Genomic DNA, 54,802 nt, shown 5'->3' on the forward strand with positions numbered 1-54,802 from the left:
AAAGCTTACACAAATGCTTATGGTTCTTCCGTTTCCACATTCGGTGGTCACGCTTATGACGGCCTGCAAATGGCTGTTGCTGCAATCACACGTGCAGGCAGCACGGACAAAGACGCAGTTCGTGATGAAATCGAAAAAACAAGCGGTTACATCGGCACCGGTGGTGTTGTGAATATGTCTGCGACTGACCACCTTGGTCTGGGTTTGTCAGCCTTTAAAATGCTGGAAATCAAAAACGGCAGCTGGTCACTCGTAAAATAATGGCCTTGTTGGGAGTGAGGTTTTCCTCACTCCCAATCTTTAAGAAAATTCTGAAAGTTTCCTGACAAGGTTTAGGAAGCAACAGGTGAGTTTTATCTTCAAGAAAGACTTAATGAAATGCACGCAGAATTCCTGCAATTCCTGTTTTCCGGTGTGACGCTTGGCGCAACTTATGCCTTGGTCGGCTTGGGTTTCTCCATCATCTATAACGCATCACATGTGATCAATTTTGCGCAAGGCGAGTTTGTCATGTTAGGCGGAATGGGGACTGTTTTCTTCTTAGGGCTCGGTCTGCCGATGCCGGTTGCCATTTTGGCGGCGATTGCACTGACGACCCTTTTCGGTTTTGGTCTGGAACGTTTTGCCATTGCACCTGCACGCGGGGCATCAGTGGTGACCTTGATCATCATTACCATCGGGGCATCCATCGTCATGCGCGGTCTGGTACAGGTTGTCTGGGGCAAGGAATTTCATGCATTGCCATCCTTTAGTGGGGATGAACCGATTAACATCGCAGGGGCAACCATTTTGCCACAAAGCCTGTGGGTGTTGGGCGTGACCATCTTGCTGGTTTTGGCGCTTCGTTATTTCTTTGATAAAACCATCATGGGAAAGGCGATTATTGCGACCTCTCTCAATCGTGACGCAGCCCAATTGATGGGAATTAACGTGCGTCTCGTTTTATTTATTAGTTTCGGCTTGTCTGCAGCCTTGGGCGCAGCAGCTGGTATTTTGATCGCTCCGATTACGCTGACCAACTTTGAAGCTGGCATTATGTTGGGCCTAAAAGGCTTCTGCGCGGCTATTCTTGGTGGGCTTGGTAATGGTATGGGCGCGGTTGCTGGCGGGATGATCGTTGGTATTGCCGAGGCCATGGGGGCTGGCTATTGGATGTCTGAATATAAAGACGCCGTTGCCTTTGTTCTTATTTTGTTAGTGCTCTTTTTCAAACCAAGCGGCCTGTTTGGTAAAACCGGAACGGAGCGCGTGTAGTTATGATGACATTAAAATCACCTCGCACGGGCGGTATCCTCGCACTTTGTGGCGTTATCGCAATTCTTCCGGCCTTTCTTGATAATGCTTTCCATTATGAAATCGCCATTTTGATCGGCTTTAACGCGATAGTCTGTATCGGTCTAAACCTGTTAATCGGTTATGCGGGGCAAATCAGCTTGGGCCATGGTGCGTTTGTTGGTCTTGGGGCTTACGGTAGTGCCATTTTGACCATGAATCAGGGCTGGGACCCGATTTTGGCAATGCTTGTTTCAGCCCTCTTTACAGGTGTGTTGGCCTTCTTCATTGCCCGTCCGATCTTAAAGTTAAAAGGCCATTATCTGGCCATGGCAACATTGGGCATGGGGATTATCATCTCCATCGTGCTTAATACTGAAGATCAACATACAGGCGGCCCTGATGGTATGTATGTTGAAGGCTTGTCCTTTATGGCAGAGCAGATGAACTGGTATTGGCTTGTAGGTGCTTTATTGGTCTTTAGTGTTTGGGCCTCACTTAACCTGATCCATTCCCCTATTGGTCGCGCACTACGTGCTGTTCATGGCTCTGAAGTTGCGGCTGAAGTTGTGGGTGTGGACACTACGCGTTTTAAAGTCCTGATCTTTGTTGTCTCAGCAGTATTTGCCAGTGTTGTGGGGAGCTTTGGGGTTTACTATTCCAACTTTGTTTCCCCTGATATCGCAGGCTTTTTCCATTCCATCGAATTGGTGGTGATGGTGGTCTTTGGCGGCATGGCCTCTACATTTGGGGCGGTGATTGGCGCGGCTATTTTAACGTTATTGCCACAGGTTCTGACATTCTTGCATGATTATGAACATGTTGTTTTTGGTTTAATTTTGATGCTGACCATGATTTTCGTTCCAAAAGGTTTGGTGCCAACCCTTGCAGGCCTCTTTAAAAAGGGAGAGAAACCATGACCCTTTTAAAAGTAAATAACCTCTCGATTGAATTTGGTGGTGTACGGGCCATTGATGATCTCTCATTCACCATTAACCCAGGCACGATCCATTCTATCATCGGGCCAAATGGGGCGGGTAAGACAACATTGTTTAACTTGATCACAGGGGTCTATACGCCAACCAGCGGTACAGTCCTTTATGATGATGAAGGGGTGACAGGGTTTAAACCTTATGAGCTGGCTGCGCGCGGCATGAGCCGAACATTTCAAAACCTGCAAATCTTTTTCAACATGACGGCGATTGAAAATGTCATGGTGGGGGCTCACCTTCATCTTAATCGTAGTTTCTTGGCTTCTTTCTTTGGTTTACCGCAAATCAAAAAAGGAGATGCCCATTGTCGCGAGACTTGCCTTGAGCTGCTTGATTTTGTGGGTTTGAAAGACTATGCCGATACCGATACGGACAGCATGCCTTATGGTGCGCTTAAGCGTTTGGAAATTGCACGTGCCTTGGCGTCCAAGCCAAAAATCCTTTTACTGGATGAGCCTGCTGCCGGTCTAAACCCGGCAGAAAGTCGCGAGATTGATGAAGTCATCAAGAAAGTGGCAGAGCGTGGTATTACGGTTGTTCTGGTGGAACATGATATGAAGATGGTTATGGAAATTTCAGATCATATCCTTGTCCTTGATTACGGACGTAAACTGACAGAAGGTAGTGCACAGGAAGTGCGAAACAATCCGGATGTTATTGCGGCATATTTGGGGGGCTAAGGCTATGTTGAAAATTGAAAATCTCACCAGTCACTATGGTCGTATCCAAGCCCTTCATGGGGTTGATCTTGAAGTTAATGAGGGCGAACTGGTTGCCTTGGTTGGCGGTAACGGGGCGGGTAAAACCACACTGTTGCGCACCATTTCAGGCCTTCAGCCCGCCTCAAGCGGCACAGTCAGCTTTGAAGGCAGTGATATTACCGATATGGCGGCTGAAAAGCGTGTACCCTTGGATATCGCCCAAGTGCCAGAAGGCCGTCAGGTCTTTACCGCCCTTTCTGTTGAAGACAATATCCGCTTGGGTGCTTTTACCAAGAAAGATAAGGTGGAGATCGAAAGTGATCTTGAAAGCATGTATGGGCGTTTTCCGATTTTAAAGGAAAAACGCAATCAGGCCGCGGGTACACTTTCTGGGGGCCAACAGCAGATGCTCGCCATGGCGCGTGCTTTGATGTCGCGACCGCGGCTTTTATTGCTCGATGAACCCTCCATGGGGCTTTCACCCGTCTTGGTGATGGAAATCTTTGCCATTGTTGAAGAACTCAAAGAACAAGGCGTCACCATCTTTTTGGTGGAACAAAACGCCACAGCCGCCCTGCGTGTTGCAGATCGTGGCTACGTAATGGAAACAGGGAAAATCACGTTAACCGATAGCGGTGAGAAATTGCTTAACGATGAAACAGTTAAGGCCGCTTATCTCGGAATTTAATTCTATCTTTAGGGACCTATATAGATATGACAAAGAATTTTGCCTCAGCAGCTGACTTGGACGAAAAACAAGTCTCCTTTGAGAAACTCGGTGAAGGCCTTTATGCCTACACAGCAGAAGGTGATCCAAACACAGGGGTCATCATTGGTGATGATGGCGTGATGGTGATTGATACCCAAGCCACACCAACCATGGCCCAAGACGTGATCCGTCGTATTCGTGAAGTTACGGACCTGCCGATCAAATATGTTTTGATGTCACATTATCATGCAGTACGTGTTATGGGCGCTTCTGCTTATAATGCTGAGCAGATCATCGCTTCCAAGCCCACATACGATCTGATTGTAGAGCGTGGCGAGCATGACTTTAAATCTGAAGTGGGGCGTTTTCCGCGTCTGTTTGATGATGTTGAGTCTGTACCGGGCCTGACATGGCCAACAATGGTCTTTGAAAATAAAATGACCATCTTTATGGGCAAGCGCCGTGTGGAAATTATCCATGCTGGTCGTGGTCATACAGCGGGTGATACCATTGCATGGTTGCCTGATGATGGTGTGTTATTTGCCGGTGATTTGGTTGAATTTGGCGCGACACCCTATACAGGTGATGCGCATTTGGGGGATTGGCCGCAAACACTGGATGTGTTGCGTGGGTTAAAACCTGAGAAACTGGTACCCGGTCGTGGTGCTGCTTTGATGACGCCTGAGCTGTGCGAACAGGCAATCTCTGAAACACAAGACTTCCTTGAGTCTCTTTATGGGTCTGTGAAAAAGGGCCGTGAAGAAGGCAAGGAATTGGGCGAGATTTATAAAGATACATATGAAGCGCTTTCACCAAAGTTTGGTGAATGGGTGATCTTTGATCACTGTCTGCCTTTTGATGTGACACGTGCTTATGATGAAGCAGGTGGGTTAGACCATCCCCGCATCTGGACAGATGAGCGCGATGTTGCCATGTGGAAAGCGCTTGAAGAAGTCGAATAAACACTAAACTCTGATTGGGTTCTCAAAATGACCAAAGCAATCAACATAATGAAGCGAGAGCATCTCAGCCTGAATACGGTTTTGCATGTTCTCAACCAGCTTGTTCTGGATTTGGAAGCAGGCCGTTTGAAATCAAGCGATGTGGATTATGACCTTATTGAAAAGATCATGACCTATATCGAAGAATTCATCGATACCATGCACCATCCCAAAGAAGATGATTATCTTTTTCCGGCTTTGTTGAAAAAAACATCTGAAGCCAATGATGTGATTATGGAATTGCAGGAACAGCACAAGCAAGGTGTTGAACATCGCAAAAAGCTGGAAATCCATATTCAGGCCATGAAGGACAAGCACCCGGGCCAAGTTGAAAAAGTTGTTGATGTGTTGAAAGACTATCTAACAGCCCATCGTGAACATATGAAGCTGGAAGATAATGTTGTTATTCCTTTAGCTGAGCGTGTTCTTGATGAAGAAGACTGGGCACCGATTGAAGCTGCCTTTAACAACAATGCTGATCCGCTTTTTGGGGATGTGCCGAAGAATAAATTTAGAAAACTTCTGTCTGACATCACCTTCCTTGCGCCAGCCCCCATCGGGCTTGGTGGCAAAAGATAATTCTCCTAGGCTGTCGAGAGCAAATAGCCTTCCAAAAGGCGGCCTAATACTAAAGCCGGGTCCTTAAAGTATAGGGGCCCGGCTCTTTTTATATATATTTAGATAAATTGACTTTAAGCCTGCGAACTTGGATACTAACACCTAATAAGTGCCTACCCCCCCCCCCCCCTAACCAAGAGTTGGGTTTGGCGGGACGGATAAACTAAAATAACATTTGAGGGTATGACATGGCATTACTTGAATTAGCTACCGTAAAAATCGCTTTAGCAGGGATCACAAAGGCTGCAATTGCAGCTGGTCCAGTTGGTTTGCCTGTGGTGATTGCGGGTAGTTTTGGGTCTTTAATCTTGATGGAAACTGCGGCTTCTAAAACAAATGAGATTATCCTGCGCAACAAAGAGTGCGAGCAGTAATTTTCTTTTTAAAAGTGTAATTTGCGAGATCAAAAAAAACGCCTTTTCCTGATGTGGAGAAGGCGTTTTTTTGTTTGATTTAAGAGGTCTACTCTTTAGGGCGATTATCAGTCACGCGAACCGCTTTTCCTTGGGAGCGCGGAATAGCACCGGGCTCAAGCACATCAATGCTGGTTGAAATCCCGATGTAGGATTTAATGTGATGAGACAGTTTCTTTTTAATATCCTCATCATTGCTTTGCCCGTCTTCACGGCGCTCAACCTGCACTGCCAATGAATCCATATGACCTTTGCGGCTTAGGATCAGGTGGTAATGTGGGCTGAGACGTTCATCGCGCAAGACCTGTTCTTCAATCTGGCTTGGGAAGACATTCACGCCACGAATGATCATCATGTCATCTGAGCGCCCTGTGATCTTATCAAAGCGGCGCATGGTACGTGCGGTGCCGGGCAGCAGCTTTGTTAAATCTTTCGTGCGATAACGAATGACAGGCATGGCTTCTTTGGTGAGAGAGGTAAAGACCATTTCGCCCATTTCACCATCAGTCAGTGGGTTAAAGTTTGTATCGACAATTTCTGGATAGAAGTGATCTTCCCAAATGGTCGGGCCATCTTTTGTTTCCAGACATTCTTGGGCCACACCCGGTCCGATAACTTCTGAAAGACCATAAATATCAAGGCAATCAATGCCAAGACGGGCTTCCATCTCATCGCGCATTTTATTGGTCCAGGGCTCGGCCCCAAAGATACCACAACGCAGTTTAATTTCGCGTGGGTCCAGACCTTGGCGTTCCATCTCATCTGCGATTACGAGCATATAAGACGGTGTCACCATGATGACATCAGGATCAAAGTCACGCATCAACTGGACTTGCTTTTCCGTTTGACCACCTGACATGGGGATAACCGTACAGCCAAGCTCTTCTGCGCCGTAATGCGCGCCCATACCACCTGTAAACAAGCCATAACCATAAGCAACATGCACACGGTCATGGTGAGACACACCGGCTGCGCGAAGCGAACGTGCAACCACACCTGCCCAGACTTTTAAATCCTGCTTGGTATAGCCCACAACGGTTGGCTTACCTGTTGTCCCGCTTGAGGCATGCACGCGCACGACTTCTTCCATGGGTACGGCAAAACTATCAAACGGATAGGCTTTGCGTAGGTCTTCCTTCGTTGTGAAAGGGAACTTTTGCAAATCATCCAGATGCTTTAAATCATCGGGGTGGACCTGTGCATCAACACATTTTGCACGATAATAGGCCACATTTTGATAGGCATGTTCCAACGACCATTTCATCCGTTTGAACTGAAGCGCACGTAGCTCGTCTACGCTGGCTTTTTCAATGGGGTCTAGTTCCCCAAGCAAAGGCACATCTGTTGTTTGCATTTTAAGTAACTCCCAAACTTTCCCTGTGTTTTGGTATTTTTTTATACGCGTTCAATAATGGTTGCGATGCCTTGACCTACACCAATACACATGGTGCAAAGGGCATAACGACCATTTCTTCTTTCTAATTCATAAAGTGCGGTGGTGATCAGGCGCGCCCCGCTCATGCCTAATGGGTGGCCCAGTGAGATGGCCCCGCCATTTGGGTTTACGCGCCCATCATCATCAGCCAGTCCCAGCTCACGCATCACCGCAAGACCTTGGGAGGCAAAGGCTTCATTAAGCTCAATCACATCCATGTCTTCAAGGGTCAGGCCCGCTTTCTCCAACACTTTCTTGGAAGCAGGTGCGGGACCAATGCCCATGATGCGCGGCGCCACACCTGCTGTTGCCATGGCGATCACACGTGCACGCGGCTTTAGGCCCATTTTCTCAGCGCTCTCTTTGGAGGCCATAAGTATAGCACATGCCCCGTCATTTACACCTGAGGCATTGCCTGCTGTAACCGAGCCGCCATCGCGAAACGGTGCGCGCAGGCCTGAGAGGGTTTTAATGGTGGTATCGCTTCGGGGGTGTTCATCCATCTCAATGATTTTTGGCTCGCCTTTGCGCTGGGGGATGCTGACCGGGATAATCTCTTGGGCCAGACGGCCTTCATCTTGGGCGGCTTTGGTTTTTTGTTGTGAGCGAAGTGCAAAAGCATCTTGGTCTTTGCGTGAAACATTAAAGTCCTCAGCCACATTTTCAGCCGTTTCGGGCATGGAGTCTGTACCAAATTCCTTATCCATCAGCTTGTTGACGAAACGCCAGCCAATGGTTGTGTCATAAACCGCATTGCCGCGTGAAAAAGCGCTTTCGGCTTTTGGCATCACAAATGGTGCGCGCGACATGCTTTCCACGCCACCAGCAATCATTAAGTCACAATCACCAGACTTAATGGAACGCGCTGATAAACCAACCGCATCCATGCCAGAGCCACACAAGCGGTTGACTGTGGTGCCGGGCACGTCTGTTGGCAGGCCTGCCAAAAGGCTCGACATGCGCGCAACGTTGCGGTTGTCTTCACCAGCTTGGTTGGCACAGCCATAAATCACGTCATCGACCTTGGACCAATCCACTGTTGGGTTGCGCTCCATCAGTGCGCGCATGGGGATGGCACCGAGGTCATCCGCACGGACTTTAGAAAGGCCACCGCCATAACGGCCGATGGGTGTGCGAATGGCATCAATGATATAAGCGTCAGTCATCTTAAATTACTTCCCCGGAAATGGTTCGTGAGCGTCCTCGAAACAGTGCAACCACTGTCCCGTCCTGTTTGGTAACGGTGACATCATAGATGCCCGAGCGGCCCATCAAGATGGTTTCGCGCGCTTTTGCAGTAAGGACATCACCTTCATAAGAGGGACCTGAGTAGGTAATGTCGCATCCTGATGCCACCGTAACTTTGTTATATGTGTTGCAGGCATAGGCAAAGATCGTATCTGCCAGTGCAAATGTGGAGCCGCCATGGGTGGTGCCATGACCGTTGAGCATACTTTTTGTTACCGTCATCTCACCCTTGGCATAGCCCGGTGCAATCTCGGTGACTTTGATGCCCATTTCTTGTGCCTTATGATCGTTGGCAAACATGGTCTCAAAAGTCGCTTGGGCGAGTTCTTGCGGGGTAAGGTTACTCATGGAAATATTTCCCTGCATTGACCTTGCGGCGCAAAAGCGGACTTACGCGATAGCGATCTTCCCCATAGGTGCGGCCCAAATTCTCAATCACGGCTGAGATATAATCCGGTCCGATCTCATCAGCCCAAGCCAATGGACCTTTGGGATAATTCACGCCTTTTTGCATGGCGAGATCAACATCAGCAATCGTGCAGACTTTTTTATAAACCGTATCAGCCGCTTCATTCACGATCATGGCGATGGTGCGCGCATTGATCAGGCCGGGCACATCATCCATAACGGTGACGTTAATACCCATGGCTTGGAACAGGCCGCAGGCTTCGCTAATATGTTCTTCATCTGCAAGATCAGATGGGGCAATGGTAATGCGCTCTGTCTTGGCATAATCAATGGCCAGATCAAACAGCACCAACGCTTCATTGTCTTCACCTAATGGCATGGAGGCTTCCAGTTCGGTTGCCAACATACCCGGGGTGAGCATCAAATGGGTATGACCTACCGTGATGCGATCAATCACGCTGTCTTCAAGCTCGATACGTTCCACATCAAGGCCCGCTTCAACCATACGCTCAACCAACACTTCCGCAGGACCAAGATCACCTTCAATGATAATCTTGGAAGGCTTTAGCCCTTGTGGGGCAGTTTGAACGTCTGGGCTGGCAGCACCTTCGCTATAATCATAAAAACCACGCCCTGATTTGCGCCCGAGCAGGCCACCATCAACCAGTTCTTTTTGAACAAGCGAGGGTAAGAAACGGGGATCATTATAAAATTGAGCAAAGGTGGTTGTGGTCACCGCGTAGTTCACATCATGACCGATTAGGTCCATGAGCTCAAACGGGCCCATGCGAAAACCAGCAGATTGTTTGATCACCGCGTCAATGGTTGCCACATCCGCGCCGCCTTCTTCAAAGACGCGCAACGCCTCTGCATAAAAGGGGCGGGCCACACGGTTGACAATAAAGCCGGGTGTGGATTTGGCATGAACGGGTTTCTTACCCCAAGCAAGGCTTGTTTCGTATACGCAATCAGCAACTTCATTTGAAGTTGTCAGGCCTGAGATTACTTCCACAAGCTGCATGATTGGGGCTGGGTTGAAGAAGTGCATGCCTGCTAAGTGACTGGAACGTTTCAGTTTCGATCCAATCGCGGTTAATGAGATGGACGACGTATTAGAAGCCATAATGGTATCTTCACCACAGATCTCTTCCAGCTTGCCAAACACATCCTGTTTGATCTCGATATTCTCAATGATGGCCTCGATCACCAATTTGGCAGGCGCGAGAGCTTCAAGAGTATCAACAACTTGGATGCGCTCAAGCAGGCTGTCCACATCACTTTGGCTCATCTTGCCTTTCTCAACAAGACGGGCAAGGCCCTTGGCGGTTTTATCTTTACCAACTTGGGCAGCCCCCATCATGGCATCAAAAAGCAAAACGGGGTGTCCGGCCTTGGCGGCGACTTGGGCAATACCTGCGCCCATGGTGCCTGCGCCAATAACGGCAATGGTATCTGAGGATGAAAGAGCCGACATTTATTTACCTGTGAAGTTTGGTTTACGTTTTTCCAAGAAGGCAGAAACACCTTCTTTGTAATCATCGCTGAAACCAGCAAGCTTTTGCAAGTCACGTTCCATATCAAGTTGCTCATCAAATGTATTGGTTGGCGCTTCATTAATGGCGCGTTTGATCAGACCAAGGCCTAAAGTAGGCTGTTGGGCTAGCTTGGCTGCCAGCTCTTCAGTGGTTTCAACCAAGGCATCGTTATCGACACATTTCCAGATCATGCCCCATTCTTCAGCCTGTTCAGCCGAGATTTTATCACCGAGCAATGTCAAGGCTTTCGCGCGCGCGACACCCACAAGGTTTGGCAATGTCCATGTGCCGCCACTATCAGGCACAAGACCGATTTTGCAAAAGGCTTGGATAAAGCTTGCAGATTGCGCGGCATAAACAATGTCACAGGCCAGTGCGATATTGGCACCTGCACCAGCAGCCACACCATTCACCGCGCAAACGATTGGTTTTTCAATAGATTTGATCAGGCGCAATAGCGGGTTATAGAATTTATCAATAGTCTGGGAAAGATCGCGAGGACCTTCATCACCTTGAACAGCGCGATCGCCAAGGTCTTGCCCTGCACAAAAGCCACGCCCAGCAGCGGTTAGCAAAATAGCGCGCACGCCATCGTCTTTTTGACAGTCTTTTAAGGCGTCGCGTAATTCAACATGCATGACTTCATTAAAGCTGTTGAGAACATCGGGGCGGTTAAGCGTAATTTTTGCGTAGCCGTCTTTTTTCTCAAATAAAATGGTTTCCAAACTCATTGGTCTTATTGTCCCTTAAAAGTAGGTTTTCTTTTTTCCATAAAGGCGCTGACGCCTTCTGCTTTATCTTGTGTCGCAAACAGGGTCGCAAAGGAGCGACGCTCAAAGGCAATGCCTTGTGCCAACATGGCATCTGATGCTTTTAGTACGGATTCTTTTGCAAGTCGCGCCGCCACCGGGGGCTTTGTTGCAATGGTTTTAGCAAGGGCCATGGCTTTATCAATGGTCAGTTCCGGCTCACAGACTTCAGCGACGAGGCCAGCTTTTTCAGCCTCATGGGCGGACATAAACTGACCGGATAAGACCATGCGCATGGCTTTTGACTTGCCAATCATCTGGGTTAAGCGCTGTGTGCCACCTGCACCGGGGATAATGCCAAGATTAATTTCTGGCTGACCAAATTGCGCGTTCGTGCCTGCAAGTAACACATCACAATGCATGGCAAGCTCATTGCCCCCACCCAGGCAGAAACCATTAACGGCCCCGATCATGGGTTTGGGGAAATTGCGAATAGCCATCCAATAGCCACTGCGCGGATCATTCATCACATCCACAGGGGTTTTATCCGCCATTTCCGTAATGTCAGCCCCTGCGGCAAAGACCTTGGCCCCACCTGTTAAAACAACCGCGCGCACCATGTCGTCGTGTGTTGCTTTATCTAAGGTGTCTGCCAACTCTTTAAGCAGGTTTGTGCGCAAGGCATTGCGGGCCTTGGGACGGTTGATCTGAATGCTTAAGACAAAACTGTCATCAAGCGATGTCAGGATATCCTCAAGGCCATCCAGATAGGGGGGGAGGCGATCAGCCACTGTTGGCTCCTGTTAAAATCAATATGATACAAAAAACTCTTAGTATCGTATGAAATTGATAAATTTACTTAGCTGCGGGCTTCAAGGCCGATTCGGGCAAGCTGTTCAGCAATGCGGCTTTCCCATTTTGCCATGAGATCCGCATTAGGTGTTTTGCGCAAACCATAAGCTTTACCTTGTTCAAAATGTTGCGAATCGCTTTTGCCAAATGTGGCGGCAACGCGTGCGTACCAGTAATCGACGCTGGCTTGGGCCGCTTCAAGGCTGTAGCCGTTTTCCAATGCTTTTGCCAAGCCATTGCGACCCAGTTCAGCATGTTCTGCTTCGCGTGCGGCAATCTGTCCCATGGCAGAGGCAAGCGGGGCGTATGAACAATGGGAAATTTCTTCAAGCTGGATGCTGGATGCCAAGCCCATCAACATGTTCATGACAACTGAATCGAGCCAGCCTTCATAGGGGTAGTGCAAAACGTTCAGGCGTTTATCCCCGCCAATGTGGCGGTTGCCCAGATTAATGGTGCGCGACAAGCGGGCATCCCAAGGGTGAGATTGAACATAAAGGTCCGTATTCACACCAAAATCTTCAAGAAGCTCAAGAACCTGTTGGGCGTGATCGAATTTTTCTGAAACGATTCGCGAGGCTGTGCAACGTTCGCGCATGCCCGGAGCTTTATTGATAATATCTACAAAGCCAGCGGCACCTGCCAATTCAGAGTCAACGAAAGTGACCATCAGGCGGCGTAATTCACCCTTATATCCTGCTGTAAGCTCGTCTTTAGCTGTCAGTTTTTCGTTGTTTGCGATGCGTTGCAAAAGTGCATCTTCGTTCTTAGACATTATATCCTCTCCCATGGCAAAGGCTGTGTTGTTCATTTGCGTTGCTTTTTTATAGCATAAAATAAAATATGATACAAAACTAGACAACTTTCTATAAATTTAGTATCAAAAAAATTAGAGACATTCAAACATTAATGTTAAAAGAAATACGTAAGGTCCTTTTTAAATATGAATCAGTTCATATTTTTCTAGGGATTGCACAGGGTTAAACAAGAAGAACGAGTGTAAGTCATGACAAGCATCGCCATATTCGTAGGTACAGAATCGGGTAACGCACAGATGGTAGCCGAAGCGTTAAACGATGAGCTCTCCCGTCTCGAGCATGACGTGGAAATTATCGAAGACTTCGATGACGGCCTTGAAGTGCTGGACGGTCATGAGGCAATTATCATCAGTTGCTCCACCCACGGCCTTGGTGAATTACCCGATAATATCATCCCCCTTCATGATGCCATGAAAGAAGACACGCCAGATTTATCGGCCGTGAAATATGGTGTGATTGCACTGGGGGATCAGACCTATTCAGATACCTTCTGTCAGGCTGGTAAAGATATGGATGCGGTTTTCACAGCTTGCGGGGCAAAACGTGTTGGTGTTCGCCTTGAAGTAGATGCCTGTACACAGCCCTTACCCGATGAAGAAGCCATCGATTGGGTTAAAGAGTGGCTGGACCTTCTGTAAAGAAAATCAACTGAAACAAGAAGCGCCTGTATTTTTAAAAGACAGGTTATGAATAGAAAAATAGGGAATTAAAACTATGAGCCTCGAGCTGTTTGAACGTCATCGCGAAAAACTGGATCAAGCCTGTGAAGCGTCTCATTCACGTGGATATTGGTCTGGCTATAAAGAAATGCCAAGCCCACGCGTTTATGGTGAGACGGCTCAAGATGATGGCATTAAAGCGTTTCAATCCCATCTGGGCAAAACCTTTGAAATTGACCAGCCCACAAGTGGTGGCACGCTTGGTGTAGAAGAAGGCCCGTTTGGGGTTGAGCTGAACGTTCAATACCCAGCCCCCGATGTGGAAGCGATGATGGCTGCGGCAAAAGCAGCGATGCCAGCTTGGCGCAAAATCGGCCGACAAGGGCGTGCAGGCGTTTGTATGGAAATTCTTGAGCGTTTAAATGCGAAAAGCTTTGAGCTTGCTTTTTCTGTGATGCATACAACAGGTCAAGCCTTCATGATGGCGTTTCAGGCCGGTGGTGCCCATGCCCAAGACCGTGGTCTTGAAGCGGTTGCTTATGGCTATGAAGAACAGATGCGCCACCCAAAAACTGCTGCTTGGGTAAAGGCGCAAGGCAAAAACGACCCGCTGGAAATGACCAAGAAATATACTGCTGTAGGCCGTGGTGTTTCCTTGATGGTTGGTTGTGCAACCTTCCCCACATGGAATGGCTATCCCGGCCTCTTTGCCTCACTCATTACAGGTAATGCGGTAATTGTAAAACCACATCCGCGCGCTGTATTGCCATTGGCGATTACGGTGCGTGTGGTGCGTGAAGTTCTTGTTGAGGCAGGCCTTGATCCAAACCTTGTTTGTTTGGCAGTTGATACGCTGGAGGCCCCCATTACCAAAGAATTTGCCACCCACGCAGATACAAAAATTGTTGATTTCACAGGTTCTAGCGAATTTGGGAATTGGTTGGAAGATAACTGTAAGCAAGCACAGGTCTATACCGAAAAAGCTGGTGTGAATGCCATCATCATTGATGACTTTGATGATGTTAAAGGCATTTCACGCAACCTGTCTTTCACCTTCAGCCTTTATTCCGGTCAGATGTGTACAACACCGCAAAATGTTTTCATCCCGCGCGATGGCATTGATGTAAACGGTGAGAACATGAGCTTTGACGATGTGGCAAAAGCCATTGCCACGGGCGTTGAAAAATTCCTGTCTGTGCCAGAGCGCGCGGTCGAAGTGCTCGGCTCCATCCAGAATAAAGGTATTTTGGACCGCATAGAGGAAGCCAAGAAACTGGGTGATGTGGTGCTTGATACCACGCAGATTGATCACCCCATGTTTAAAGGTATCCAGTGCCACACCCCTGTTATCGTGAAAATCGATGGCGCAGATATTGAAAAATATTCTGAAGAACTGTTTGGGCCAATCGTTTTTGTGATTGCTACTGATAGTACGCAAGACAGTATTGAGAAAATGAAAACGACCATTTGTGAAAATGGCGCGATCACTTTAGGGCTTTATTCTAAAAACGAAGAGATGATCGAAGCTGTTGAAGAGGCCGCCCTTGAGGCAGGGGTGAACCTGTCCATCAACTTAACGGGTGGCGTGTTTGTCAACCAGTCAGCAGCATTTTCTGACTTTCATGCCACAGGGGCAAATCCAGCAGCCAATGCGGCCCTGACAGACGGGAATTTTGTCTCGGGTCGTTTCCGCGTCATGCAAAGCCGTCGTTAACAATTCTTTACTTCTCATCTAAAGCGGGCTCCTGCATAAATCAGGGGCTCGCTTTTTTATTTCAAGGAAATTCATTATGCCTATGTCCCCTAAAGTGTATGAAATTGACGGTATCGTGCCTGTGATTGATGAAACCGCTTTTGTTCATCCAGATGCAATTTTGATAGGGGATGTGATTGTGGGCACAGGTGTTTATGTGGGGCCTGCTTGTTGCCTGCGCGGTGATTTTGGTCGCTTGATTTTGGAAGAAGGTTCAAACATTCAAGACACCTGCGTGATGCATGGTTTTCCCGGTACCGATACGGTGGTGAAGAAAAACGGTCATATCGGGCACGGCGCTGTTTTACATGGCTGCGTCATTGGCGAAGATGCCCTTGTGGGCATGAACGCCGTCATCATGGATGGCGCTGAGATTGGCCCAGAATGTATTGTGGCGGCCTCGGCGTTTGTGCGCGCAGGGCTGAAATTTGAAAAACGTTCCCTCATTGGCGGTGTGCCTGCCAAGGTGATGCGCGAGGTTTCAGATGAGGAATTTGCCTGGAAACGTGCTGGCACCAAAGAGTATCAGGATTTAGCTGTGCGTTCTCTCAATACAATGAAACCAGCGGTCCCTTTGCGCGAAGTTGAAGAAAACCGCGCTCGCATGCCAAGTGGCGATGTAAAACCCTTGTTTGCAACAAAGGGCTAAACGGCGTCTGGTTGATTTTCAGGTACGGCCTTTTGAAAGGCTTCGAGCTTAAGGCAGGTCTCATTAATGCGGGCAATTTTCGGATAGGGTGTCATATCCACTTTGAAACGGTGCGCATTATAGACTTGGGGGACAAGGCAGATATCCGCCAAGGTTGGGGTGTCACCAAAACAGAAAGTATCATCACCAAGGCGGGCCTCTAAGGCGTCAAAACCTTTGGTGATCCAATGGCGATACCAAGTCATTTTCGGCTCATCTTCCACGCCAAGCTCACCTGCTAGATATTGCAGGATGCGCAGGTTATTTACCGGATGGATATCACTGGTGATAATCTGGGCAAGCGAGCGCACAATGGCACGCTCTTTTGGGGAGGCGGGCAAGAATGCAGGTTCTGGCGTTGTTTCATCCAGATATTCAAGGATCGCCATGGATTGGCTCAAGATGGTGCCGTCCTCAAGCTCAAGGGCAGGGATAAAACCTTGGGGATTCTTTGCTTTATAATCAGCTGAATGTTGCTGGCCCCCGTCTTTGACGAGATGGACGCAGATATGTTCATAGGCTTGCCCGTTAAGGTTAAGGGCAATGCGCACACGATATGCGGCAGACGAGCGCCAGTAATCATAAAGCTTCATTAGTTTTTCACCACGCTCTGATCAATAGTGCCAAAAATGGATTGACCGCTTTTATCAAGCATCTCGATTTTGATGGTATCGCCAAACTTCATGAAGGGTGTTTTAGGTGCGCCATCTTCAATGGTCTCAATCATGCGGATTTCTGCAATACAGGAATAACCTACACCGCCTTCAGCAACAGGTTTACCCGGCCCACCGTTCATTTTGTTAGAAACGGTACCTGAACCAATGACTGTACCAGCCCCGACATTGCGGGTCTTACAGATATGAGACACCAGTTTGGGGAAAGTGAAGGTCATATCAACGCCAGCTTCGGGCTTACCAAAGGTCTCACCGTTAAGGGTGGAAAGAAGTGGCAGGGAAAGCTTTTCACCATCCCAAGCATCGCCTAATTCATCTGGTGTGACGCAGACAGGGGAGAAGGCCGAAGTGGGTTTGGATTGGAAAAAGCCAAAGCCTTTTGCCAGCTCACCGGGGATGAGGCCACGAAGGGAGCAGTCATTAACCAGCATCAACAGTTTGATATGGTCCTTACAATCCTCAGGCGTTGAAGACATGGGTACATCATCGGTAATCACGGCGATCTCTGCCTCAAAATCCACACCCCATTCGTCAGAAGCTAGCGCAATATCATCACGCGCACCAATAAAATCATCAGAGCCACCTTGATACATCAACGGGTCCGTCCAGAAGCTATCGGGCAACTCCGCCCCGCGTGCTTTTCTGACTAACTCTACATGGTTGACATAAGCTGAGCCATCAGCCCATTGGTAGCTGCGCGGCAATGGGGCCATGCAGTTTGTTTGATCAAAATCTTCTGCTTGGGCCACATTACCCGCATTAAGCTGGTCTGAAAGGGCTTGTAGTTTAGGGGCTTTGTCTTTCCACTCATCAATGGCGGCTTGCAAGGTTGGGGCAATATCGCTGGCTGTGATGCACTTTGTTAAGTCTTTAGAGACAACAACGAGGGTGCCATCGCGTGATCCATCTTTTAACGTTGCAAGCTTCATGGTGTTTGCTTTCCTTTAACTACAGCAGAGTGAAATTAGTTTCTTTTGATAATAATTTCATTTGAAACTATATCAAGTAAAAAATGCCAAAAACTTGCAAAAAAGACTCCCAAGGCGTTATAAAGAGGCACGTATATAACAGGTTATTAAAGGGGATTGGCAATGCTGTTGCGTGACGAAGACGATGAAGGCCAACGGGACTTAATCCTTGATCAGTATCTTCCTTATCGTATGGCTGTGATCGCCCATTTGATGAGCCAAGGCTTTGCCAAACGTTATTCCAAAGAATATGACATGACTATTGGGGAATGGCGGGTTATGGCGAATTTAGGCCATATTGAACCTCAAAGCGGCCATGAAATTGGCGCGCATTCCCACCTTGATAAGGTGCAGGTCTCGCGCGCAGTGGCAAGGCTTGAGAAAAAAGGCTGGATTCAGCGCGAGGGCGATACGGTTGATCGTCGGCGCAATTTATTAAAGCTGACAGCTGAGGGACGCATTGTCTTTGAACGTCTGGGCAAGCTTGCGCTGGATTTTGAAGATGATGTCAGCGGCGCTTTAAACACAGAAGAATATGCAGCCTTGGACAGAATTCTCATCAAACTGTCCAAGCGCGCAGAAAGTCTGGCTTAAGCCGTGCTATCGGTTTTATCGGATTTGCTGCACAACATATCACAGGCATGCATGGCAGAGAGGCCAAGTGCGGCAAGGAAAATCGCCAAGAACATGGGAACACCGATCAAAGTGCTGCCGTAAATCATGGGAAGCATAACAAGCCATGGAAGGATAAGCTGAAAAGGCATCGGTGATCTCCTTAAAAGAACAGTTTCATTTAAACGCGATTGTGGGCAAGCAGACCTACGCTTTCAAGTGTTATTTTTCTTATCTTTGTGTGTATGTGGTAATACGTAAGGGGCAGGACAAAAGCTTAGCCTGTAAGGTGTTTTTAGGGTAAAACTAATGAAACTAAAACCATCTAAAAAAACATCGGCTCGGAATTTTTCCTCGCAATGACCAAAGAAGTTGAACAAACCCATATCCTGATCGTTGATGATGATCCGATTATCTTAAAAGTCGTAAGCGGCTTTTTAGAGAAAAAAGGCTATGGGTTGTTGAGAGCCAAAAATGCAGAAGAAGCGCTAGACCTTTTAAGTGAACATGAAGTTGATCTGATTATTCTGGACCATTATATGGAACCGGGCATGACCGGGCTTGAGATGTTGAAAGCCCTGCGCCAAGATGATGATCCGGTCGCGGTTATTATGTTAACAGGTGCAGATGACCGTCAGGTTATTATTGATTCCATGCAAGCCGGCGCACAGGATTTCATCTTAAAAAACAGTGGTGTTGAATTTTTATTAAAACTGGACCAAAGCGTTATCCGCGCTTTGCATGTGGGTGATCTTGAAAGAAAAATTGCCAAGAGCCATCAGGCTTTGCAAGATCAAGCACAGTTTTTACAAACCATCATTGATGCGGTGCCAACGCCGATCTATTACAAGGGTACTGATCAAAAAATCCTTGGCTGTAATAAGGCGATGGCAGATTTTATTGAACAACCAATCTATGAAATTGTTGGGCAAAAAATTGATGGTCTTTACCCCGCAGAAATCAGTGAAAAACTGCAACAACATGATGCGACTTTAATGGATGAAGGTGGTGAGCTTTTGACCGAGCTTGCCGTGCAGCGCTCTGATGGGGAACATCATATTCTGTCTCATAAGGCACGCTATCGCAATGCTGAGGGTGAAAGTGGTATTGTTGGGGCGGTTGTGGATATTACAGAGCGTAAACTCTATGAAAATGAGTTACGTCTGGCCCAAACTGTTTTTGAGACAACTTCAGAAGCAATTATCGTGACCGATTTGCAAAATGGTATTCAGGCGGTAAACCCTTCATTTACGCGGGTGACAGGTTATAGCGAAGAAGAAGTGATTGGCAAAGATCCGGGTTTTTTGAGTTCCGGTCGCCAAGATAAAGAATTTTACCACAACATGTGGATGCAGCTTTGCGAAAAAGGGCGCTGGCAGGGTGAGATTTGGAATCGCCGCAAAAATGGTGATCTTTATGCAGAGTGGTTATCCATTTCGGCAGTTCATGATGAAACAGGCAAGATCACCCAGTATGTTGCCGTCTTTAGCGATATTACAAAACGTAAAAAAGCTGAAGAACTGATCCGCCATCAAGCAAACTTTGATGCGCTGACCAATCTGCCCAATAGAAACCTGTTTTTGGACCGCCTCAGTCGGTCCATGGTGCGTGCAAAACGCAACGGCACGCAGGTTGCCTTGATGTTTTTGGATTTGGATCGTTTTAAATCAGTAAATGATACTTTGGGCCATAACATTGGGGATGCTTTGCTTCAAGAAACGGCACAGCGGCTTTTAGGCTGCGTGCGTGAAACAGATACGGTCTCGCGATTGGGCGGGGATGAATTTACGGTTATCATTCCTGATATCAAACATACCTATGATATTGAAAAAGTATCTATGAAAGTTTTACATGAACTTTCCCAGACCTTTTCCATTGAGGGACATGATATTTTTCTCTCTGCCAGTGTGGGGATTACCGTGTACCCCGATGATGGGGTTGAGCTTGAAGCCTTGATGAGAAATGCCGATACCGCCATGTATCAGGCCAAAGAAGCCGGACGTAACAGTTTCCGTTTCTTCACGCCAGAAATGAATGCCAAAGCACACGAACAAATGATTTTGGAGCGTGACTTGCGTCAAGCAATTGAGCACAAAGAGTTCTGCGTTCATTATCAGCCTGTTATTGAAGTTACAACGGGGCAAGTAACATCTTGTGAAGCCTTGGTGCGCTGGAACCATCCCCAAAAGGGGCTCACAGCACCGGGGTATTTTATCTCTGCGGCTGAAGAAACCGGGCTGATTGATGAAATCGGCACGCAGGTCTTAGAAGAAGTCTGTAAGCAAATACATCAATGGAAAAAAGTACCAGAGATGAAAGCTGTGCGTGTCGCGGTTAATTTATCCCCCCATCAATTGCGCAACGAAAACCTTGTTCAAGACTTGCAAACGATGATGACGAAACATGGCGTTGAAGCCGGTCAACTTTCTTTAGAGATTACAGAGACGCTTGTTATGCAAGACCCACAGGGGACAGCGGTTTTGTTAGATGAAATTCGTAAATTAGGGATCAAGATTTATCTGGATGATTTTGGTACTGGCTATTCATCCTTAAACTACCTAAAGCGTTTTTCTTTTGATGTGCTGAAAGTTGATCGATCTTTCATCATGGATGTCCATGAAAATGAAGGTGATGCAGCTCTTGTAGAAGCCATTATCGTGATGGCCCATAAGTTGGGTATTAAAGTGGTGGCCGAAGGTGTTGAAACCATTGAGCAGCAGAAATTTATCATTGAGCAAAAATGCGACCTGATCCAAGGCTTTTATTACAGCAAGCCGTTAAGTGCTGAGGATATGTACGACTATTGTCGATCCACTACAGCTTGAATTTATGTTAGAAACCACTTATATTCATGCATCGCTCTAAAAGCTCTGTAAAGGATAGATTATGCAAAAGAATGTCGGCGGTATTGACCGTAAATTACGAATTGTTGCGGGTCTTGTGTTGATCGCGCTTGTATTTGTCGGCCCACAAACACCATGGGGCTGGATCGGTCTTGTGCCATTGGGCACGGCATTAATTGGCTGGTGTCCGGCTTATCTGCCATTTGGTATCAAGACATGTTCAATTGATAGCTCTAAAGACGCATAAAGCCTCTTTTTATTTTGTGAAGAAGGCATTAAAGTCCCTGTCAAAAATACAGGGACTTTTTTTATGCCGACACCACCCGTCTTTGACAGTGACTTTCAAAAACAACTGGATGAACTTTTTAAATGGCGTCGCGATGTGCGCCACTTTAAAACCGATCCGCTCCCTGATGGCCTGTTAGAAGAATTTTTAGAAACAGCAACACTGGCACCTTCTGTGGGTAACAGCCAGCCGTGGCGTTTTGTAATTGTTGAAGATCAGGCTTGTAAAAAAGCCATTCGCGATAATTTTGAAGCCTGTAATAAAGAGGCAATGCAGGATTATGATGGTGAAAAGGCACAGACCTATGCGTCCTTGAAACTTTCCGGTCTGGATCGTGCGCCTGCGCAAGTGGCTGTTTTTTGTGATAGTGCCACCGATGTGGGCCAAGGTCTGGGCCAAAAGACCATGCCGGAAACATTGAAATATTCGGTTGTCTCCAGCATTCAAACACTTTGGCTCTCAGCACGCGCCCAAGGGGTTGGGATTGGCTGGGTCTCAATTATCGAGCCTGAAGCCATCAAGGATATTCTGGATATTAAAGAAGAAAGCTGGGATTTAGTAGCCTATTTATGTATCGGCTATCCCGAAGAAGAACATGATGTGCCTGAATTGGTGCGTTTTGGCTGGCAAGACCGTTTGCCATTAAGCCAGACGGTGTTGAAACGCTAATAATAGGTGTGGTTGCTGGGCGGCTCGTCGCGTTCTTGGGCGAGACTGAAGATGCCCCAGCCCATGCCAATACTGCCAAAGGTAATGGCAAGACCGGTAAAGAGCATGACCACAACCAGCCAACCATCTTGAGACGATGAGATCATGGTCCAGAGTTTGCTGACATCAAAATAAAGCAGTAAGGCTCCAAAGAAAAAACCGCCTAAAACTCCTGCGACCAAATGTTGGAAGAGGAAAATTAGGGTTTTGCGCGCCGTCCAATGAAGTTTGTTGAACTCTCTTTTCATAAGGAAAAGATAATGTTTCCATCCAGAGATTCAATCATTTCTTTAATTGCACCTGCACATTCTTCATTTTGTTCAGGCTTTGTTGAGCGCAGAACAAGGCTGACGCCAAGTTGCCCGTCTTTGAAATAGGGATAACTGCCGATATCAATATCAGGATAGAGTGTTTGAATGTCACCCAATGGCTGTGCAATGACACCTTCACCAAGATCGCTCGAAACCGTGGTGGAAAGAACGGGGGCACCCCCAACCAGTCGGCTTTTTAAATTATCAAACATAGCCCGTGCAATGCGCGGTACACCAGCAAGGACGAAGACATTTTCAATCTGATAGCCCGGGGCTTTGCTGATGGGGTTTTCAATCAGACTTGCGCCCACAGGTGTTTGCGCCATGCGCAGGCGGGCCTCATTTAAGTCTTCAGGTTTATAGTGGCTTTGCAGCATTTTAACGGCGTCTGGATGATGGGCAAAGTCATAGCCCATGGCCTTGGCCACACAGGCAGAAGTTATATCGTCATGAGTGGGGCCGATGCCGCCTGTTGTGAAGACATAATCATAGGTGTCTCGGGCATAATTGAGCGTCTCAATAATGGTCTGTTCAACATCGGGGATAACGCGCGCTTCACCGACTTGAATGCCAAGTGTGTTTAGCTCTCCTGCAAGGAAATTAAGGTTGGCATCTTGCGTGCGTCCACTAAGGACTTCATTGCCGATGATGAGGATACATGCTGTGACTTTATCTGCCAACTTACACAGCCTTTTCTATTTTTTCATTTTCTCATACATATTTTCATAGGCATCCATGAATTTGCCAATGGTATGATGAATTGTATCTTTGGTATGCATGGAGGTGTCTTCACCTGTTTCACGCGCTTGTTGGCGCGCAAAGAGGACACGGTCAATCAAACCAAGAACACCATCTGCCACCCCTTGAAGCGGTTTAGAAAGATTTTCTTTTTCCGTTTCCAGATGAGTTTGCGCGTTTTTGAATTCTTTCTCAAACTTGATCAAGTGCAGCACGAGAATGGATTCAAAGAAAAATTCAAGACAGTTTTTCAAAACCCGTGGTTCAGCAGGTTGTTTTAACAGCTTGATAATCTGTTCTGCATAAGTCACCGGACGACGCCCCAGTTCCGGCACGGAGAGCGGCAGTCGGCTGGCATCGAGTTTTTGGCCCATACAGGCGGTTTGGACTTCATCCAGACCAATGGAGTTTTTGGTATAAAGCAGGTTCAGGATCAAAAGCTCAAAGAAGTTTTGATCATTGTTCTTAAAGCTTTGTTCCAAGGCACGGGCAACGGCGCCTTTGGCAGTAGAGCCCCCTTGGGCTTGTTCTGCAATTTGGATGATACGATCGACTTCACCTTGGAAGGCTTTTTCGCGCATACCGGATAGATATTTCAGGATGGAGAAATTAAAGGTTTTGGGGAAGAAAATCTCGCCCTTGTCTTGGGAGACTTGGAAAATATCCATAACATCTTCCCAAGCTTCGCGTTCAGCCTTTTTGGCTTTCTTCGGCGCAGCTTCTTTTTTCTCTTTACCCAGAAGTTTAGAGAACAGGCCGCCGCCTTTTTTCTCTTTCTTCACTTTCTTCTTCGGCTCATCACCCTGTTTGGCGCGTTTTTCCGCCTCAATCTGGGAAGTTCCCCAACCGCCAAAACCAGACTCGACCACATCAAGTAAAGGACGTGTTTTATCACGCAGCACTTTACGAATGGCTTCTTCATCGGCATCAGGGTCCGTGTCGTTATAAACACGGCGCGTCATGATATCACGGCTGCCCATGATGAGCGCACGAATGGCATCTTCAATCAGAACAGAGAATTCAATGGTGTAAAGGAAGTGTGGGGGAATACCCACATCCACTGTGGAATGACGCCCATAAAGCTGAACACTGCGCAGCACATCAAGCTTTGAGTCATAATGGCGCACGACACTTTGGATACAGAGCTTTTCTGCCAGTTCATACTGGAACTCAGGCTCTTTTTCTTCGATTTCTTCTTCTTCCTCATCAATGGGCGAACCATCCCCACCAGAGGCAATTTTACGGGCGCGATCTTCTGATTTTGCTTGAGAGGCGGCTTCTTTGGCTTCTTCTGCTTTGCGTTTCTTTTCTTCTTTTAATTCTTTGGAACGTTTAGGCAGGTTTTCAAGGCCGCTCATGATGTCTTCGGCATGTTGGCGCACAAGACGCGTGAACTGCCCATCACGGAACTCTTTACATTGTTCCATGATTTCCATAACGAACTTGATCTGGCTTAAATGTGTACCTTTTTGCAGCGTGTCCGGATCGCCTTCACGCAAGGTTTTTAAAACGCGTAACGCGGCACGATCTACCTGTGACATCATCGCGGCTTTTCCCTCAGCAGGATTAAGCGACGACAATTCAGTCATGGCACTGGTCAATTCGACCTTTTCGTAATCTTTTTGTTTTTCTTCAGACACGATAAAACCGCAGTTTCGTTATAGTTCAAATAGTTGATGCCCAGATTAAGGAAAAATCACGGAAAAATCAATGGTTTGAACAGCATTATATCACATGTTTCTTACACTATCGGATAATGGTTAACAAAAACATACGATGCAATGTCTATTTTGCGTGTTTACACTTGGGTTTAGGCGTAATCAGCTTGCCATCTTCAAGATTTAGACGATTTGTTGTGATTTGGTGCCTGAAATGTTGATCATGCGATATGATAACCATGGCTTGAGGGAGCGCGTTGAGAATCTCAATCAGGCGGGTTTGGGTGTCCTCATCAAGGGCATTGGTGGGTTCATCCAGCAAAAGGACTTCCGGCTCCATTGCTAAAACGCACGCAAGGCTAACAAGGCGCTTTTCTCCACCTGATAGATTGTGGGTGGCGCGATCACGCAAATGTCCTAAATGCAAATTTTGCAAGGTGGTCTCCACAATCGCCATGGCCTCATCAATAGGTTTGCCCAGATTTAAAACACCAAAGGCAATATCTTCAGCCACCGTTGGGCAAAAAAGCTGATCATCGGGGTCTTGAAAGACAAGGCCAATGCGACGGCGCACATCTTTAAAATCAGCCTCAACCTTGCGCTCTTTGCCAAAAACCATGACTTGACCTGAGGTGGGTTTATTAAGCCCGACGATAAGGTGAAAAAGCGTACTTTTGCCCGCACCATTGGGGCCGTTAATCACAATGCGCTCATTTGTGCTGAGGGAAAAATCGACTCCTTTTAACACGCTATGACGGTTGGGGTAGGTGAAATGGATGTTTTGCAGGTCGATCAATTTATCCATAGTGAAAATCCAACCCGATTAATGCGGTTAAAAAGAGAAAAGCAACAAGGCTGAAAATACGATCGCGTTTTTGAAAATGAAATTCATCCAAAAGATAAAACTTCCCCTGAAAGCCACGACATTTCATCGCTTCTAAAATGCGCTCAGACCTCTCAAGGCTTCTCACCAGCAACATACCAAGGAGATAGCCGATAGAGCGATAGGTATGTAAGTTATTTCCTGCCTTAAAACACCGTGCTTTCATGGCTATGCGCAGGCGGAAATATTCTTGTTTTAACACATCAATATAACGCACGCTAAAAAGCATGAGATGAACAAGGTTTTCTGGTACACGCAAACGGTTAAGCGCATGGCCTAAGGCAATGGCATCAATGGTGCCGACCAAGGCAAGCAAGGTCATGACAACCGCGTTGGCTTTTAAGGTGATTTCCAAGGCTTTATAAAGCCCTTCCCATGTGGCGGTGAAAGGACCAAGCAAAAACCATGTTTCACCCGGTGTGGTAAAAGGCAGCATGAAAAGGAGGAAAATAATAAACCCATCCATCGCCATGACTTTTTTCAAAGTCTCTTTCGCAGGGAGTTTGGCAGAGATTAATAGAAAGAGCGCACAGCCCAGTGCTGAGCTTAAGGCCAAAAAACCTTCAAGTGAGACAACTGTGCAGGCAAAGAGACAGGCAGCGACAACACGCGCGCGCGGGTCAAGGCGCAATAGCCATGATCCATTGGTTGTTAAATGGATGTCGCGCGTGGTGGTTGGCGACATGTTATTTATCACCTTTGCGCCGGGCAGCCATATAAAAACCGATGCCAGTAAGGCCAAGGATATAGCCAATCCCACCTAAAATCGTTTGCAGGTCATTCTTTTCTTTATAAGAGGCGATTTCTTTTCGAAGAGGCTGAACCTCACGGCGCACCGCTTTGGCAATGAGCTGTTCAATATTGGCTGTGTTTGCTATTGAAGATGCTGTTTTCTCAATTGCTTTTTGCCCGTTTGGTGCAGGGGTGTTTTGCTTGACCCCATCGGGTAATTCATCCGTTGTTACAATCACAAAGGCCATATGGCCCGCACCAAGGTTTGCTTGAAAACGATGGGTGATGGCTTGTGTAGGGGTGAAGCGAAAAAGCCCATCTTCATTGACTTGCGTTTGACCAATGAGCGCACCTTGATCATTGAAAACTTCAACCACAGTGCCTGTTTTTGCCATTTCCCCATTGGAAAGGCCAATCTCACCTTCAATATCTGCGCCATCTGTCCAGGCTGAAGCCACAATCTTATGGGCAAAAGCGGGCTGGGTAAAGCAAAGTAGGGCCAATATAAACAGCAGCTTAGGCATGGCTGACTTCCTTAGGGGTAGGGGCAAACGTATCAAATAATTCTGGTTTTACGCGGTGGATCAAGGCAACCGCGCAAGCACATAAGAAACCCTCAATCGCCATGACAGGCAGGTGGGCTAAAATAATTAGCTTGGCTGCGGGAATAAAGGCTTCCCCCGTTATTGCCAAGGCAAGGGTCACAAGGACAGCCGTGAGCGCAATGGAGCCTGCCCCAGCTAAACCACCCCAGAACATGGCGATCTTTTTGGTCGGGCTGTGAATGCCATTTTTACAGATGAAATGCATTAAAACAGCGGGCAGCGCAATGGCAACGGTGTTGATACCGAGCACGGTTACCCCGCCATAACCAAAGAAAATGGCCTGTAAAAGCAGCCCGACAAAGAGCGCGGGAAATGCCGTCCAGCCTAAGATAATACCAGCCAACCCATTCATGATGAGATGGACCGAGCTTGGCCCTAATGGCACATGGATGAGAGAGGCCACAAAGAAGGTTGCAGCCATAACCCCTGCGGCGGGGATTTTCTCCATATCCATTTTTTTAAGGCCAATGGCCATGCCCGCAACGGCGAGAACACCACCGGCAATAACAACATCGTTGGAAAGGGCACCATCTACAATATGCATGGCTTATTGCTCCAACTCATGGGCTTTGATCCATAAAACCGCATCTTGGGAGAGCTCTTTACCCTGAAATTGCGTATCAGGCCCACTACCAAGGGCAGCAAAGCCCCAATAGCCCGCTTTGGGAAGGCCAAAGCTGAACTGAGCGTTTTTATCGCTCATCACTACAATGGCACCACCGGGGTGGCTTGCACTTTTCTGTGAGCTGGGCTGATTGGTGCTTAGGTCCGGCTCAGCCGTTATATGTTCAATTTCAATCTCAATATTGGCCGCAGGTTGACCGTCTTTTAAAACAATGCCGGAAAAGGTCGAGCCCGCAATGGCCCCATATGGCTTGCTCAAGGGAATGATTTCAGTTTTAAGCCCAACAGGCGCGGCCCAATCGGTTGGCACGCCGCCTTTATTGATCATCACTTTGGTGATTTGCTGGATATAAATATCTTCGCTTTTTTCAAGGTAGGGGCTCGGCACCAATACCAGTTTATAATCCCCATTGCGCTTAAGTTTTACAGTTGCATCAAAAGCGTTTGCCTCATTTGAAACCCCTTTAAAGGGAGAGGGGGCAAGGCTTGGGCTAAGGTCTGTTTTCTTGCCTTTAAAAACAGAATAAAACTCTTCGGGCTGGCCCATATCCATCACATGACCATTTTCCATCGGGTGCCAAAAGATCAATTTAAGCGGCACATCACCTGCTTTTTTAAGGTTGATCTCTGGTGTGTAAATCAGCTGGAAATGAGCATGAGCTTGCGGTGCAGCCAGTACGCATAAAGCGCTCAGTGATGAAATAAGAAACTTGCGCATAAAAACTTGATCCCCTCGATCAATAATAGACATCAGATTGGCGAAGGGGAATAGGAATTGTTTGGCTAAATAACCAAGGACCACCCCGTCCAATCATTCGGTTTGACTATGGCAGGTATCCTGGCTTGCGCTTTTTCGCCCCGTCTTCCTTCCCGGTCTCTTTAAAAAGATCCAGTGGATATAGACGGCACATTTGCGCTTACAGTTGCGGGGGCAGCCACGGTATAGATCCCTGATGGGTACATCGCACCGTGTTCCCTTTTAATCTTCTAGACTCGAGCCTTCGAAGAACCATCTCCCTCTTTTAGGCTGATTATGTTTGTAGAGTCAACGAATGATGCTTTTCATTTAGGGGTGATTGTTCTGTTTTTGGAAACAATTACTTTCAAAACCGTTTCTTTAATCAACTAAATGAAAAACTTATCTTTAAGGCATGAAACAAACTCAACAGCATTAAAGGTTATCCCCCCATGAAGAAGATCATTCTTTCCACCGTTTTCGCCCTTGGTCTCAGCGTTTCTGCAGTAAAAGCCGAGCCTGTTCAGTATCATTTTGATAAATCACATAGCTCCATTGAGTTTCGCATCAATCATCTTGGTTTTTCAAACTTTCAAGGTGAGTTTCAAGGCTTTGACGGGACCCTCTTGTTTGATGAAGCCAAGCCTGAAAATAGTTCGGTCAATGTGACCATTGATGCAGCATCTATTGATACGGATGTGGCGGCACTGGATGCTCACCTTAAAAAAGCTGATTTCTTTGATGTGGCAAAATTCCCCACACTGAGCTTTAAAAGCAAATCCATTAAGGTGACGGGTGAAAATACGGGTGAGATCACCGGGGATTTGACCCTACACGGTGTGACAAAAGAAGTGGTGCTTTTAACAACACTTAATAAAGCCGCCCTACACCCCATGATGAAAGTCCCCGCCGTTGGTTTTTCTGCAAGCACAACAATTAAGCGCTCTGACTTTGGTGTCAGTGCTTATGTGCCAGCCGTGGGTGATGAGGTCACCATTCGTATCGAAACTGAAGCCCACGCTAAATAGGCTGTAAACTCTTAAGGAGAAACGTCATGTCACTTCGAAATACATATACGTCTTATGGCTGGCTGGCAAAAGGCTTCCACTGGGTGGTCTTCTTGGGCTTTGTGGCCCTTTATGGGATCGGTTTTTATATGGGGACACTCCCTGTGGGGCCGGACCTGTTTGCCAAGATCGGTTTGCATAAATCCATTGGTATTATTGTGTTGGCTTTAGCGGTCTTTCGTTTGGTGTGGCGTTTCATTAACCCAAGTCCTGATCTGCCCGAAGGGATGAAATGGTATGAGCGTTTGGGGGCTCATGGGGTTCACATCGCGCTTTATGGTGCCATGTTGATCATGCCGATCAGTGGCTGGGCCATGAGTAATGCGGCAAATTTCCCGGTTTCTGTTTTTGGCTGGTTCACACTGCCAAATATGATTGAACCTTCAAAAGCGGCTGTTGAAAACCTCAAGGCTTTTCATGGCACTATGGCTTGGGTTGTTTTAGGGGTGATCGTGTTGCATGTAGCCGCAGCCTTGAAACATCATTTTATTAATAAAGACAATGTGTTTAGCCGCATGATGCCTTTTTCAAAAGAGGATGCATAATGTTACGAAGTCTCGTTTTATTCCTCACATTTTTGAGCATGTCGGCCCATGGCGCAGACTGGTCGGTGAACAGCCAAGAAAGTAAACTTGGCTTCTTTGCAACCCAAGTGGGGGCTGAATTTGAAGGCCAGTTTAAAGAGTTTTCCTCAACCATCACCTTTGATGAAACAGACTTGGCAAATAGTCAGGTGAAAATCCTGATAAATATTAAAAGTGTCGATACGCAAAATAGCGAGCGTGACAGCAATATTTTAAACGCGGAATGGTTCGATAGTAAAACACACCCAAGCGCGACCTTTGAAACCAAAGAAATTATTTCTCTTGGCGCTGCGGCCTATAAGGCGAAATCACTTCTTACTATGCGCGGGGTCACAAAAGAAGTTGAGCTGCCTTTTACAGTGCAAATTCAAGGAAATAAGGCCCATGCAAAAGGCGAGTTAAGCGTCAGCCGCACCGCCTTTGGAATTGGTCAGGGGCAATGGGCCGTTGGCACGGTCGTTGGGGATGAGGTGCGTATTTTCTTTGACTTGAAAGCCGATGCCCAATAGGTTCAGCCCCAACATTTTATAACCCTTTAAATGTAGGACTGACCTGATGGCCTCTACAAAGCCCGGGAAATATATCGGTGATGCCGGTGTTGCCAAATATCTGGAAGAATATAAAAGCCAGACTCCTTTTTATGTGGTGCGCATGCGCGTCCTTGGGGCGCTGGCAAGCCCGAACGAAGACTTGCTGCCCGTGATGGTGATGGCAAGTTTTTGGCCCGAAGATGCATTTCCAAAGTTTGTGACCAAGGATGAGGCCGAGAAGTTTTTTGCCACCTTCATGGGGCTTTGGCGGCGCATGGAAAAACTCGCTGATGCAGAAGGCACATTGCTGAGCGCACGAGGAAAACTGAGCGATCTTGATGAGGCAAAAGAAGTTCTGCTTAAACGCCTTGAAGAGATTGAAGCTGGCTTTATTGAAGGCTTTTGGGGTGGGCAAGATGATATGAAAATGCCGTCTGCCACCGCAGCCCTTGTGGATGGGCTTAGTGATGAAGCAACGGCTTATCATGCGCTTTTACAAGATGTGGAAGGTTGGAGCGACTATAGCCCCGCCATGCGCGATGCGCTTCATGCGGAAGTGATTGAGCGTGATAATGTGGTGGAAGACGCCATGAAGGCGTTACTGCTGCTCAAAGAAAAGGCAAATGAGACTGCGCATTAGTGATGGTTGTCGAAAAAGTCACTTAGGGTCAGGACCCTAAATATGCTATACTACATTTGTGTATTGAATAAATAATACGCTTACCTATTTATGTATAACGCACGAGGAAAATGGCGGATGCTCACCTTCTGATAAGGAGAAGTGACATGTTAAGCCCGACTCAAATACATCAGACCTTTGGTCATGCCTCTTTGAATAAATCACAGAGACCGGGGTTGGTGCGTGCGTTGGTCATCTCCAAGTATCCCAAATTTAGAAGTGAAATCGTTTCAGCCCTACAGGCAACGTTTGAGGTTGATTATTATGCCTCTACCTCGGCCTCAATGGTTGGATTGAAAAATAACAAGGCACCGGGGCTCATTGTGATGGATTATGAGCTGCTGGTACATGATTCCCGTGATTTTATAACCTGCAAGATGGAACATGAAAAACTTCAGGATATTCCCATTGTCGTCACGGGGAAAGTCCGTCAGGAAGAGTTTAATGAAACAGTGCGCTTGTTGTGCCCTGTTGCTTATTTGCGCAGACCTTTTATGAAATCACAACTCCATGATGAAGCGTCGCGCATGGTGGATAGTCCGCTGGAATTTAGTTGGCAGCATTTACCCAAATGCCAGAAAGAGGCTTTGCAAAGTACTGCGAGCAATTATCGTATGATGGCGCGCCGGGTGAGACGGGAGAACCCCTTAAGTCTGGCGCAAACTGAAGAAAGTTGCACCCCCCTTGTGAATGAGGTGCTTGAAGGAAATAGTGGGGATTTGATGGAGAATATCAAAGGCCATCACAATTATCCTTATGTCCATTCTTTTAAGGTTGCGACTCTCTTATCTTTATTGGGCGAAGCCATTGGTATTCGTGATCATGAATTATTGACGGTCACGGTGGGAGGGATGATGATGGATATTGGCAAACTTATGGCCCCTGAAGAATTGCTTAATCGACCGGATCGCTTAAGTCGTGAGGAACTGCATGAGCTTAAAAAACATGTTTTTCATTCTCACGGGATTCTTGATAAGAGCGAAATTAGTAATGAAGGCATTCGTGTGATTGCCGAACAGCACCATGAGCGCCTAGATGGCAGTGGGTATCCACGTGGTCTTAAAGGCAAAGATTTAAATGAGCTTGCCCGTTTGGCTGCAATTATTGATGTATTTTGTGCTTTGACTGACCAGCGTCCTTATAAACCAGCTTATAGTTTTGAAAGCTCTTTACAGGTGTTGGAGAAAATGGAAGGAAAGCTTGATCCTTTTTTACTGGCTTTATTTAAGGAAATTATCCTTAAGCTCTACAAACCTGTTGTTCATTAAAAAACTTCAAATTTACATTGGAAACAATGCCCTGATGGGCCTAAGATGTTATTCTTGAGATTGGAAAGTCAGCATCAACGAATGCGCGCGAATAGAAAGAAGAAAAAGTTAAATGGGTGATCGCACAAAGTTTGAGATTCGTCTGAGTGATCAGGATCGTTGGTTTGTGGAAAAGGTCTTTAAAGATCAAAAGCCAGCTGAAAAATCTTTCACAGAATTTGCAGAAGATGAAGCCACACAATATCTCGGCGTGCAGTTGGTGCGCGTCTGGACGCGTGCTGACCAAAATGAAGTTGAAAAAATACTAAAAGAACAAAGGCTTACACCAAAGGTTAAGCCCGTTCGCCTTGCCAATATCGAAGAAGCATCCCCTTGTGCCCACCGTGATGATTATTTAGGTTTGAGCGCACGCCTGACCATGGGGCGTTTGTTGCGCAACCTGTTGGACCGCGATGGCATGATCCCCTCAGAGCTGCTTTATTCCCATGATAAAGCCAAGCGTTTTATGGGTGGGGAAATGTGCTCACCTGCCATTGACCGTGTGGCGACCTTGCAAGCCAAGGATACGGGCCTAGATTCGCGCAAAAGACGCGATGATCTCTATACAGAATTTCAAGCCATCATGGATGATGTGCTGAAAATTCAAAAGACCAAGGCCTTTAAAGGCTTTGATAGCAAAGAGCTTGAGACCATTGTGCAAACGGCAGAGGCTATTGGTCAACCCATGGCCTTGATGGTGGTCATGTGTAAAGCCTTGATCCAGTATCGCAGTGTGGAAGGCAAGCTGATCCAGATTCTTGAATGGCTGGAAAGCCCACAAGGCAGTGGACTCGAATATGAGCTTGACGGTTTGATTGCTGAAATTATGTCTTCAGCGCAAATGGTTCAGGATATGCTTGGCCCGCAACGTAACTTAGCCTCAGCCATTTCAACCTTGCTCGATTGGGTGGATGGTCAAAAGGTTAGCGCTACAGGGGCTTGCCCGGATGCGGTGGCTTCGCTTTGTCGCCTCTTTGCCCAAGACCGTTTGCAGCAGACCCGTGATGTGTTGTTTGATTTTATTTTGCGCCAAATGTCGGGCAAGCAACCACTGGCAAGGAACGATCCATCTACGGAAGAAGCCGAGTTTATGACCCTGTTTGCCCGTCTGGCTTTTCCTTCCGGTATGACGGGGGGCTCGAGCATGGCAGAGGCACTGTCGCGCCGTTATGGCCGTAGCTTGAAACAAGGCGGGGAAAGTGGCGAGCGGATGTCCATTAAATGGCTGTTGGATATGTTGCCTGATGGATCAAGCCAGTTGCCTTATTTGCTGGCTTTACACGATGCCCCACTGGGTGAGGCACATCCTGATGTGATCAAGCAAAGCATTTCCCAGCTCTGCAATAATGCACGTTCTATTAAGGACTTTAGCGGGGACGGGGCTTCGGCTAAAGACCGTTTGCAATGTTTAAAAGACCTGCATGTTCTGGTTGAAGAATCCTCACTTGAGGAATCTGAACAGAAAAAGCTTCTTTCTACTTTGGATAGATTGGTTGAGAAATATTTGATTGATACAAAGTTGATTGACAAACTGGACAACCCTAAGGCAAGTTTGCGTGATCGTGCTATACGCATGGTGCAGTTTTGTGGTTCTGGCGTGTTGTGGGAACATGGACATGCCATGTCACTTGCGCGCCAACGTGTGGTTGACCACTTGAAGGGTGCTGGTTTCATTGAGAAGTTTACTGATGGGGAAGATGACCCTCAGAAAAAAGAAATTATGATCAGGGATTTCTACAAGATGATGGCAGAAGCAGGTTTTAAAAGTTAAAGTACCTAATATAGTGTACAAATCGTTTTTTTAGACTTAAACTGTTGCAAAACAGGGGCGAAGATTTTCGCATAAGAAAAAATTTGATAGGAGCCGGAAACATGACTGACCAAAAATATCGTCTCGTCACGCGAGCTGATTTTGACGGAGTCGTTTCAGGTACATTACTTCTCGAACTCGATATGATCGACGAGATTGTGTTTGCCGAGCCAAAAGAAATTCAGGATGGCCTCTTTGAGGTGACTGAAAATGATATTCTTACAAACTTGCCATATGTTGAAAAAGCGCATCTTTGCCTTGATCACCATTTAAGTGAAGTCGAACGTGTGGGCGAGCGTGGTAATCTTATCATTGACGCTAAAGCACCTTCTGCGGCGCGCGTTGTTTATAACCATTTTGGCAAAGGCGAGAAATTCCCGCAAATCTGTACCGATATGCTTGAAGCGGTCGATAAGGCGGATGCGGCACAATATAACGAAGAAGATATCTTGGCACCGAGCCCATGGGTCTTGTTAAACTTTGTTCTTGATCCACGCACGAGCTTGGACCGTATTGGCAATTTTGCAATCTCTCATGAACAGTTCATGAAAGATATGATGCTTTATTGCCGTCATCACCCGGTAGAAGAAATTCTTAAAATTCCTGATGTGGAAGAACGCCTGCATTTTTATAATCTGCATGAAGAGTTCTTTGAGCGTCAGTTGAAAAAATGCACACAGGTTCATGATAATCTGGTGGTGTTTGATCTGCGCCATGAAGATGAACATTATGCAGGGAACCGCTTTACCATCTATGCGATTTTCCCAGAATGTAATATCTCTATTCAGGTCATTCCTGAGATTGAGCCGGGCAAATGTTTGCTGGCAACAGGTAAATCTATCTTGAACCGCACCTCAAAAACCAACGTGGGCAGCCTGATGTTGAAATATGGCGGCGGTGGTCACAAACAAGTGGGTACATGTCGTATTGAAAATGACCGTGTTGATGAAGTGCTGGCGGAGCTGGTGAAACAGATTACGGCTGACGGTTAATTTTAGATCGTGCTGAATTTAAAAGGCCGGATGAGGGATATACCTTCATCCGGCCTTTGTTTTTTATTTAAGCTGATTTTTTATAAAGCTCAATTAACGGGGCTTCCGTTTCTGGTGTGAACAGGCTGTTAATCGCATTGATCAGGCCCATTTCCTCTTTTTGAATATGGAAGGTCTCATGACCTATAAATTCAAAACTGAGCGATTGAAACTTTTCCCAGCTTTCTGTGCTAAATCCATTTTCTAAAGCGTCTTGTGAAATGCTTTTAAGTTCTTGGGCCAAGGGGCGGATTATCTGATGTTCACCAGCCAGCATATTGGCCATGAAGTCTGCCCCGTTCATGCGCAAGATAGGAAAGAGATGTTCTTCTTCAAAGGCATAGTGATCGGTAATGTCACTTTGGGTAACTTCCACCACGTCTTTTAAGAGAGGGGCAATCTCGTTGATGTCAGAAGGTTGAGCTTTGTTGCGCCAGCCGTCTAATTCATCCAGAACGGCCAATGTGCGTTGATGTTCGCCATGAAGGATTTCAGAAAGTCTCATGATGTCATTTTCTCCAGACAGTGACGTTTGCGTTTAAGCGCTGTGATCAGGAAAATGAGGAATAAAATTCCGCTCATTATGCCGATCAGGCTGGCAAAACGTAAAAGAAGGGTTTGTTCAAAAATAAGGGCTGTTACAGTGAGGACGACCGCAAGGATATGGGCCGGGCCAATGAAGCTGAGCAGTTTTTCATGGGCAAGTTTGCTTGGTAATTCTGGCATGCCCGTGCGCCGTGCGATTTGCATGGAAAGTAAAAACGGGATGATACGTTGTAAAATCCCGATGATGAAAGACACAAGCCAGCCCAAAAGCGCAATGATGATGCATAGCTGGACAATATAGTCATAGCGATCAGACCAAAGGGCCGCGCAGGCCAGAAGCAGGCTGGTGGGGAACATCACCCAAGAAAAGCGAATGGGCAACCATTCCGGCCCCAAGCGCGTGCGCATGCGCCCTTTTAAGATATGCACCATTTCAAAAACATAGAGGCAAGAAGCCACAGTGGCGACAATTGGGGCGAGCTGATATTGCCCAGAAATCCATAAAGCTAAGGCAATGAAGCTGAGCATAAGGGTGATATGGCAGAGTTTATCATTTGTTGTATCACTCACAGCCAACATGGGGATCATGATCCGACTAAAGCCCAAAACGATCAGTCCCATAAAGCCATAAAGGGCAAGGCCTGCATGCATAAGCGGTCCATTCGCCATGCCAAAACTAAGATGTTCTGCCCAATCAAGGATCATCAAAGTGCCAAAGGTGGCAGCAAGGATAAGGCAAAGCGCACCGATAAAAACATGATTGCGCACGATTTTTAAGGTTTCACTGCGCAGCAAAAGGCGCACCAGCATTGCCCCATATAACAGGACTGCACCAAGTAAGAAGAGGCTGCCAAAGGTGCTGATCTGGGTAAAATAATGGGCGAAACCACCCAGCATGATTGTGGTGCCAATGATCAACAGGCCAAGTAAGATCACCACCCCATGGGGTTTATTCATAGCAGCCCCGGTTGCCACAGGCAGCATTTGCATAGAGGCGCCAAAGGCGGTGCTGAGAACCACGCCAATGCTAAACATATGTAGGCAGGCCAGAACTGGACCAAAGCCGCCACTAAAGGAGGCAATATTATCGGCCTGAATAAACAGAAGAAGCCAGCCAAGGGGAAGGCAGATTAAGGCAAATGAAAAAAAGCTCAGCGGGATCCATTCCGGCAGTAATCTTTGTTCTGCCCCAAATGGCAGAGTGCCGCCCATCATGCAGTTTTACTTTCTTTGAAAATCTTCAAGGTGACGCCTTTGGGTGTTTTCTCAAGGACTTCCCAGCTCCATCCGTTTTCATTGAGGTGAGGGAATAATTGAATAGGGGAATGCGGATAAAGTCCTTCAAAATGTTGCTCAGTACTAAGCTGCTCAAGGATTTTAAGGGTGCCAACCATGGGCGTAGGTGCACTTAGTCCGGTGAGATCTGCAAAAACACAGTTATCTTTTATTTCGACCCGATCTTTAAGTTCTGGTAGGTCCCATCCTTCAGGGATTTTACCATCGCAGGGGTAGTTATTGTTTGCTTTAATTGTCATATGCAGATTTATGCCGATGTTCAAAGTCTATTACATTGATGCTGATCAAGCTTGTGTAAAGGGGTGTTGATGGATCTGTGAAGCTATCGTAAGATAACCAATAAAGTTTTTCCCATTCAAGAAGGAAAAACAGGAAAACAGGTAGAATGTTTTTGTCCGCAGGAGGCTTTTGTGTCGACACGTCATAGCGAGCATCAGTTCGCCATCCGTTTGATGGAACATCTTGTTGTTCCAACCTTTGTGCTTGACCCGCAAGGGAATGTCATCATCTGGAATAAAGCTTGTGAGCGCCTGACAAAGGTGAAGGCTGAAGAAGTGCTGGGAACCAAGGATCATTGGAAAGCTTTTTATGAAGAAAGCCGTGTATGTCTGGCTGATCTGGTTTTAAATTCAAAGACGGAACAGTTAGAAGAGCTTTATCTTTCTCACAGTCCTAAACAAGATATATATGACGGGGTGCGCGCAGAAAACTGGTGTGTGATGCCACGTGCCTCTAAACGGCTGTATCTGGCGATTAATTGTGGGCCGATTTTTGATGACGATGGCCATATTATCGGGGTTGTTGAAACCCTTCGCGATATGACAGAACAAAAACAGGCAGAACAAGCCCTTGAAAGCCTCGCCCATAAAGACGGTTTGACCGGTCTTGCCAATCGCCGGTCTTTTGATATGTGTCTGGAGACAAACCTCCTTCATGCACGCCGTGAACAAGAACATTTGGCTTTGCTCTTATGTGATGTGGATCATTTTAAGCTTTATAATGATACCTATGGTCACCAAAAAGGCGATGATTGCCTGAAGGAAGTGGCACAGGCTGTGGGTAAACAGATTTTTCGCGCGACCGATATGGCAGCACGTTATGGCGGTGAAGAGTTTGCCATGATTATTCCGACGTCCGATGAAGAGGGCGCTCAACGGGTTGCAAAGCGTGTCCAAGAAGCGGTTTATGAGCTGAATTTAGAGCATAACTCCAGCCTGACAGATGACCGGGTGACCATGAGTGTGGGGGCAGTTTCCCTTATTCCTGGTGAGGATGTTAGCCCGTCAGTTTTGATTGAAATGGCTGATCAAGCCCTTTATCAGGCTAAGGAAGCAGGGCGAAACCGTATTTGTATGTTTCAACAAGCCTAATTAATCCGGTTTCGACCGCTGCGTTTTGCTTTATAAAGTTTGTCATCCACGGTCTTAAAGAAAGTGGAAAGGTTATGGTTTTCACATGGGGTGATGCTGCCAAGACCGATACTGATGGTGATATAGTCACTCACCATGGAAGGGCCGTGTTCGATCTTTAAGTACTCAATTGTTTCTTTAAGATGTTCAGCAACCGCATAAGCGCCTTCTCTGTTGGTGTTGGGCAAAATGCAGGCAAATTCCTCACCACCATAACGCGCCACCAGATCGCTTGTGCGATTGACTTCTTTGGATAGGGTTTGGGCAACTGTAATAAGGGTTTCATCGCCTTTGGCGTGACCATATTTATCGTTATAAAGTTTAAAATAATCAATATCGATGAGGATCAAAGACAGGTCAGTTGATGATTTAAGGGCCTGATCCCAAGAGCTTTGTAAAAACTCATCAAAAGCACGGCGATTAGGGATATCTGTAAGAGCATCTGTGTTTGAAATATCGTGCAGTTTTTCTGTATCTTCATCAACACGGCGCTTAAAACGGTTTTCACTTAAGAGAACAAACCAGCTGATCAACAGGGCAATAACCACAGCTGCCGCGCTCAATAAGATCATATTATTTTGCGCTTTATTGATTTCTTTTTGGGCTTTCACAGCTTCGCGTTTGGAGGCTTTTTCAAAGACTTTAACAAAAGCATTTAGACTGTTCAGGACGTCAATCTGAGCAATGACACCATTAAAAAGTTTTTTTCGGGTCTCCATGGACCAGTCTTCTTCAACGACCTCAATCATCGCTTTTTCAATGATGGGACGGGCAAGGCGGATATTGTTTTCAAGGGTTTCTAAAGCACGGGCCTCTTCAGTTGTGAGGTTGAGCTTTTGTAAAACTTCACGGGCTTTTAAAAAACGCCCGGCCTCATTTCGAAAGGCTTCTAGTTCAACGTCCCTGTCAAAATAATCATCAAGTGTTGAGGCAATGGTTAAACGAAAAGAACGTTCACGCACAGACTCGCGCATAAGAAAGGCGGCATTGACTTTCTCGCGATAAGCCGCATCGCGTGTCCAGGCTTCTTGGGTTTGGGTAAGATGTTGATAGCCGATATAGATACTGGCAACCATGCAAAGCATGATTGATGCAATACTGAGAACAAGAAAAAAGAAAGTCGTTCTAGATTGTTGCATATGTCCCCTGTTCCTACCTATAAGCCTATAAAACATATATGTATTAATGGGGTAATGGCAAGTCTGATATTGTTTTACTGCCAGCGTGAATGTTGTTCCATACGATGAAAGGCCACAGGTTTTTCATCGCTAAGAAACTGCCTAAAACGCCATGGACGCCCGTTCTCATCCAGTTCAACCAGCCCAATGCCTGCCCCATTTAAGGTTCGACGCCCATCGGCATGACCATCGGGCTTTCTGGGGATAACGCGCATGCGCCTGCGTTTTGTAAACCAGTTTAACGGTGATTGAGGGGCATAAAGCCAGCGGTTGACGATATCTAAAATATTAAGCAGCTTTTTTGGAAATTCGTTTTTTAGTCCGCTGCTGGTCACTTGCCAAATGTCCGGCCCGCCATCGCGTCGGCGTAATTCAACGTCATAAACAAAGGAATAATGCACATCACCTGAGAGAATGACGAAGTTTTGCGGGGTTTTGGAATGTAAGAAAACATTCAAGATGGAATTGGCCGTTCCCGGGTGAGCCATCCAGTTTTCCGCATCTACCATGAGGGGCTTGCCAAGCCATGTGAAAATCCGCTGGATGGTTTCAATCAGCTTAACCCCATAGATCGGGGCGGGCGAAACAAGCAAGACACTTGAATTGCCATAAAGCTTTTGTTGCAAATCGCCCAAGGCCTCCCAATCCAGCAGGCCGGAGGGTTTTACCATGGAACTTTCAGAGCGCCACCTGCGTGTGCGCGAGTCAATCACAATAAGGGGCGGGCTGGTCGGCCAGTCATATTCCCAGCCTTCAAAGCCGAGAATATCCTGAATGAAATCATCATGGGCCTGCCCGCCAAGTTGATCAAAAGCAGTTTGCAGCCGATCAAAAAGAGGGTCTTCAAAATGCTCAGGGCAATTGCCCCAACCTTGATTGATCAAATAAGCCGTCAGGCTGTTACCAATCATGCGTTTGGAAAAAGGATGGTTATAAACAGCCTCTTCCCATTGGCGGTTCAGGTTCCAATCATCGGTGACATCATGGTCATCAAAAATCATTGCAACAGGGATATGGGCCATGAGGCGGCGCACAAAGGCAAGCCCGTTTATAAAACGCTCAAGGATTTGTTTTTCTTTTTCAAATAGCTCTTTTTCTTCAGCACTTAGATGTGGGGGAACATGAAGGCAGGCAAGGCCCCAAGGCTGAGGTGACCAGACCATGAGATACATGACCAGATTTTCATGCAGGCTGATCAGGTGGTTATGAGCGGTATCGGTTGTGAAAATCGGTTTTTGAACCCCGCCAAATAGAACATCAAGCAAGGCACGATTACCCTCAACCGTGGGCAAGAGATGTTCCCGATTATAATAACAGTTTCGATGCTGATAGAGGCTGTCGGTGTTGGGCACAGCAGGGACTTGTAAACTGCTGAAATCTTCACTTGGCGCATTGAGCTTTTCAATGACCCCGTGAATGGCGCGCAACATGGGGCCAGCCACATCATCAGCATAAATCTGATCCCCTGAAAGCACCAGCATGGACGGCCATGTGGGGAGGTCTTGTGTTGAGGCATCTTCAAGGCTGAGAAGGTTTTGTAGCAGGCGGTCGCCTTCAATCAACCCATCAGGGGAGTCATGATGAGGTTTGCGACAGGAACCATGAATGACAGAACCCACATGGCTTGGGATTTTAAAACCAAGGCTATCAAGCCCGTTATAAAGCAACTCAGGGGAAAGTTCTGTGAGGTCCTGCCAATCCTGCTGGGCCGTTTTGAGCTCTAGCTTATAGTTGATCCACTCATCATGGGGGAGGGGATGGTCAAAAGAAACATCCACCATGGCGTAAAACAGGTTGGGTGCTGCTTTAAGCTGGCGCAGCCCTTGCCCGCCTGCCTTTAAATGGAAAGACTGTTGATCAAAAGAAAGTTTGATCTCGCTTTCTTTAGTGAGGGCAAGCCAAAGCGCAAAGCGATCAGCACTGACGCGCCGCAGGATGGGGCCAGCAAGGACAAGGGGAAGCGTCGCGGGGCTATCGTTCATGTCTATCGTTTCAGTTTCTCAAATACAGAAGAGAACTGATGGTATAAAGCGCTTTATTCTATGTCAACGACGATGCTGACTTCATTGCCTTTATCATTATACGTCAGGCTCGGAAAAGCCAGATGCAGGGCAATGGCAACACCACGGCCATGTTTGGCAAGCATAAGCTCAGGTGAAAATTCAGAATATTGACGCCAGTTAAAGCCTTCGCCTTGATCTTTGATGTTAAAGAGCAATTGTGTATCCGTTCGTCGATAATCAATTTCTACAAAGCGATCTTTATATTTATCATCTTGAAGGCGCTTTGCCGTTTCGATTTCCAGCTGCTTTTCTTCTAACAGGATACTTTTCTTTTCATAGCCAATTTCAAGGTTGCCATGCTCAATCCCGTTCATGAAGACCTCAATAAAGCCAATAATGGCGCTTTCCGGTTCTGGGCAGAGGTGGGATAGGGTGTTGGCAACATTGCTTGCCTGTTCGGGCGTCTGGATTTTGAATTGGGCTTGATTGAGACATTGAATGCTTTGAATAGGCTGGCGGGCCAGCTTTGACAGGCTGTCATAATTTTCAATCAGGGCCTCAATCTCAGGGTCATTGTCTTTTGCAGTGGCACTGATGAGGAAATTGAGTGTTTTTTGCAGCTTACTTTCCACATGGGCATCCATACGCTCACGTGCATTATGCAAGGATTGGATCGTCGCAATGAGTACATCAAAGTCGATGGGTTTTCTAAGATAGTTTGTCACGCCCAAACGGCGGCCTTTAATCTCGTCATCGCGCGAGACAAGTGCTGTTAAAAAGACAAAGGGGATGGCAGCAAATTCTTTGGATGTTTTCTGGATTTTCTCAAACAGCTCATATCCATCCATCTTGGGCATGGAAATGTCAGAAATGATCACATCGGGTGTATCATTTGTAATCAGCTCGAACGCTTCTTGGCCGTTATTAGCTTCACGTACATCATAACCGTTATAGCGAAGTTCATCGACGATTTCTTCTCGCAGATCGACTTCATCTTCGACAATAAGAATTTTTACCATGGGTTCCCTAGATATCTTTTTTTTATATCATTTGGTTAACTATAGCAGAAAACATTACGATCCGTGATACGGTATTTTACGCGTTGGGAAAGCTACTTAATACCTTTGAGATATTTTTTGCCCTATCTGCATAATTATCAGAATGTTATGATTTAAGAAGATCGGGCAGGGGATGAATAAATGGCTAGCTTTGAAATTGATGGCGCCGGGCAAAAAAATAGATGGGTTGATAAACTGGGTTTAACCAGCAGAACAACACGTCGCGCGTTGGTCTGGATTATCCTCATCGGTTTTATTGGTTCTTTCTCTTTGACCGGCTATCAGTTTTTTAGGGATAAAGCAGAACGCATTGCCCTGCTTGAAGATGAAATTCAGGCCTTGGGTAAAGTGTTTGCAGCTGGTCTTGCCCAAAGTTTATGGGTGCTTGATATAGACCAGATTGAAAACCAGCTTAAAGGTGTTGTTGAACTGCCGCTGGTTTCTGGCATTATTTTGGATGGTGAAAATAAAATCCAGTATCAATATGGCAGCACCATCAAAGACGAAAGGCAATTACAAGCGAGCTTTCCCATTGCTTATCAGGAATTAGGAGAGGTTTTTGCACTGGGTGAATTGATCATTGTGCATGATCTGGAAAAAGATATTGATGAGATTTTCTCTCAACAATTGATCAATTTTGTCGGCAACACACTCGTTATCTTATTGATTGCCCTGAGTGTCTCTTTGGTGTTTCAGGTTTTTGTCATCCAGCGTTTGATGGGGATTATCAGTGAGCTTAATAACATCTCAGCGGCTGATCTTCGCACCTTACCAGAGCGGGACCATCTTGAAGATGTATCAGAAGATTGGGATGAGCTTGATGCCTTGGCACGCTCAGTTTATGTGTTGCGCCAAACTGGATATGAGGTTTTAAGCGAGGCTGACCGAAAAGGCGCGGTTATGCGCAACCAGAATGTCGAGCTCTATCAAGCATTGGAAAATGAGCGCAAAATTCGTGAGCAGCACCGCACCTTTGTCACCATGGTTTCCCATGAGTTTAGAACCCCGCTTGCCGTGATTGATAATATTGCCCAAGGGGTCATTCGCAGGCAGGCCACCATGTCACCTGAAGATATTGAAAAACGCATGGTGAAAGCGCGCACCGCTATTAACCGGCTAACCTCTTTGATGGAAAGTGTGCTTGTTTCTGAGCGTATGGAAGAAGGCGCGATCAAACTGGATATTCATAAAGTTGAGGTTAAAGGCTTGATTGAAGGGATTGTGGAAACCCAACGTCGTTTTGTGAAACATGAGCTCAATTGTCTTTATAAAGAGTTGCCAGAAGAAATTGATGGTGATGTGCAGATGTTGCGTCTGGTTTTAGAAAACCTGATCGTGAATGCCTGTAAATATTCGCCTGATGCGGACCGTGTGGATATTGAGGTCTGGTGTGAAAGTGACATGGTATATATCTCCATTCGTGATTATGGCATCGGCATCCCGAAAAAAGACCGTGAACGTATGTTTGAACGTTTCTTTCGCGCGAGCAACGTCACAGGGATTTCAGGTTCCGGTATTGGCTTGAACACAGCGCGCAATATTATTGAACTTCACGGTGGTAAAGTGAGCTTGGACTCACAAGAAAATGTCGGCACAATTTTTACCGCTTCTCTTCCGCTTGGGGAAGACGTTGATCATCATGAGACTGTGTGATTATTCAAATTCCATTTGCACAAAAACACGACCTGCATTTTTTCGCGCCAGTTGGTTAAAGGTATCAAGGTGGCGATAGGCGGATTGATCAATGTCGTAAGCCTCTGCCAATCCTGCACCATCCTCAAGCAGTTTTTTCACTTCACTACGTAAATAGACCAAATAGTCATGGGTGTATTTGGTGATTTCTGCCATGGTTGTCGGCTCGCCATGACCGGGGATGACATGTTTGGCGTCGAGGGCCGCAAAGCTTTCCCATGACCTAATCCAGCCTGCTGTATCTGTTTCTTCAAAAACAGCAAGTAAGCGCTGATGAAAAGCCATATCACCCGCAATGACAAGGCTTTTAGCTGGCAGCCAGACGGAGATATCACCGGGGCTATGGGCAGGGCCGAAATGGAGAAGTTCGATTTTTTGTCCGCCAAGTTCTAACACCATTTTATCTTCAAAGGTGGTGTCGGGATGGACGACTTTTGATCCCATGGCTTTATCGCGGTATCTTTTAAAGGTCTGTTCGCTTAAACGATGGGCATTTTGTTTAATCTCATCAGCCGCATCCACATGGGCGATAATCTCAGCACCTTGTTCTTTCCAATATTGCGCGCCCATGGCGGCATGGGTTTGACCATTTTCTAAAATGACATATTTAACAGGTTGGGAAGAAAGCTGCTTCATCTCTTCATGAAATGACTGTGCCAGAAGATAGTTGGCACTGGCATTGACCACGATGGCGCCTTCAGATGTTTCAATGAAGGTCAGGTTATTGTTATGGCCGGAATTTTCATATAAGGGTGGGGCGGTTTGACCAATGGCTGACCAGACCCCATCAACCACTTTTTGGGGTTTTCGATAAAGGAAACTATCAGGTTCTTGATCTGCGATCTGCAGGGGCAGGTTGGCTTCTTTCCATTTCAAAACCCCATCTTCATAATTATGGACATTTTTATAACCCATATCCATGAGGGTTTTTGCCGCCAACGGACTGCGTAGATTTTGCCCGCAATAAACCACAATGGGGGTATTTTCATCCGGTGCGTGTTGGGTCATGCGAAATTCCAGCCAGCCCCTTGGGATCATTCTGTTTTGATGGGTTTTAATGGTCCCGCCCAGCGTATTGATCTCATGACTGGTTCTGACATCAATGAGAAGCCCCTCGGGATTTTCTTTGAGCCAGCTTTGTAATTCAGAAGTTGAAATATTGTGTATATGCTTGTGGACTTTAGCAAGCTGTGTTTCACCCCCCTCAAGGCTATAGGCAGGGCTTATTGCAAAAGCTAAAGCCACTAAAGAAGCAAGAAATCTGTTACGCATGGTATTTATCCTAAAGCCCTTAAAGTCTGATTCTGATTCTACTATATTAGATTAAGTTACTTTAGTGCCTCTTGTAAATATTAGAATTATTATAAAGAATAACGCATGCTAAAAACCTAATATTTTCAAAAGCTAAGCTATTAGAAAAGGCTAATTATACATTTAGATAGCTACTAAAGTCTAAAATATAAGGTTACCCTCATTGAATAGCTGTCCAAACAAGACAGCCTGTCGGACCCATCAGGTGAATAAGGAACGACCATTATGTTAGATAAACGAGACACATATCAGTTTGATAAACCAAACGATCTTATGAGTAAGTTCGTTGTGGAAGAAGATGATATCGATTTGTTTGATGATGAACCTGATGAGGATGACTTTGAGTTGTTTGGCGATGACCCGATCGGTCAGGAAGAGCCCCTGCTCAATATGCCCTCAGATGAGGATATTTTAAAGGCAGCTGAAAATTTCAAAGATGCATTTGCAGGTGAGGAACAGGCCTTAAGTGCGGCAAGCGGTGCAATTGTGTTGCATCAACATTTATCTTCCTCCGGTTATAAAACGGATTTGAGCTTAAATGATAATCTCGCCGTTGTGCTTGGCTATACCGATGAGGGCGATGATGAGTGTGAGCTTTTGGAAGCCGTTGAATCTATCTTGACCCAAATGGTCAGTATGAATAAGGATTTCGGCTTTAGTAGCTTTACAGTTGGCCCTGTGCGCACCCTAATCATGGATGGCAAGATCATGATAGAGGTCAACCTTATTACGGTTTAACCCCCAAAGGTCATTTTATAGTCAAGCAGGCGCAAGCGTCTGATCACGGTATAAAGCAGTGAATGGTAAAATCGCTCTAAAAAAGTATCTTGTGTTTTAGCGAGCTCTTCTACGATTGTATGATCAATTGATTTTACGGTGACATCTGTTTGGGCAATAAGGGTGGCACTTGCCCCCATATGGTCAATAAAAGACATTTCCCCAATGGTATCACCCGGCCCCAATGGTGTGGAAAGTTCGGTTTCTTTGCCATCGCGCGTAAAACGAATGACGCGAATTTCACCTTCCAAAATCACCATGATCTGGTTTGGATCTTCACCTTCGCGCATAATCACCGTATCTTTTTGAAAAATCAGATGGTGTGATCTTTCACGCAATGCGTTGATTTCAATCTCGTTTAATTCTTCAAAGGCGCGTTCAAAAGCAACTTTGGACATCCGCATCTCTCTTTCTTAAAAAGCGAAGGTTGGTCTTAATCTTAAGCTCTTAGTCTTTACCAGCAAATAATTCTTGGAACGATAACGGGTCAGGGTGAGGTTTGCCAAAATACCACCCTTGCCCATAATCAATACCGCAATAATAAACCTGATTGGCAATTTTCTTATCTTCGACCATCTCTGCCACTGTTTCAATGCCTGTTGTGGTGCACATTTTCGCCATGGTGCTTAACAGGTCATGCCCGCGTTTACTGGCACAAGCACGCCGTACAACCGGGCCATCAAACTTCACGATATCCACTTCCAAGGCATTGAGATAATCAAAGCTGGCAGCCCCTGCACCAAAATCATCCAGGCAGAATTTAAATCCTTTTTCACGGAAATCCTGAATGATGGCGTTGGTCTGTTCCAGATCATGAACCTCAGCCGATTCTGTTAGCTCAAACATCAAGCGCTGGGTCAGGCCGGGATAAGCTTCCAAGCGGTTATGAACTTCCTGAATAAAACGTGGGTTGCGCAGCGAAATACTAGAGACATTAATTGCCACACTGGGCAGCATGGAGCCTTGAGACAGGATGCTGTGCATCTGGGCGATGGTTTTCTCAAAAATAGCAAAATCCAGATCAACGATGAGCTCAAGGTTTTCAGCCAAGGTGATGATCTGGAATGTCGGTGGTGTTTTATCATCCTGTTTGAAGCGTGAAAGCACTTCAAAATGATGCACCTTACCCAAACGCATGTCACAAATGGGCATATAGACCAGATCAAAATCTTTATCCCGCGTCGTCTGTTTGATGAATTTTACCGTCTCAACGGTGCCGTTCATCATTTCATCAAGGGAGTCTGACAGGCGTGTGGCGGTGACTTTTTTATCTTGGGAGCAGAACTGCTGCATGGTGTGGACAAGAGCTTTGGCAACTTGGTCCTCACTCATGGCAGCGCCATCAGCATCAACGGTGAGAGAGCTTGTTTCCATCTCCTCGCCTTCAGGCAGGAATTTTTGTGCGGCTTCCTCAATCTCCATATTGACCTTGTCGGTATCTACATCAGTGGTATGGGCATAGCCAAAGCTGTCTTCACTGATTTGTCCGGCGGTATTTTTACCAAGGGAGTAGTTTTTCAGAACATCTGTAATGGCGGAGCTTAAAGACTGGCGATCACTTGCCCCGATCAGTTTGAAAAGGTCTTTGATCCTTTTAACCTTCACCAGTGTGACTTGGCCTTGCCCGCCTTTTTGTTGATGGTCTTGCAAGTGATTGGCGGCAGCTTGAGAAAAATCTTCCTGATTGAGGATTTCAGGTTCTTGACTGACGGCGCTTATATCTGTTTTAGGCGAGGCAACAATCTTTAAGGCCAAAAAGGCGTTATTATCAAATTCCGGCGTGCGATAGCCTGCCATGACGCACGGGAGCTGAATGTTTTTTTGACCCACAAGGGTGATGGCTGCATCTTCAATACGTTGATCTTCAGAGGTGCCATCAAGCATACCTTGGGTGAGGGTGCGCTGCTTATCGATGATGAGTTCTAGAAAAGGGCTGCCTGCAAGTTGTTCGGCACTTTTGCCAAAAATCGCTTCAGTCGCGCCTGCGACAAAGGTGATCGTATTTGTGCTATCAACTTCAAAAAGCAAATCTGCGCGGCAAAAAGCCAGCTTCACAAACCGATTTTTATCCAGCTTTAAGGCATCAATATCAGCCATTGCTAAAACCCTGATTAAACGTACTTATCTTAATTTTAGCGGGTTCTATCGCGATGTCTATGCTGTAAATGGGGTAAAAAGACTAAATAAATAGGCGTTATACCTGTTTACATGTAACGCTCGATAACCTGAGTGAGCACTTGTTCGAATTTGTCTTGTTTAATCGGTTTAAGAACATAGCCTTTAGCCCCATTCTTAAGGGCATTCATGACCATTTGTTCCTGACCATGAGAGGTCACCATAATGATGACAGCACTTGGAAACTCTGCACGAATAAGGCGTGTTGCTTCAATCCCGTCCATATCGGGCATGGTGATATCCATGGTGACAAGGTCTGGCACATAGTCACGATACGATGAAATGGCTTCCGCACCTGTTGAGGCGGTGCGCACAACATTATGGCCTAATCTTTCAAGGACAGTCGAAACTTTTTTGCGGGTAATGAGTGAATCATCCACAACAAGAACGGATAATGAAGACATTATGATGTCCCTCCCTGACCAATGAAATTGAGCTTATTATCAAAGGATTCTTTTGGGAGAATGAAGTCGATATCCATGATTCCAAATTCTGTCGTTAGAGTTACACTGAAGAACTTTGAGAACTCGCCGCCCAGTACTTTCTTCTTGCCATAAATTGTTTCCGGTGGTGTTAGGGAAATAACATGTCTTGGTGGGGCAAGTTCGGCTGTACTATGTCCGACAATCGTGTTCACTGCTTCACCAGCAGTCTCACGTATATACAACTCAAACTCTTCATCTTCAATATCAATATCGGCCGTAAACATTTTTGTGAGATGAGCGATCAGGTTTTCATCAAAACTAAAGGCAATGATAGACTCTATATTGCCGCCAAGTGAGACGAAGGAAGTCAGTGGCTTTAGGTTGATAAATTCTTTATTTTCGAGGCAGTAGTCGCATTTTTTTACAACTGTTTCGGTTTGAGACGAAAGAAAATCTTCAGCATGTTGAGTAATGACATACATCATTCTCTCAATCTGTGCTTTTGATTCTTGCGTATCCAGCTGTGTCATATTCATTTCATTTTCCTGCGCTCGCCAATTGCGTGTTAAGCATTTTGGCTTTTAAAGCATTAGATATTTAGATGCAAATATAAAAAAAACTCGAAAAACTCAACAATGTCAGAGTCTAAGCCAACAGACATGATGAGGCTTTAAGTCGCATTTCATTTAGATTACAAGGGATTATACTCTTTGCTTTGCTAATTTTTTATTAAGAGAATACGTATCATTAGATACAATTAAAGATTTCAATAACCTTATGCCTTTTCGAAGTACTTCTTTTAGATAGGCGTTAGTGGCGCAAGGCCTTATCTTTATAGATATGTTTTGAGGTGCGCGAGGGCGTTAAATTTCCCAATGCTGCGTCGCAATATGTTCAATCGTTGCGGGTGAAATATCTTCATGGGAGGCAATTTCAGGCCAGCTTTTGATCGCTTGTAAAACTTCATCGACAATTTGACCCGCGCGCCCGCGTCGCATGGAAACATGTTTTTCAAATGCGGTGAAATCCTCACGTGTAAATTGTGCCGACTTCCCATTGAGTGTCATTTGATGGGCCAAGCCATTGCTGTTGAATGTGAGGTTAATCGCAGGTGCAAGAGACCATTGGGCTTTTCTGTTCATGGTAAACATCAGGTGGCAAGGGTGGTCATTTGTATTCGCGCTAAGAATATTAAAGGCGGCGCGGCGCAGAAGTTCTTCTATTTCATCCATGCCTAGGCCAAGTTCACGAATAGTCTGAGCAACCTGTTCATAAGATTGGGAGTGAGCGGACCCTTTTAAAGCGAGGTGAGATTGCATGTGAAGCTTTTGGCCTGTGTCTGTGCGGTCAATGCGTTTAAGGGCAAAATGACAGCGCTCGCCTTCTTCAAGGATTTCAGAGGCGGCTGTGTCAATCCCGGCAAGCTCAGCCATTTGATGATAGGCATATTCGATCAAATTTGTTTCATGTGAGGCTGTGGTCCTCTCGCTTACCCCATCTAATTTTAAAAGCCAGTAGCTATAACCATCTTCGCTTGGTCCATGACCAGAGCGGACTTCACAGGTCTCTTCATTCCAGGCAATGGTGACTTTTGGGCTTTTGCCTTTTGTGGGTAAGGCCGTATCAAAGAGGTTGCTTTGTATAGAACTAGCACTGTTAAAAAAAGCTGGAAGATCGTCAGGGCCCTCAGCAAGCTCTTTTGCAAGATCAACAAGGCGTGCAATATCTAAAGGGGCCGTTTTTTTAAGAGGGGAAGTAAAAGTTGAGGAAACTTCAAGGGCCCCCATGAGACGTGGGCCTAGGATTGACAGCTGTTCAATCGGGTTGAATGTATGTCTGGCTTTTTGGCCTTGTTGTTGCCAGCATGAGAGGAGCTGTTGGGCAAAGGGACCGGGGAGGGCCTCTTGTAAAAGGGCGGGGAGGTGAGGGTAATGTTTTTGTTTGCACGGTAAAAGAAAAGGCGAAAGTTCAATGCCATATTCTAAAAACTCATCGCTAAATTCAAAATGACATGTCTTGTTTTTTTTATCCCAACTGAGGGCACCGATGGTGGCACCCCATAAATTAAGGGTGGCAAGACTCATTCTTCCTCTCCCCATGGAAGGGCCTTACGGGTGTTTTTTGAGGCTGTTTTTCTGATCCGTTTTTTAGGCCTGCGCGGCTGAAGCTGCTCAAACGGGCTTGGCGTTTCGCAAGGAAAAAGCAGGTTGAGGTTTTCGAGTAAATCAAGTGTGCGCAAAATACGAATGAGATTGACAAGCTGGACTGATTTCCCCGCTTCAATGCGTGTGATTGTGGGGGAGGAAACGCCCGCCTCTTTGGCAAGATCAATTTGTTTCAGCTCTTTTGATAAGCGGCGACGTTGAATGTTTTTTCCAATTGTTTTTAGCGCAACTTCATCTGTAGTTTTTGCATCAATCATTTTTAACTAATCAAAATTTTATAATTATGGTGTTAATTTTCTAAAAAAATAACTTTTTTGATCAGTTAAGTAAAGATGTTTCCAAAAGAGTGTTCTTTTTCTTATTGGGGCAATTGAACAAAAAAGAAGGCCCATCCAAGAAGGATAGGCCAAGTTGTGTAACGACTAAGGGGTAAGTTAGTCGTCAGCGCATTAGTGTTTCGTCTGTGAGGTTGAATAGCTCAACGTGGTGAAGTGGAATTGACGTTTCACGAGCTCAATCTCATAGAGAAGAAAGAGAATAACAAGACGGCTTTCACCTTCTTTATGATGTTCTAGCAAGACCTCAAGAAGACCTCTAAAACCGTCACAGAAGCTTTCTGTAAAATGAACGGGTTTGAGCTCTAGAGCAGAAGGCATCGGTGACTGACACTGATGTTCGACATATTCCCACAATTCACTAATAACTGAATTGCAGATGCGCTTGTCATCAAGAACGCTCGGGTCGCATTTGACCAAGTCGATGATGTCGCAAATACATTGCTGCTCTCTTGTGAGCGAGACGCTATCCAGTTCTTTTTTTACTGTATGTTGAATGAGCGTTTCCATTTTAACTCTGCCTTCGCATCTTCGGAGAGGGCTGTGCCATCCGTATTTATCTTTAATGTTTACATCATCGCGCTAAATGCTTTTTGGCGATATCCCCATATGGGAACAGATCGAAAAAATAGTAAAATATGACCCATTGTTCCCATATGGGGATATGCATCACGTTTGAGATGAGTAAATATGGCACAAAAGTATGAATTCGACAGGAGCTGAACGTGTTATCTCAAGAAATATTTGATCAAAATTGTAATTATATTGAGAGTTTTTATCCGGGGTTTATGGAACTACAAGACCTGTTTGATCAATATTTTGTCTCAAAGGAAATTGTGTCTTGTGAGCGTGAGCAGGTGCGTCATTTAAAGAAAATCCTTCAAACCGCCTATGAATACTGCCATTTCAAATCGGCAACCATGAAAGGTGCGGATGGTTTTGAACAGACTTGTGGAGAGAAGCTTAAAAATCAGAGCCAAGTTCTACAGCATTTGAAAATACTGAAACTCAGTAACTTCAACTTGAAGATTAAAGAACTAGAAGCTTATGTGGTGAATTTGATGGAAGGGGTTGTCATTCCCAATGAAGTACATTGTGTAGAATGCCCCAAAAACGGTCTCGCCATGCCCCTTGAGACAGCAGAGCCAGAACAGAAAAAAGTCGCAAGCGACGAGCTTGTCGGGAATGAGCTTCTTGAGATGGACCAAAAGTGCATCAGCGATATCATTCATCTGTTGAATAATGATCCAAGTCTTCTTGCTGATAATGCTTTTTTGCAAACAGTTATGGGTGAGATAGAAGAGTTCATGGAAAAATACTCAGCCCAGTCTATGGATGAGTGTGGAAACAGTTTCATGCAGGAACTACATGATGTTTTGAATGTTCTTGAGAGCTATCAGCAAGGTGAGGAAAATCTTGTGATTCATTTCAGAGGCTGTGAAATCAATCTCGCAAAAAGAGTATTTCATTAAACTTGTTCATTATTAACTGTTCTTGTGCTGTGCGTATTATTATGTGGAGTGATTGCGCATCCTCGTGTGTTTTAGTACTATAGTTCGGGTTGGCATTTTTGTGTTTTTGTAAAGCCAGATAATGCCAATGGGGGCAGAGACTTGAATAATATGGCAGACGGTATGGAACAACTCTTTTGGAATGAAAAAAAATACAGCGTTGGTTGCGATACAATCGATCAACAGCATAAACAGATTTTTGGCCTGATTAACCAGTTGTCAACCGCTTCAAGCGAGATGATCGACGATGAAATGATCATGGCGATTTTGGAAGAGTTGCTGGAATATTCACAAGAGCATTTGCGCTATGAAGAAGAAGTCATGGAAAAATGCAATTATGCTGATTTAGAAAACCATAAACAGCAGCATTGGCAATATCTGGAAAAAGTGTCGGCGCTTTCGGTTTCAGCAATGGGGGCTGAGAAAGAAGCAACAAAAGATATCGTTACTTTTTTGAATAAATGGTGGGGACAACATATTTTGGCGGAGGATATGAAATATCGTCCTGCTATTGAAAAAATGAAGGGCAAGATATGACTCTAATCCTCGTCGTTGAAGATGAAAATGATGTTCGCGAAGATATTATCGATCTTTTGGAGCTCAATGGCTATGACACCATTGAGGCCATTGATGGTGAAGATGGCATTGCCAAAATTCTCCAATATCGCCCCGACCTGATCATTTCCGATATCGGCATGCCTAATGTGGATGGGCATGAGTTTTTCACCAATTTGAAGAACGATCATCCAGAAATTGCGGGGATCCCCTTTATTTTCCTTACAGCCTTTTCTTCGCGTGAAAATGAAATCCGCGGCAAAGAAATGGGCGTGAATGATTTTCTGACCAAACCGATTGATTATGAGATTTTGCTTGCCAGCATCCATGCGCAGCTGGAATCAACCAAGCGCTCGTTGCAAAGCTACAGCATCACGATTAACGACTTTTTCAATAAGCTGGAAAGTGGCTGTACACAAGAAAATGATAAAGTGAAACAGGCGCAACTGGCCTGTGTGATTAAGCGTTATAAAGACCTGCTTGCCCGCATGAACCGCCCGATTGAGACTTTACAGAAAATATCTCGGGTGGATTATAAAATTAAGACCATTGCCGATGCGGAAAATGTGGCCTTGACCATGTCCCATCTTTTTCCTGTGAGCGATAGTGCTTTATTGGGATTGAATGAATTGCTGATTAATGCGATTGAGCATGGCAATCTTGGTGTTTGTTATGAAGGTAAAGGCAAGCTGCTCACAGAAGGGCGCTGGGAAGAAGAAATTAACAGACGCTTGGCAATGGATGAGTATAAAGACAAATATGTCTCTTGTCGTTTTGAGCATTTTGACGATCGCATTGAAGTGACGATTGAAGATCAAGGTAAGGGCTTTGATTGGCAGAAGTTTGTTGATTCTTGCCCAACCCGCATGTTGGACCTGCACGGTCGCGGGATTATGCTGACCTTTTCAATGGGCTTTGATGAAGTCGAATATCAGGGTTGCGGCAATAAGGTTGTTGCGCGCACCTATTTGAAAAAAGCTTAAGCTGTTTTACCGTGTGTCTCACCCTCAAACCATTTGCGAATGAGGTTGATGATGCGCCAGAGGCCTGAGACTTTAGGGTGTAGCTTTAAAGAGTAGGGAACGACTTTTAAATCAAGCTCGAATACCCGACTTGCTTTTCGTAATGT

61 protein-coding genes and 1 riboswitch (2 of these 62 only partly in view) are annotated in these 54,802 nt (G+C 46.0%); of the genes, 28 read left to right on the forward strand and 33 right to left on the reverse strand.

Going from position 1 to position 54,802, the window contains the following annotated elements; genetic code table 11:
- From MTBPR1_RS03670 to MTBPR1_RS03705, 8 genes are all read left to right on the forward strand, one after another.
- Positions 1 to 261, forward strand: partial view of an ABC transporter substrate-binding protein gene (locus MTBPR1_RS03670; RefSeq protein ID WP_069186200.1) — the final stretch only. It extends 909 nt beyond the left edge of the window; the window shows 261 of its 1,170 coding nt (coding positions 910-1,170); the start codon falls outside the window, past its left edge; its stop codon occupies positions 259 to 261.
- A gap of 117 nt (positions 262 to 378) precedes the next feature.
- On the forward strand, positions 379 to 1,254 hold the full coding sequence (locus MTBPR1_RS03675; protein ID WP_069186201.1) for a branched-chain amino acid ABC transporter permease: 876 nt from the start codon (positions 379 to 381) through the stop codon (positions 1,252 to 1,254).
- A gap of 2 nt (positions 1,255 to 1,256) precedes the next feature.
- Complete coding sequence (locus MTBPR1_RS03680; protein WP_069186202.1) at positions 1,257 to 2,192, forward strand: branched-chain amino acid ABC transporter permease; 936 nt, start codon at positions 1,257 to 1,259, stop codon at positions 2,190 to 2,192.
- Positions 2,189 to 2,944, forward strand: coding sequence for an ABC transporter ATP-binding protein (locus MTBPR1_RS03685; protein WP_069186203.1), 756 nt, complete (start codon positions 2,189 to 2,191; stop codon positions 2,942 to 2,944). Before MTBPR1_RS03680 ends, MTBPR1_RS03685 begins: the two co-directional genes overlap by 4 nt.
- A gap of 4 nt (positions 2,945 to 2,948) precedes the next feature.
- Positions 2,949 to 3,653, forward strand: coding sequence for an ABC transporter ATP-binding protein (locus MTBPR1_RS03690; RefSeq protein WP_069186204.1), 705 nt, complete (start codon positions 2,949 to 2,951; stop codon positions 3,651 to 3,653).
- A 26-nt stretch (positions 3,654 to 3,679) separates the two neighbouring features.
- Positions 3,680 to 4,636 carry an MBL fold metallo-hydrolase gene (locus tag MTBPR1_RS03695; protein WP_069186205.1) on the forward strand — a complete coding sequence of 319 codons (957 nt, stop codon included), beginning with the start codon at positions 3,680 to 3,682 and terminating at the stop codon, positions 4,634 to 4,636.
- Positions 4,637 to 4,663: 27 nt separating this feature from the next.
- Complete coding sequence (locus tag MTBPR1_RS03700; protein ID WP_069186206.1) at positions 4,664 to 5,254, forward strand: hemerythrin domain-containing protein; 591 nt, start codon at positions 4,664 to 4,666, stop codon at positions 5,252 to 5,254.
- A 227-nt stretch (positions 5,255 to 5,481) separates the two neighbouring features.
- Positions 5,482 to 5,667 carry a hypothetical protein gene (locus MTBPR1_RS03705; RefSeq protein ID WP_069186207.1) on the forward strand — a complete coding sequence of 62 codons (186 nt, stop codon included), beginning with the start codon at positions 5,482 to 5,484 and terminating at the stop codon, positions 5,665 to 5,667.
- An 88-nt stretch (positions 5,668 to 5,755) separates the two neighbouring features.
- Here the strand turns inward: MTBPR1_RS03705 and paaK are convergent, their stop codons facing one another.
- The 7 genes from paaK to MTBPR1_RS03740 form a co-directional block, all read right to left on the reverse strand.
- The gene (gene paaK / locus MTBPR1_RS03710; protein WP_069186208.1) at positions 5,756 to 7,060 is read right to left on the reverse strand and encodes a phenylacetate--CoA ligase PaaK; all 1,305 of its coding nucleotides are present in this window, start codon (positions 7,058 to 7,060) and stop codon (positions 5,756 to 5,758) included.
- Positions 7,061 to 7,101: 41 nt separating this feature from the next.
- Positions 7,102 to 8,307 carry a 3-oxoadipyl-CoA thiolase gene (gene pcaF, locus MTBPR1_RS03715; RefSeq protein ID WP_069186209.1) on the reverse strand — a complete coding sequence of 402 codons (1,206 nt, stop codon included), beginning with the start codon at positions 8,305 to 8,307 and terminating at the stop codon, positions 7,102 to 7,104.
- Between the two features lies 1 nt (position 8,308).
- Positions 8,309 to 8,737 carry a hydroxyphenylacetyl-CoA thioesterase PaaI gene (paaI, locus tag MTBPR1_RS03720; protein ID WP_126464991.1) on the reverse strand — a complete coding sequence of 143 codons (429 nt, stop codon included), beginning with the start codon at positions 8,735 to 8,737 and terminating at the stop codon, positions 8,309 to 8,311.
- Entirely contained in the window at positions 8,730 to 10,271 is a 1,542-nt protein-coding gene (locus tag MTBPR1_RS03725) for a 3-hydroxyacyl-CoA dehydrogenase (RefSeq protein WP_069186211.1), read from the reverse strand. Before MTBPR1_RS03725 ends, paaI begins: the two co-directional genes overlap by 8 nt.
- Positions 10,272 to 11,063, reverse strand: a complete 792-nt coding sequence (gene paaG, locus MTBPR1_RS03730; RefSeq protein ID WP_069186212.1) for a 2-(1,2-epoxy-1,2-dihydrophenyl)acetyl-CoA isomerase PaaG — start codon at positions 11,061 to 11,063, stop codon at positions 10,272 to 10,274.
- Positions 11,064 to 11,068: 5 nt separating this feature from the next.
- Positions 11,069 to 11,872, reverse strand: coding sequence for an enoyl-CoA hydratase-related protein (locus MTBPR1_RS03735; RefSeq protein ID WP_205631206.1), 804 nt, complete (start codon positions 11,870 to 11,872; stop codon positions 11,069 to 11,071).
- A 68-nt stretch (positions 11,873 to 11,940) separates the two neighbouring features.
- Positions 11,941 to 12,708 (reverse strand): Phenylacetic acid catabolic protein, encoded by a 768-nt coding sequence (locus MTBPR1_RS03740; RefSeq protein ID WP_069186282.1) that lies wholly within the window; start codon positions 12,706 to 12,708, stop codon positions 11,941 to 11,943.
- Positions 12,709 to 12,939: 231 nt separating this feature from the next.
- Between MTBPR1_RS03740 and MTBPR1_RS03745 the strand changes: the two genes are divergently transcribed.
- The 3 genes from MTBPR1_RS03745 (at position 12,940) to MTBPR1_RS03755 (ending at position 15,812) form a co-directional block, all read left to right on the forward strand.
- Positions 12,940 to 13,389: a flavodoxin domain-containing protein gene (locus MTBPR1_RS03745; RefSeq protein ID WP_069186213.1), complete on the forward strand. Its 450-nt coding sequence runs from the start codon at positions 12,940 to 12,942 to the stop codon at positions 13,387 to 13,389.
- A gap of 76 nt (positions 13,390 to 13,465) precedes the next feature.
- Positions 13,466 to 15,124 carry a phenylacetic acid degradation protein PaaN gene (gene paaN / locus MTBPR1_RS03750; protein ID WP_069186214.1) on the forward strand — a complete coding sequence of 553 codons (1,659 nt, stop codon included), beginning with the start codon at positions 13,466 to 13,468 and terminating at the stop codon, positions 15,122 to 15,124.
- 76 nt (positions 15,125 to 15,200) lie between these two features.
- On the forward strand, positions 15,201 to 15,812 hold the full coding sequence (locus tag MTBPR1_RS03755; RefSeq protein WP_069186215.1) for a phenylacetic acid degradation protein PaaY: 612 nt from the start codon (positions 15,201 to 15,203) through the stop codon (positions 15,810 to 15,812).
- Here MTBPR1_RS03755 and maiA read toward each other — a convergent pair.
- Both maiA and MTBPR1_RS03765 read right to left on the reverse strand, forming a co-directional pair.
- Positions 15,809 to 16,444, reverse strand: a complete 636-nt coding sequence (gene maiA, locus MTBPR1_RS03760) for a maleylacetoacetate isomerase (protein WP_069186216.1) — start codon at positions 16,442 to 16,444, stop codon at positions 15,809 to 15,811. The genes MTBPR1_RS03755 and maiA overlap by 4 nt on opposite strands.
- Positions 16,444 to 17,454, reverse strand: coding sequence for a fumarylacetoacetate hydrolase family protein (locus MTBPR1_RS03765; protein WP_069186217.1), 1,011 nt, complete (start codon positions 17,452 to 17,454; stop codon positions 16,444 to 16,446). Before MTBPR1_RS03765 ends, maiA begins: the two co-directional genes overlap by 1 nt.
- A 162-nt stretch (positions 17,455 to 17,616) precedes the next feature.
- Between MTBPR1_RS03765 and MTBPR1_RS03770 the strand changes: the two genes are divergently transcribed.
- Positions 17,617 to 18,087 carry a MarR family winged helix-turn-helix transcriptional regulator gene (locus MTBPR1_RS03770; RefSeq protein ID WP_069186218.1) on the forward strand — a complete coding sequence of 157 codons (471 nt, stop codon included), beginning with the start codon at positions 17,617 to 17,619 and terminating at the stop codon, positions 18,085 to 18,087.
- Here the strand turns inward: MTBPR1_RS03770 and MTBPR1_RS18060 are convergent.
- A complete protein-coding gene (locus tag MTBPR1_RS18060) occupies positions 18,084 to 18,257 on the reverse strand; it encodes a hypothetical protein (protein WP_165602608.1) in 174 nt (57 codons plus the stop codon). The genes MTBPR1_RS03770 and MTBPR1_RS18060 overlap by 4 nt on opposite strands.
- 207 nt (positions 18,258 to 18,464) lie before the next feature.
- On the opposite strand from MTBPR1_RS18060, the gene MTBPR1_RS03775 reads away from it, so the two are divergent.
- From MTBPR1_RS03775 to bluB, 3 genes are all read left to right on the forward strand, one after another.
- A complete protein-coding gene (locus MTBPR1_RS03775; RefSeq protein ID WP_069186219.1) occupies positions 18,465 to 20,930 on the forward strand; it encodes a two-component system response regulator in 2,466 nt (821 codons plus the stop codon).
- Positions 20,931 to 20,991: 61 nt separating this feature from the next.
- Positions 20,992 to 21,195 (forward strand): YgaP family membrane protein, encoded by a 204-nt coding sequence (locus tag MTBPR1_RS03780; protein ID WP_069186220.1) that lies wholly within the window; start codon positions 20,992 to 20,994, stop codon positions 21,193 to 21,195.
- A 63-nt stretch (positions 21,196 to 21,258) separates the two neighbouring features.
- The gene (gene bluB / locus MTBPR1_RS03785) at positions 21,259 to 21,903 is read left to right on the forward strand and encodes a 5,6-dimethylbenzimidazole synthase (RefSeq protein WP_069186221.1); all 645 of its coding nucleotides are present in this window, start codon (positions 21,259 to 21,261) and stop codon (positions 21,901 to 21,903) included.
- Here bluB and MTBPR1_RS03790 read toward each other — a convergent pair.
- The 8 genes from MTBPR1_RS03790 to MTBPR1_RS03825 form a co-directional block, all read right to left on the reverse strand.
- Positions 21,900 to 22,190, reverse strand: coding sequence for a hypothetical protein (locus MTBPR1_RS03790; RefSeq protein WP_069186222.1), 291 nt, complete (start codon positions 22,188 to 22,190; stop codon positions 21,900 to 21,902). The two genes, bluB and MTBPR1_RS03790, sit on opposite strands and share 4 nt — an antisense overlap.
- Positions 22,187 to 22,933, reverse strand: a complete 747-nt coding sequence (locus MTBPR1_RS03795) for a competence/damage-inducible protein A (RefSeq protein WP_069186223.1) — start codon at positions 22,931 to 22,933, stop codon at positions 22,187 to 22,189. Before MTBPR1_RS03795 ends, MTBPR1_RS03790 begins: the two co-directional genes overlap by 4 nt.
- Before the next feature lie 15 nt (positions 22,934 to 22,948).
- Positions 22,949 to 24,631, reverse strand: coding sequence for a hypothetical protein (locus MTBPR1_RS03800; RefSeq protein ID WP_069186224.1), 1,683 nt, complete (start codon positions 24,629 to 24,631; stop codon positions 22,949 to 22,951).
- Positions 24,632 to 24,776: 145 nt separating this feature from the next.
- A complete protein-coding gene (locus tag MTBPR1_RS03805) occupies positions 24,777 to 25,454 on the reverse strand; it encodes an energy-coupling factor ABC transporter ATP-binding protein (RefSeq protein WP_069186225.1) in 678 nt (225 codons plus the stop codon).
- Positions 25,447 to 26,217, reverse strand: coding sequence for a cobalt ECF transporter T component CbiQ (cbiQ, locus tag MTBPR1_RS03810; protein ID WP_069186226.1), 771 nt, complete (start codon positions 26,215 to 26,217; stop codon positions 25,447 to 25,449). The genes MTBPR1_RS03805 and cbiQ overlap by 8 nt, the downstream gene beginning before the upstream one ends.
- Before the next feature lies 1 nt (position 26,218).
- Positions 26,219 to 26,788, reverse strand: coding sequence for a hypothetical protein (locus MTBPR1_RS03815; RefSeq protein WP_069186227.1), 570 nt, complete (start codon positions 26,786 to 26,788; stop codon positions 26,219 to 26,221).
- Complete coding sequence (cbiM, locus tag MTBPR1_RS03820) at positions 26,781 to 27,413, reverse strand: cobalt transporter CbiM (protein WP_069186228.1); 633 nt, start codon at positions 27,411 to 27,413, stop codon at positions 26,781 to 26,783. The genes MTBPR1_RS03815 and cbiM overlap by 8 nt, the downstream gene beginning before the upstream one ends.
- Before the next feature lie 3 nt (positions 27,414 to 27,416).
- Entirely contained in the window at positions 27,417 to 28,211 is a 795-nt protein-coding gene (locus MTBPR1_RS03825) for a DUF4198 domain-containing protein (RefSeq protein ID WP_069186283.1), read from the reverse strand.
- Positions 28,212 to 28,304: 93 nt separating this feature from the next.
- A riboswitch (cobalamin riboswitch) is annotated at positions 28,305 to 28,522 on the reverse strand.
- Between the two features lie 159 nt (positions 28,523 to 28,681).
- On the opposite strand from MTBPR1_RS03825, the gene MTBPR1_RS03830 reads away from it, so the two are divergent.
- From MTBPR1_RS03830 to MTBPR1_RS03860, 7 genes are all read left to right on the forward strand, one after another.
- Positions 28,682 to 29,257, forward strand: a complete 576-nt coding sequence (locus MTBPR1_RS03830; RefSeq protein WP_069186229.1) for a YceI family protein — start codon at positions 28,682 to 28,684, stop codon at positions 29,255 to 29,257.
- Positions 29,258 to 29,283: 26 nt separating this feature from the next.
- A complete protein-coding gene (locus MTBPR1_RS03835; protein ID WP_069186230.1) occupies positions 29,284 to 29,841 on the forward strand; it encodes a cytochrome b in 558 nt (185 codons plus the stop codon).
- Positions 29,841 to 30,389 (forward strand): YceI family protein, encoded by a 549-nt coding sequence (locus MTBPR1_RS03840; RefSeq protein WP_069186231.1) that lies wholly within the window; start codon positions 29,841 to 29,843, stop codon positions 30,387 to 30,389. The genes MTBPR1_RS03835 and MTBPR1_RS03840 overlap by 1 nt, the downstream gene beginning before the upstream one ends.
- 46 nt (positions 30,390 to 30,435) lie before the next feature.
- Positions 30,436 to 31,050, forward strand: a complete 615-nt coding sequence (locus MTBPR1_RS03845; RefSeq protein ID WP_069186232.1) for a hypothetical protein — start codon at positions 30,436 to 30,438, stop codon at positions 31,048 to 31,050.
- 146 nt (positions 31,051 to 31,196) lie between these two features.
- Entirely contained in the window at positions 31,197 to 32,357 is a 1,161-nt protein-coding gene (locus MTBPR1_RS03850; RefSeq protein WP_069186233.1) for an HD-GYP domain-containing protein, read from the forward strand.
- Between the two features lie 112 nt (positions 32,358 to 32,469).
- Entirely contained in the window at positions 32,470 to 34,167 is a 1,698-nt protein-coding gene (locus MTBPR1_RS03855; RefSeq protein ID WP_069186234.1) for a hypothetical protein, read from the forward strand.
- Between the two features lie 101 nt (positions 34,168 to 34,268).
- The gene (locus tag MTBPR1_RS03860) at positions 34,269 to 35,198 is read left to right on the forward strand and encodes an exopolyphosphatase (RefSeq protein WP_069186235.1); all 930 of its coding nucleotides are present in this window, start codon (positions 34,269 to 34,271) and stop codon (positions 35,196 to 35,198) included.
- A gap of 67 nt (positions 35,199 to 35,265) precedes the next feature.
- On the opposite strand, the gene MTBPR1_RS03865 is transcribed toward MTBPR1_RS03860, so the two are convergent.
- Genes MTBPR1_RS03865 through MTBPR1_RS03875 form a run of 3 tightly spaced genes read right to left on the reverse strand, consistent with a single transcriptional unit; the run spans position 35,266 to position 37,318 of the window.
- Positions 35,266 to 35,742, reverse strand: coding sequence for a hemerythrin domain-containing protein (locus tag MTBPR1_RS03865; protein WP_069186236.1), 477 nt, complete (start codon positions 35,740 to 35,742; stop codon positions 35,266 to 35,268).
- Positions 35,739 to 36,998, reverse strand: a complete 1,260-nt coding sequence (locus MTBPR1_RS03870; protein WP_069186237.1) for a hypothetical protein — start codon at positions 36,996 to 36,998, stop codon at positions 35,739 to 35,741. The genes MTBPR1_RS03865 and MTBPR1_RS03870 overlap by 4 nt, the downstream gene beginning before the upstream one ends.
- A complete protein-coding gene (locus MTBPR1_RS03875) occupies positions 36,995 to 37,318 on the reverse strand; it encodes a DUF2249 domain-containing protein (RefSeq protein ID WP_069186238.1) in 324 nt (107 codons plus the stop codon). The genes MTBPR1_RS03870 and MTBPR1_RS03875 overlap by 4 nt, the downstream gene beginning before the upstream one ends.
- 171 nt (positions 37,319 to 37,489) lie before the next feature.
- On the opposite strand from MTBPR1_RS03875, the gene MTBPR1_RS03880 reads away from it, so the two are divergent.
- A complete protein-coding gene (locus MTBPR1_RS03880; protein ID WP_240492855.1) occupies positions 37,490 to 38,449 on the forward strand; it encodes a sensor domain-containing diguanylate cyclase in 960 nt (319 codons plus the stop codon).
- Here MTBPR1_RS03880 and MTBPR1_RS03885 read toward each other — a convergent pair.
- The 3 genes from MTBPR1_RS03885 to MTBPR1_RS03895 all read right to left on the reverse strand — a co-directional run bounded on the left by MTBPR1_RS03885 (position 38,446) and on the right by MTBPR1_RS03895 (position 42,688).
- Positions 38,446 to 39,627: a GGDEF domain-containing protein gene (locus MTBPR1_RS03885; protein ID WP_069186239.1), complete on the reverse strand. Its 1,182-nt coding sequence runs from the start codon at positions 39,625 to 39,627 to the stop codon at positions 38,446 to 38,448. The genes MTBPR1_RS03880 and MTBPR1_RS03885 overlap by 4 nt on opposite strands.
- 74 nt (positions 39,628 to 39,701) lie before the next feature.
- Positions 39,702 to 41,648: a metallophosphoesterase family protein gene (locus MTBPR1_RS03890; RefSeq protein ID WP_069186240.1), complete on the reverse strand. Its 1,947-nt coding sequence runs from the start codon at positions 41,646 to 41,648 to the stop codon at positions 39,702 to 39,704.
- A gap of 53 nt (positions 41,649 to 41,701) precedes the next feature.
- Positions 41,702 to 42,688, reverse strand: coding sequence for an ATP-binding response regulator (locus tag MTBPR1_RS03895; RefSeq protein WP_069186241.1), 987 nt, complete (start codon positions 42,686 to 42,688; stop codon positions 41,702 to 41,704).
- Between the two features lie 180 nt (positions 42,689 to 42,868).
- Here MTBPR1_RS03895 and MTBPR1_RS03900 point away from each other — a divergent pair, with 180 nt between their 5' ends.
- A complete protein-coding gene (locus MTBPR1_RS03900; RefSeq protein ID WP_069186242.1) occupies positions 42,869 to 44,380 on the forward strand; it encodes a sensor histidine kinase in 1,512 nt (503 codons plus the stop codon).
- Here MTBPR1_RS03900 and MTBPR1_RS03905 read toward each other — a convergent pair whose 3' ends face one another.
- Positions 44,381 to 45,691, reverse strand: coding sequence for a rhodanese-like domain-containing protein (locus MTBPR1_RS03905; protein ID WP_069186243.1), 1,311 nt, complete (start codon positions 45,689 to 45,691; stop codon positions 44,381 to 44,383).
- A gap of 264 nt (positions 45,692 to 45,955) precedes the next feature.
- Between MTBPR1_RS03905 and MTBPR1_RS03910 the strand changes: the two genes are divergently transcribed.
- Positions 45,956 to 46,468, forward strand: coding sequence for a hypothetical protein (locus tag MTBPR1_RS03910; RefSeq protein ID WP_069186244.1), 513 nt, complete (start codon positions 45,956 to 45,958; stop codon positions 46,466 to 46,468).
- On the opposite strand, the gene MTBPR1_RS03915 is transcribed toward MTBPR1_RS03910, so the two are convergent.
- The 7 genes from MTBPR1_RS03915 to MTBPR1_RS03945 form a co-directional block, all read right to left on the reverse strand.
- Positions 46,465 to 46,905 carry a Crp/Fnr family transcriptional regulator gene (locus tag MTBPR1_RS03915; RefSeq protein ID WP_069186245.1) on the reverse strand — a complete coding sequence of 147 codons (441 nt, stop codon included), beginning with the start codon at positions 46,903 to 46,905 and terminating at the stop codon, positions 46,465 to 46,467. The genes MTBPR1_RS03910 and MTBPR1_RS03915 overlap by 4 nt on opposite strands.
- A gap of 49 nt (positions 46,906 to 46,954) precedes the next feature.
- Positions 46,955 to 48,604 carry a sensor domain-containing phosphodiesterase gene (locus MTBPR1_RS03920; RefSeq protein WP_069186246.1) on the reverse strand — a complete coding sequence of 550 codons (1,650 nt, stop codon included), beginning with the start codon at positions 48,602 to 48,604 and terminating at the stop codon, positions 46,955 to 46,957.
- 107 nt (positions 48,605 to 48,711) lie between these two features.
- Positions 48,712 to 49,086, reverse strand: a complete 375-nt coding sequence (locus tag MTBPR1_RS03925; protein ID WP_069186247.1) for a response regulator — start codon at positions 49,084 to 49,086, stop codon at positions 48,712 to 48,714.
- A complete protein-coding gene (locus MTBPR1_RS03930; protein ID WP_069186248.1) occupies positions 49,086 to 49,643 on the reverse strand; it encodes a chemotaxis protein CheX in 558 nt (185 codons plus the stop codon). The genes MTBPR1_RS03925 and MTBPR1_RS03930 overlap by 1 nt, the downstream gene beginning before the upstream one ends.
- Positions 49,644 to 49,970: 327 nt before the next feature.
- A complete protein-coding gene (locus tag MTBPR1_RS03935) occupies positions 49,971 to 51,191 on the reverse strand; it encodes a type II toxin-antitoxin system HipA family toxin (protein ID WP_069186249.1) in 1,221 nt (406 codons plus the stop codon).
- On the reverse strand, positions 51,188 to 51,529 hold the full coding sequence (locus MTBPR1_RS03940; RefSeq protein WP_069186250.1) for a helix-turn-helix domain-containing protein: 342 nt from the start codon (positions 51,527 to 51,529) through the stop codon (positions 51,188 to 51,190). The genes MTBPR1_RS03935 and MTBPR1_RS03940 overlap by 4 nt, the downstream gene beginning before the upstream one ends.
- Positions 51,530 to 51,721: 192 nt before the next feature.
- On the reverse strand, positions 51,722 to 52,117 hold the full coding sequence (locus MTBPR1_RS03945) for a hypothetical protein (protein WP_069186251.1): 396 nt from the start codon (positions 52,115 to 52,117) through the stop codon (positions 51,722 to 51,724).
- Between the two features lie 215 nt (positions 52,118 to 52,332).
- On the opposite strand from MTBPR1_RS03945, the gene MTBPR1_RS03950 reads away from it, so the two are divergent.
- The 3 genes from MTBPR1_RS03950 (at position 52,333) to MTBPR1_RS03960 (ending at position 54,656) form a co-directional block, all read left to right on the forward strand.
- Positions 52,333 to 53,079 (forward strand): hypothetical protein, encoded by a 747-nt coding sequence (locus tag MTBPR1_RS03950; RefSeq protein WP_069186252.1) that lies wholly within the window; start codon positions 52,333 to 52,335, stop codon positions 53,077 to 53,079.
- A gap of 150 nt (positions 53,080 to 53,229) precedes the next feature.
- Complete coding sequence (locus MTBPR1_RS03955) at positions 53,230 to 53,655, forward strand: bacteriohemerythrin (protein WP_069186253.1); 426 nt, start codon at positions 53,230 to 53,232, stop codon at positions 53,653 to 53,655.
- Positions 53,652 to 54,656, forward strand: coding sequence for a response regulator (locus tag MTBPR1_RS03960; RefSeq protein ID WP_069186254.1), 1,005 nt, complete (start codon positions 53,652 to 53,654; stop codon positions 54,654 to 54,656). Before MTBPR1_RS03955 ends, MTBPR1_RS03960 begins: the two co-directional genes overlap by 4 nt.
- Here MTBPR1_RS03960 and MTBPR1_RS18065 read toward each other — a convergent pair.
- Positions 54,653 to 54,802: the 3' portion of a hypothetical protein gene (locus MTBPR1_RS18065; RefSeq protein WP_165602609.1), read on the reverse strand. Its footprint extends 9 nt past the window's final position; 150 of the gene's 159 nt are visible here — the last part of the coding sequence; its start codon lies off the right edge, out of view — the gene reads right to left on this strand; it ends in the stop codon at positions 54,653 to 54,655. The genes MTBPR1_RS03960 and MTBPR1_RS18065 overlap by 4 nt on opposite strands.

Source organism: Candidatus Terasakiella magnetica (assembly GCF_900093605.1).
GTDB classification, from domain to species: Bacteria; Pseudomonadota; Alphaproteobacteria; order Rhodospirillales; family Terasakiellaceae; genus Terasakiella; species Terasakiella magnetica.

Excerpts from the sequence above, each read along its gene's own strand:
- MTBPR1_RS03675 (WP_069186201.1), top strand. The coding sequence starts at position 379 with ATGCACGCAGAATTCCTGCAATTCCTGTTTTCCGGTGTGACGCTTGGC.
- MTBPR1_RS03680 (WP_069186202.1), top strand. The coding sequence starts at position 1,257 with ATGATGACATTAAAATCACCTCGCACGGGCGGTATCCTCGCACTTTGT.
- MTBPR1_RS03685 (WP_069186203.1), top strand. The coding sequence starts at position 2,189 with ATGACCCTTTTAAAAGTAAATAACCTCTCGATTGAATTTGGTGGTGTA.
- MTBPR1_RS03690 (WP_069186204.1), top strand. The coding sequence starts at position 2,949 with ATGTTGAAAATTGAAAATCTCACCAGTCACTATGGTCGTATCCAAGCC.
- MTBPR1_RS03695 (WP_069186205.1), top strand. The coding sequence starts at position 3,680 with ATGACAAAGAATTTTGCCTCAGCAGCTGACTTGGACGAAAAACAAGTC.
- MTBPR1_RS03700 (WP_069186206.1), top strand. The coding sequence starts at position 4,664 with ATGACCAAAGCAATCAACATAATGAAGCGAGAGCATCTCAGCCTGAAT.
- MTBPR1_RS03705 (WP_069186207.1), top strand. The coding sequence starts at position 5,482 with ATGGCATTACTTGAATTAGCTACCGTAAAAATCGCTTTAGCAGGGATC.
- paaK (WP_069186208.1), bottom strand. The coding sequence starts at position 7,060 with ATGCAAACAACAGATGTGCCTTTGCTTGGGGAACTAGACCCCATTGAA.
- pcaF (WP_069186209.1), bottom strand. The coding sequence starts at position 8,307 with ATGACTGACGCTTATATCATTGATGCCATTCGCACACCCATCGGCCGT.
- paaI (WP_126464991.1), bottom strand. The coding sequence starts at position 8,737 with ATGAGTAACCTTACCCCGCAAGAACTCGCCCAAGCGACTTTTGAGACC.
- MTBPR1_RS03725 (WP_069186211.1), bottom strand. The coding sequence starts at position 10,271 with ATGTCGGCTCTTTCATCCTCAGATACCATTGCCGTTATTGGCGCAGGC.
- paaG (WP_069186212.1), bottom strand. The coding sequence starts at position 11,063 with ATGAGTTTGGAAACCATTTTATTTGAGAAAAAAGACGGCTACGCAAAA.
- MTBPR1_RS03740 (WP_069186282.1), bottom strand. The coding sequence starts at position 12,708 with ATGTCTAAGAACGAAGATGCACTTTTGCAACGCATCGCAAACAACGAA.
- MTBPR1_RS03745 (WP_069186213.1), top strand. The coding sequence starts at position 12,940 with ATGACAAGCATCGCCATATTCGTAGGTACAGAATCGGGTAACGCACAG.
- paaN (WP_069186214.1), top strand. The coding sequence starts at position 13,466 with ATGAGCCTCGAGCTGTTTGAACGTCATCGCGAAAAACTGGATCAAGCC.
- MTBPR1_RS03755 (WP_069186215.1), top strand. The coding sequence starts at position 15,201 with ATGCCTATGTCCCCTAAAGTGTATGAAATTGACGGTATCGTGCCTGTG.
- maiA (WP_069186216.1), bottom strand. The coding sequence starts at position 16,444 with ATGAAGCTTTATGATTACTGGCGCTCGTCTGCCGCATATCGTGTGCGC.
- MTBPR1_RS03765 (WP_069186217.1), bottom strand. The coding sequence starts at position 17,454 with ATGAAGCTTGCAACGTTAAAAGATGGATCACGCGATGGCACCCTCGTT.
- MTBPR1_RS03770 (WP_069186218.1), top strand. The coding sequence starts at position 17,617 with ATGCTGTTGCGTGACGAAGACGATGAAGGCCAACGGGACTTAATCCTT.
- MTBPR1_RS18060 (WP_165602608.1), bottom strand. The coding sequence starts at position 18,257 with ATGCCTTTTCAGCTTATCCTTCCATGGCTTGTTATGCTTCCCATGATT.
- MTBPR1_RS03775 (WP_069186219.1), top strand. The coding sequence starts at position 18,465 with ATGACCAAAGAAGTTGAACAAACCCATATCCTGATCGTTGATGATGAT.
- MTBPR1_RS03780 (WP_069186220.1), top strand. The coding sequence starts at position 20,992 with ATGCAAAAGAATGTCGGCGGTATTGACCGTAAATTACGAATTGTTGCG.
- bluB (WP_069186221.1), top strand. The coding sequence starts at position 21,259 with ATGCCGACACCACCCGTCTTTGACAGTGACTTTCAAAAACAACTGGAT.
- MTBPR1_RS03790 (WP_069186222.1), bottom strand. The coding sequence starts at position 22,190 with ATGAAAAGAGAGTTCAACAAACTTCATTGGACGGCGCGCAAAACCCTA.
- MTBPR1_RS03805 (WP_069186225.1), bottom strand. The coding sequence starts at position 25,454 with ATGGATAAATTGATCGACCTGCAAAACATCCATTTCACCTACCCCAAC.
- cbiQ (WP_069186226.1), bottom strand. The coding sequence starts at position 26,217 with ATGTCGCCAACCACCACGCGCGACATCCATTTAACAACCAATGGATCA.
- MTBPR1_RS03815 (WP_069186227.1), bottom strand. The coding sequence starts at position 26,788 with ATGCCTAAGCTGCTGTTTATATTGGCCCTACTTTGCTTTACCCAGCCC.
- cbiM (WP_069186228.1), bottom strand. The coding sequence starts at position 27,413 with ATGCATATTGTAGATGGTGCCCTTTCCAACGATGTTGTTATTGCCGGT.
- MTBPR1_RS03825 (WP_069186283.1), bottom strand. The coding sequence starts at position 28,211 with ATGCGCAAGTTTCTTATTTCATCACTGAGCGCTTTATGCGTACTGGCT.
- MTBPR1_RS03830 (WP_069186229.1), top strand. The coding sequence starts at position 28,682 with ATGAAGAAGATCATTCTTTCCACCGTTTTCGCCCTTGGTCTCAGCGTT.
- MTBPR1_RS03835 (WP_069186230.1), top strand. The coding sequence starts at position 29,284 with ATGTCACTTCGAAATACATATACGTCTTATGGCTGGCTGGCAAAAGGC.
- MTBPR1_RS03840 (WP_069186231.1), top strand. The coding sequence starts at position 29,841 with ATGTTACGAAGTCTCGTTTTATTCCTCACATTTTTGAGCATGTCGGCC.
- MTBPR1_RS03845 (WP_069186232.1), top strand. The coding sequence starts at position 30,436 with ATGGCCTCTACAAAGCCCGGGAAATATATCGGTGATGCCGGTGTTGCC.
- MTBPR1_RS03850 (WP_069186233.1), top strand. The coding sequence starts at position 31,197 with ATGTTAAGCCCGACTCAAATACATCAGACCTTTGGTCATGCCTCTTTG.
- MTBPR1_RS03855 (WP_069186234.1), top strand. The coding sequence starts at position 32,470 with ATGGGTGATCGCACAAAGTTTGAGATTCGTCTGAGTGATCAGGATCGT.
- MTBPR1_RS03860 (WP_069186235.1), top strand. The coding sequence starts at position 34,269 with ATGACTGACCAAAAATATCGTCTCGTCACGCGAGCTGATTTTGACGGA.
- MTBPR1_RS03865 (WP_069186236.1), bottom strand. The coding sequence starts at position 35,742 with ATGAGACTTTCTGAAATCCTTCATGGCGAACATCAACGCACATTGGCC.
- MTBPR1_RS03870 (WP_069186237.1), bottom strand. The coding sequence starts at position 36,998 with ATGATGGGCGGCACTCTGCCATTTGGGGCAGAACAAAGATTACTGCCG.
- MTBPR1_RS03875 (WP_069186238.1), bottom strand. The coding sequence starts at position 37,318 with ATGACAATTAAAGCAAACAATAACTACCCCTGCGATGGTAAAATCCCT.
- MTBPR1_RS03885 (WP_069186239.1), bottom strand. The coding sequence starts at position 39,627 with ATGCAACAATCTAGAACGACTTTCTTTTTTCTTGTTCTCAGTATTGCA.
- MTBPR1_RS03890 (WP_069186240.1), bottom strand. The coding sequence starts at position 41,648 with ATGAACGATAGCCCCGCGACGCTTCCCCTTGTCCTTGCTGGCCCCATC.
- MTBPR1_RS03895 (WP_069186241.1), bottom strand. The coding sequence starts at position 42,688 with ATGGTAAAAATTCTTATTGTCGAAGATGAAGTCGATCTGCGAGAAGAA.
- MTBPR1_RS03900 (WP_069186242.1), top strand. The coding sequence starts at position 42,869 with ATGGCTAGCTTTGAAATTGATGGCGCCGGGCAAAAAAATAGATGGGTT.
- MTBPR1_RS03905 (WP_069186243.1), bottom strand. The coding sequence starts at position 45,691 with ATGCGTAACAGATTTCTTGCTTCTTTAGTGGCTTTAGCTTTTGCAATA.
- MTBPR1_RS03910 (WP_069186244.1), top strand. The coding sequence starts at position 45,956 with ATGTTAGATAAACGAGACACATATCAGTTTGATAAACCAAACGATCTT.
- MTBPR1_RS03915 (WP_069186245.1), bottom strand. The coding sequence starts at position 46,905 with ATGTCCAAAGTTGCTTTTGAACGCGCCTTTGAAGAATTAAACGAGATT.
- MTBPR1_RS03920 (WP_069186246.1), bottom strand. The coding sequence starts at position 48,604 with ATGGCTGATATTGATGCCTTAAAGCTGGATAAAAATCGGTTTGTGAAG.
- MTBPR1_RS03925 (WP_069186247.1), bottom strand. The coding sequence starts at position 49,086 with ATGTCTTCATTATCCGTTCTTGTTGTGGATGATTCACTCATTACCCGC.
- MTBPR1_RS03930 (WP_069186248.1), bottom strand. The coding sequence starts at position 49,643 with ATGAATATGACACAGCTGGATACGCAAGAATCAAAAGCACAGATTGAG.
- MTBPR1_RS03935 (WP_069186249.1), bottom strand. The coding sequence starts at position 51,191 with ATGAGTCTTGCCACCCTTAATTTATGGGGTGCCACCATCGGTGCCCTC.
- MTBPR1_RS03940 (WP_069186250.1), bottom strand. The coding sequence starts at position 51,529 with ATGATTGATGCAAAAACTACAGATGAAGTTGCGCTAAAAACAATTGGA.
- MTBPR1_RS03945 (WP_069186251.1), bottom strand. The coding sequence starts at position 52,117 with ATGGAAACGCTCATTCAACATACAGTAAAAAAAGAACTGGATAGCGTC.
- MTBPR1_RS03955 (WP_069186253.1), top strand. The coding sequence starts at position 53,230 with ATGGCAGACGGTATGGAACAACTCTTTTGGAATGAAAAAAAATACAGC.
- MTBPR1_RS03960 (WP_069186254.1), top strand. The coding sequence starts at position 53,652 with ATGACTCTAATCCTCGTCGTTGAAGATGAAAATGATGTTCGCGAAGAT.